General features: G+C 69.3%; 54 protein-coding genes and 1 tRNA gene (1 of these 55 running past the window's edge). 30 read left to right on the top strand and 25 right to left on the bottom strand.

What is annotated here, in order from left to right; all coding sequences use genetic code 11:
- Together ACWIHT_RS43765 and ACWIHT_RS43760 are read left to right on the top strand one after the other, a co-directional pair.
- Positions 1 to 714, top strand: the final stretch of a protein-coding gene (locus ACWIHT_RS43765; RefSeq protein ID WP_456174208.1) for an MFS transporter. It extends 933 nt beyond the left edge of the window; 714 of the gene's 1,647 nt are visible here — the last part of the coding sequence; the start codon falls outside the window, past its left edge; the stop codon is at positions 712 to 714.
- A gap of 235 nt (positions 715 to 949) precedes the next feature.
- Positions 950 to 1,201 carry a hypothetical protein gene (locus tag ACWIHT_RS43760; protein ID WP_399116660.1) on the top strand — a complete coding sequence of 84 codons (252 nt, stop codon included), beginning with the start codon at positions 950 to 952 and terminating at the stop codon, positions 1,199 to 1,201.
- A gap of 6 nt (positions 1,202 to 1,207) precedes the next feature.
- Here ACWIHT_RS43760 and ACWIHT_RS43755 read toward each other — a convergent pair whose 3' ends face one another.
- Positions 1,208 to 1,987 (bottom strand): potassium channel family protein, encoded by a 780-nt coding sequence (locus ACWIHT_RS43755; RefSeq protein WP_456174207.1) that lies wholly within the window; start codon positions 1,985 to 1,987, stop codon positions 1,208 to 1,210.
- 120 nt (positions 1,988 to 2,107) lie between these two features.
- Positions 2,108 to 4,840: a pyruvate dehydrogenase (acetyl-transferring), homodimeric type gene (aceE, locus tag ACWIHT_RS43750; protein WP_456174206.1), complete on the bottom strand. Its 2,733-nt coding sequence runs from the start codon at positions 4,838 to 4,840 to the stop codon at positions 2,108 to 2,110.
- Between the two features lie 362 nt (positions 4,841 to 5,202).
- On the opposite strand from aceE, the gene ACWIHT_RS43745 reads away from it, so the two are divergent.
- The 6 genes from ACWIHT_RS43745 to ACWIHT_RS43720 all read left to right on the top strand — a co-directional run bounded on the left by ACWIHT_RS43745 (position 5,203) and on the right by ACWIHT_RS43720 (position 9,722).
- On the top strand, positions 5,203 to 5,640 hold the full coding sequence (locus ACWIHT_RS43745; protein WP_019067106.1) for a DUF3052 domain-containing protein: 438 nt from the start codon (positions 5,203 to 5,205) through the stop codon (positions 5,638 to 5,640).
- 141 nt (positions 5,641 to 5,781) lie between these two features.
- The gene (locus ACWIHT_RS43740) at positions 5,782 to 6,240 is read left to right on the top strand and encodes a peroxiredoxin (RefSeq protein WP_456174205.1); all 459 of its coding nucleotides are present in this window, start codon (positions 5,782 to 5,784) and stop codon (positions 6,238 to 6,240) included.
- Between the two features lie 113 nt (positions 6,241 to 6,353).
- Complete coding sequence (locus ACWIHT_RS43735; protein ID WP_019060360.1) at positions 6,354 to 6,929, top strand: TerD family protein; 576 nt, start codon at positions 6,354 to 6,356, stop codon at positions 6,927 to 6,929.
- A gap of 97 nt (positions 6,930 to 7,026) precedes the next feature.
- Complete coding sequence (locus ACWIHT_RS43730; RefSeq protein ID WP_456174204.1) at positions 7,027 to 7,602, top strand: TerD family protein; 576 nt, start codon at positions 7,027 to 7,029, stop codon at positions 7,600 to 7,602.
- A gap of 130 nt (positions 7,603 to 7,732) precedes the next feature.
- Positions 7,733 to 8,878 carry a DUF475 domain-containing protein gene (locus tag ACWIHT_RS43725; protein WP_456174203.1) on the top strand — a complete coding sequence of 382 codons (1,146 nt, stop codon included), beginning with the start codon at positions 7,733 to 7,735 and terminating at the stop codon, positions 8,876 to 8,878.
- 109 nt (positions 8,879 to 8,987) lie between these two features.
- Complete coding sequence (locus tag ACWIHT_RS43720; protein WP_456174218.1) at positions 8,988 to 9,722, top strand: TerD family protein; 735 nt, start codon at positions 8,988 to 8,990, stop codon at positions 9,720 to 9,722.
- A 112-nt stretch (positions 9,723 to 9,834) separates the two neighbouring features.
- Here ACWIHT_RS43720 and ACWIHT_RS43715 read toward each other — a convergent pair whose 3' ends face one another.
- On the bottom strand, positions 9,835 to 10,641 hold the full coding sequence (locus ACWIHT_RS43715; protein ID WP_456174202.1) for a TerD family protein: 807 nt from the start codon (positions 10,639 to 10,641) through the stop codon (positions 9,835 to 9,837).
- A 176-nt stretch (positions 10,642 to 10,817) separates the two neighbouring features.
- Between ACWIHT_RS43715 and ACWIHT_RS43710 the strand changes: the two genes are divergently transcribed.
- The 3 genes from ACWIHT_RS43710 to ACWIHT_RS43700 are packed head-to-tail and all read left to right on the top strand — an operon-like array spanning position 10,818 to position 15,438.
- Positions 10,818 to 11,984, top strand: coding sequence for an HpcH/HpaI aldolase/citrate lyase family protein (locus ACWIHT_RS43710; RefSeq protein WP_456174201.1), 1,167 nt, complete (start codon positions 10,818 to 10,820; stop codon positions 11,982 to 11,984).
- Positions 11,985 to 11,998: 14 nt separating this feature from the next.
- On the top strand, positions 11,999 to 14,623 hold the full coding sequence (locus ACWIHT_RS43705) for a phosphoribosyltransferase (protein ID WP_456174200.1): 2,625 nt from the start codon (positions 11,999 to 12,001) through the stop codon (positions 14,621 to 14,623).
- Positions 14,623 to 15,438, top strand: a complete 816-nt coding sequence (locus ACWIHT_RS43700; protein WP_456174199.1) for an HAD family hydrolase — start codon at positions 14,623 to 14,625, stop codon at positions 15,436 to 15,438. Before ACWIHT_RS43705 ends, ACWIHT_RS43700 begins: the two co-directional genes overlap by 1 nt.
- A gap of 89 nt (positions 15,439 to 15,527) precedes the next feature.
- On the opposite strand, the gene ACWIHT_RS43695 is transcribed toward ACWIHT_RS43700, so the two are convergent.
- Positions 15,528 to 15,740: an FmdB family zinc ribbon protein gene (locus ACWIHT_RS43695; RefSeq protein ID WP_381252021.1), complete on the bottom strand. Its 213-nt coding sequence runs from the start codon at positions 15,738 to 15,740 to the stop codon at positions 15,528 to 15,530.
- 298 nt (positions 15,741 to 16,038) lie between these two features.
- Between ACWIHT_RS43695 and ACWIHT_RS43690 the strand changes: the two genes are divergently transcribed.
- The 3 genes from ACWIHT_RS43690 (at position 16,039) to ACWIHT_RS43680 (ending at position 20,843) form a co-directional block, all read left to right on the top strand.
- Positions 16,039 to 18,240, top strand: coding sequence for a transglycosylase domain-containing protein (locus ACWIHT_RS43690; protein WP_456174217.1), 2,202 nt, complete (start codon positions 16,039 to 16,041; stop codon positions 18,238 to 18,240).
- Between the two features lie 43 nt (positions 18,241 to 18,283).
- On the top strand, positions 18,284 to 19,564 hold the full coding sequence (locus tag ACWIHT_RS43685) for a hypothetical protein (RefSeq protein ID WP_456174198.1): 1,281 nt from the start codon (positions 18,284 to 18,286) through the stop codon (positions 19,562 to 19,564).
- Positions 19,565 to 19,673: 109 nt separating this feature from the next.
- Positions 19,674 to 20,843, top strand: a complete 1,170-nt coding sequence (locus ACWIHT_RS43680) for an amidase domain-containing protein (protein WP_456174197.1) — start codon at positions 19,674 to 19,676, stop codon at positions 20,841 to 20,843.
- A 29-nt stretch (positions 20,844 to 20,872) separates the two neighbouring features.
- Here ACWIHT_RS43680 and ACWIHT_RS43675 read toward each other — a convergent pair whose 3' ends face one another.
- Both ACWIHT_RS43675 and ACWIHT_RS43670 read right to left on the bottom strand, forming a co-directional pair.
- Positions 20,873 to 22,261: a hypothetical protein gene (locus tag ACWIHT_RS43675; RefSeq protein WP_456174196.1), complete on the bottom strand. Its 1,389-nt coding sequence runs from the start codon at positions 22,259 to 22,261 to the stop codon at positions 20,873 to 20,875.
- A gap of 71 nt (positions 22,262 to 22,332) precedes the next feature.
- Positions 22,333 to 23,115, bottom strand: a complete 783-nt coding sequence (locus ACWIHT_RS43670) for a DUF4097 family beta strand repeat-containing protein (protein ID WP_456174195.1) — start codon at positions 23,113 to 23,115, stop codon at positions 22,333 to 22,335.
- Positions 23,116 to 23,307: 192 nt separating this feature from the next.
- Here ACWIHT_RS43670 and ACWIHT_RS43665 point away from each other — a divergent pair.
- Positions 23,308 to 23,382, top strand: a tRNA-Val gene (locus ACWIHT_RS43665).
- A gap of 78 nt (positions 23,383 to 23,460) precedes the next feature.
- Here the strand turns inward: ACWIHT_RS43665 and ACWIHT_RS43660 are convergent.
- The gene (locus tag ACWIHT_RS43660; protein ID WP_456174194.1) at positions 23,461 to 24,204 is read right to left on the bottom strand and encodes a TetR/AcrR family transcriptional regulator; all 744 of its coding nucleotides are present in this window, start codon (positions 24,202 to 24,204) and stop codon (positions 23,461 to 23,463) included.
- A 104-nt stretch (positions 24,205 to 24,308) separates the two neighbouring features.
- Between ACWIHT_RS43660 and ACWIHT_RS43655 the strand changes: the two genes are divergently transcribed.
- Together ACWIHT_RS43655 and ACWIHT_RS43650 are read left to right on the top strand one after the other, a co-directional pair.
- Positions 24,309 to 25,208: an NmrA family NAD(P)-binding protein gene (locus ACWIHT_RS43655; RefSeq protein ID WP_456174193.1), complete on the top strand. Its 900-nt coding sequence runs from the start codon at positions 24,309 to 24,311 to the stop codon at positions 25,206 to 25,208.
- 132 nt (positions 25,209 to 25,340) lie between these two features.
- On the top strand, positions 25,341 to 25,754 hold the full coding sequence (locus ACWIHT_RS43650) for a hypothetical protein (protein ID WP_456174192.1): 414 nt from the start codon (positions 25,341 to 25,343) through the stop codon (positions 25,752 to 25,754).
- 19 nt (positions 25,755 to 25,773) lie between these two features.
- Here the strand turns inward: ACWIHT_RS43650 and ACWIHT_RS43645 are convergent, their stop codons facing one another.
- The 5 genes from ACWIHT_RS43645 to ACWIHT_RS43625 form a co-directional block, all read right to left on the bottom strand.
- Positions 25,774 to 26,169, bottom strand: coding sequence for a nuclear transport factor 2 family protein (locus ACWIHT_RS43645; RefSeq protein ID WP_456174191.1), 396 nt, complete (start codon positions 26,167 to 26,169; stop codon positions 25,774 to 25,776).
- 45 nt (positions 26,170 to 26,214) lie between these two features.
- Positions 26,215 to 26,571 carry a hypothetical protein gene (locus ACWIHT_RS43640; protein ID WP_456174190.1) on the bottom strand — a complete coding sequence of 119 codons (357 nt, stop codon included), beginning with the start codon at positions 26,569 to 26,571 and terminating at the stop codon, positions 26,215 to 26,217.
- A 551-nt stretch (positions 26,572 to 27,122) separates the two neighbouring features.
- A complete protein-coding gene (locus ACWIHT_RS43635) occupies positions 27,123 to 27,749 on the bottom strand; it encodes a hypothetical protein (RefSeq protein WP_456174189.1) in 627 nt (208 codons plus the stop codon).
- Between the two features lie 139 nt (positions 27,750 to 27,888).
- Positions 27,889 to 28,341, bottom strand: a complete 453-nt coding sequence (locus ACWIHT_RS43630; protein WP_456174188.1) for a hypothetical protein — start codon at positions 28,339 to 28,341, stop codon at positions 27,889 to 27,891.
- A 26-nt stretch (positions 28,342 to 28,367) separates the two neighbouring features.
- Positions 28,368 to 29,276 (bottom strand): ketopantoate reductase family protein, encoded by a 909-nt coding sequence (locus tag ACWIHT_RS43625; protein WP_456174187.1) that lies wholly within the window; start codon positions 29,274 to 29,276, stop codon positions 28,368 to 28,370.
- Positions 29,277 to 29,398: 122 nt separating this feature from the next.
- Between ACWIHT_RS43625 and ACWIHT_RS43620 the strand changes: the two genes are divergently transcribed.
- Positions 29,399 to 29,617 carry a DUF2277 domain-containing protein gene (locus ACWIHT_RS43620; protein ID WP_456174186.1) on the top strand — a complete coding sequence of 73 codons (219 nt, stop codon included), beginning with the start codon at positions 29,399 to 29,401 and terminating at the stop codon, positions 29,615 to 29,617.
- Between the two features lie 46 nt (positions 29,618 to 29,663).
- Here ACWIHT_RS43620 and ACWIHT_RS43615 read toward each other — a convergent pair whose 3' ends face one another.
- The gene (locus tag ACWIHT_RS43615) at positions 29,664 to 30,305 is read right to left on the bottom strand and encodes a DedA family protein (RefSeq protein WP_456174185.1); all 642 of its coding nucleotides are present in this window, start codon (positions 30,303 to 30,305) and stop codon (positions 29,664 to 29,666) included.
- Between the two features lie 219 nt (positions 30,306 to 30,524).
- On the opposite strand from ACWIHT_RS43615, the gene ACWIHT_RS43610 reads away from it, so the two are divergent.
- Complete coding sequence (locus tag ACWIHT_RS43610) at positions 30,525 to 31,061, top strand: superoxide dismutase family protein (RefSeq protein WP_456174184.1); 537 nt, start codon at positions 30,525 to 30,527, stop codon at positions 31,059 to 31,061.
- Here the strand turns inward: ACWIHT_RS43610 and ACWIHT_RS43605 are convergent.
- The 3 genes from ACWIHT_RS43605 to ACWIHT_RS43595 all read right to left on the bottom strand — a co-directional run bounded on the left by ACWIHT_RS43605 (position 31,033) and on the right by ACWIHT_RS43595 (position 35,568).
- The gene (locus tag ACWIHT_RS43605; protein ID WP_456174183.1) at positions 31,033 to 33,006 is read right to left on the bottom strand and encodes an FAD/NAD(P)-binding protein; all 1,974 of its coding nucleotides are present in this window, start codon (positions 33,004 to 33,006) and stop codon (positions 31,033 to 31,035) included. The genes ACWIHT_RS43610 and ACWIHT_RS43605 overlap by 29 nt on opposite strands.
- A gap of 107 nt (positions 33,007 to 33,113) precedes the next feature.
- Positions 33,114 to 34,766 (bottom strand): alkaline phosphatase D family protein, encoded by a 1,653-nt coding sequence (locus ACWIHT_RS43600; protein WP_456174182.1) that lies wholly within the window; start codon positions 34,764 to 34,766, stop codon positions 33,114 to 33,116.
- A gap of 157 nt (positions 34,767 to 34,923) precedes the next feature.
- Complete coding sequence (locus ACWIHT_RS43595) at positions 34,924 to 35,568, bottom strand: HNH endonuclease family protein (protein WP_456174181.1); 645 nt, start codon at positions 35,566 to 35,568, stop codon at positions 34,924 to 34,926.
- A gap of 375 nt (positions 35,569 to 35,943) precedes the next feature.
- On the opposite strand from ACWIHT_RS43595, the gene ACWIHT_RS43590 reads away from it, so the two are divergent.
- On the top strand, positions 35,944 to 36,525 hold the full coding sequence (locus ACWIHT_RS43590; RefSeq protein WP_427922748.1) for a TMEM165/GDT1 family protein: 582 nt from the start codon (positions 35,944 to 35,946) through the stop codon (positions 36,523 to 36,525).
- Between the two features lie 147 nt (positions 36,526 to 36,672).
- Positions 36,673 to 37,329 (top strand): HAD-IA family hydrolase, encoded by a 657-nt coding sequence (locus tag ACWIHT_RS43585; RefSeq protein WP_456174180.1) that lies wholly within the window; start codon positions 36,673 to 36,675, stop codon positions 37,327 to 37,329.
- 108 nt (positions 37,330 to 37,437) lie between these two features.
- Here ACWIHT_RS43585 and ACWIHT_RS43580 read toward each other — a convergent pair whose 3' ends face one another.
- Positions 37,438 to 38,481 (bottom strand): peptidoglycan-binding domain-containing protein, encoded by a 1,044-nt coding sequence (locus ACWIHT_RS43580; RefSeq protein ID WP_456174179.1) that lies wholly within the window; start codon positions 38,479 to 38,481, stop codon positions 37,438 to 37,440.
- Positions 38,482 to 38,638: 157 nt separating this feature from the next.
- On the opposite strand from ACWIHT_RS43580, the gene ACWIHT_RS43575 reads away from it, so the two are divergent.
- On the top strand, positions 38,639 to 40,723 hold the full coding sequence (locus ACWIHT_RS43575; protein WP_456174178.1) for a DHA2 family efflux MFS transporter permease subunit: 2,085 nt from the start codon (positions 38,639 to 38,641) through the stop codon (positions 40,721 to 40,723).
- Between the two features lie 320 nt (positions 40,724 to 41,043).
- On the opposite strand, the gene ACWIHT_RS43570 is transcribed toward ACWIHT_RS43575, so the two are convergent.
- Positions 41,044 to 41,544: a GNAT family N-acetyltransferase gene (locus ACWIHT_RS43570; RefSeq protein WP_456174177.1), complete on the bottom strand. Its 501-nt coding sequence runs from the start codon at positions 41,542 to 41,544 to the stop codon at positions 41,044 to 41,046.
- 164 nt (positions 41,545 to 41,708) lie between these two features.
- Here ACWIHT_RS43570 and ACWIHT_RS43565 point away from each other — a divergent pair, with 164 nt between their 5' ends.
- Both ACWIHT_RS43565 and ACWIHT_RS43560 read left to right on the top strand, forming a co-directional pair.
- Positions 41,709 to 42,359 carry a hypothetical protein gene (locus ACWIHT_RS43565; protein WP_456174176.1) on the top strand — a complete coding sequence of 217 codons (651 nt, stop codon included), beginning with the start codon at positions 41,709 to 41,711 and terminating at the stop codon, positions 42,357 to 42,359.
- Between the two features lie 5 nt (positions 42,360 to 42,364).
- A complete protein-coding gene (locus ACWIHT_RS43560; RefSeq protein WP_456174175.1) occupies positions 42,365 to 42,997 on the top strand; it encodes a hypothetical protein in 633 nt (210 codons plus the stop codon).
- Here ACWIHT_RS43560 and ACWIHT_RS43555 read toward each other — a convergent pair.
- Entirely contained in the window at positions 42,986 to 43,423 is a 438-nt protein-coding gene (locus tag ACWIHT_RS43555; protein ID WP_456174174.1) for a DnaJ family domain-containing protein, read from the bottom strand. The genes ACWIHT_RS43560 and ACWIHT_RS43555 overlap by 12 nt on opposite strands.
- An 82-nt stretch (positions 43,424 to 43,505) precedes the next feature.
- Between ACWIHT_RS43555 and ACWIHT_RS43550 the strand changes: the two genes are divergently transcribed.
- Positions 43,506 to 43,898, top strand: coding sequence for a hypothetical protein (locus ACWIHT_RS43550; protein WP_450515082.1), 393 nt, complete (start codon positions 43,506 to 43,508; stop codon positions 43,896 to 43,898).
- 20 nt (positions 43,899 to 43,918) lie between these two features.
- Here the strand turns inward: ACWIHT_RS43550 and ACWIHT_RS43545 are convergent, their stop codons facing one another.
- The gene (locus ACWIHT_RS43545; RefSeq protein WP_456174173.1) at positions 43,919 to 44,590 is read right to left on the bottom strand and encodes an O-methyltransferase; all 672 of its coding nucleotides are present in this window, start codon (positions 44,588 to 44,590) and stop codon (positions 43,919 to 43,921) included.
- Between the two features lie 277 nt (positions 44,591 to 44,867).
- Here ACWIHT_RS43545 and ACWIHT_RS43540 point away from each other — a divergent pair, with 277 nt between their 5' ends.
- Positions 44,868 to 46,916 (top strand): bifunctional glycosyltransferase 87/phosphatase PAP2 family protein, encoded by a 2,049-nt coding sequence (locus ACWIHT_RS43540; RefSeq protein WP_456174172.1) that lies wholly within the window; start codon positions 44,868 to 44,870, stop codon positions 46,914 to 46,916.
- On the opposite strand, the gene ACWIHT_RS43535 is transcribed toward ACWIHT_RS43540, so the two are convergent.
- A complete protein-coding gene (locus ACWIHT_RS43535) occupies positions 46,907 to 47,386 on the bottom strand; it encodes a hypothetical protein (RefSeq protein WP_456174171.1) in 480 nt (159 codons plus the stop codon). The genes ACWIHT_RS43540 and ACWIHT_RS43535 overlap by 10 nt on opposite strands.
- A gap of 122 nt (positions 47,387 to 47,508) precedes the next feature.
- Between ACWIHT_RS43535 and ACWIHT_RS43530 the strand changes: the two genes are divergently transcribed.
- Positions 47,509 to 48,333 carry a hypothetical protein gene (locus ACWIHT_RS43530; RefSeq protein WP_456174216.1) on the top strand — a complete coding sequence of 275 codons (825 nt, stop codon included), beginning with the start codon at positions 47,509 to 47,511 and terminating at the stop codon, positions 48,331 to 48,333.
- Positions 48,334 to 48,358: 25 nt separating this feature from the next.
- Here the strand turns inward: ACWIHT_RS43530 and ACWIHT_RS43525 are convergent, their stop codons facing one another.
- Complete coding sequence (locus ACWIHT_RS43525) at positions 48,359 to 49,246, bottom strand: SDR family oxidoreductase (RefSeq protein ID WP_456174170.1); 888 nt, start codon at positions 49,244 to 49,246, stop codon at positions 48,359 to 48,361.
- A 192-nt stretch (positions 49,247 to 49,438) separates the two neighbouring features.
- Between ACWIHT_RS43525 and ACWIHT_RS43520 the strand changes: the two genes are divergently transcribed.
- Positions 49,439 to 50,374: a toll/interleukin-1 receptor domain-containing protein gene (locus ACWIHT_RS43520; RefSeq protein ID WP_456174169.1), complete on the top strand. Its 936-nt coding sequence runs from the start codon at positions 49,439 to 49,441 to the stop codon at positions 50,372 to 50,374.
- 51 nt (positions 50,375 to 50,425) lie between these two features.
- A complete protein-coding gene (locus tag ACWIHT_RS43515; protein ID WP_456174168.1) occupies positions 50,426 to 51,325 on the top strand; it encodes a LysR family transcriptional regulator in 900 nt (299 codons plus the stop codon).
- Here ACWIHT_RS43515 and ACWIHT_RS43510 read toward each other — a convergent pair.
- Positions 51,309 to 52,478, bottom strand: coding sequence for a steroid 3-ketoacyl-CoA thiolase (locus ACWIHT_RS43510; protein WP_456174167.1), 1,170 nt, complete (start codon positions 52,476 to 52,478; stop codon positions 51,309 to 51,311). The two genes, ACWIHT_RS43515 and ACWIHT_RS43510, sit on opposite strands and share 17 nt — an antisense overlap.
- Before the next feature lie 229 nt (positions 52,479 to 52,707).
- Here ACWIHT_RS43510 and ACWIHT_RS43505 point away from each other — a divergent pair, with 229 nt between their 5' ends.
- Positions 52,708 to 53,943, top strand: a complete 1,236-nt coding sequence (locus ACWIHT_RS43505) for a cytochrome P450 (protein WP_456174166.1) — start codon at positions 52,708 to 52,710, stop codon at positions 53,941 to 53,943.
- A 91-nt stretch (positions 53,944 to 54,034) separates the two neighbouring features.
- Here ACWIHT_RS43505 and ACWIHT_RS43500 read toward each other — a convergent pair whose 3' ends face one another.
- Together ACWIHT_RS43500 and ACWIHT_RS43495 are read right to left on the bottom strand one after the other, a co-directional pair.
- A complete protein-coding gene (locus ACWIHT_RS43500) occupies positions 54,035 to 54,619 on the bottom strand; it encodes a TerD family protein (protein WP_456174165.1) in 585 nt (194 codons plus the stop codon).
- 67 nt (positions 54,620 to 54,686) lie between these two features.
- The gene (locus ACWIHT_RS43495; RefSeq protein WP_456174164.1) at positions 54,687 to 55,379 is read right to left on the bottom strand and encodes a YoaK family protein; all 693 of its coding nucleotides are present in this window, start codon (positions 55,377 to 55,379) and stop codon (positions 54,687 to 54,689) included.
- Between the last annotated feature and the right edge of the window lie 83 nt (positions 55,380 to 55,462).

Here is a 55,462-nt window from a genome sequence, read left to right as displayed (position 1 = left end):
GCCTTCATGGGCGGCCTGTTCTTCGTGACGTTCTACTTGCAGAACGTGCACGGTATGAGCCCCATCGACGCCGGTCTCCACCTCCTCCCACTCACCGGGATGATGATCGTCGGCTCCCCGCTCGCGGGCGCCGCGATCACCAAGCTCGGCCCGCGCATCCCGCTGGCCGGCGGCATGGCGGCCACCGCCATCGCCATGTACGGCATGTCCACCCTGGAGTCGGACACCAGCAGCGCGGTCATGTCGATCTGGTTCGCCCTGCTCGGCTTCGGCCTCGCCCCGGTGATGGTCGGCGCGACCGAGGTCATCGTGGGCAACGCGCCCATGGAGCTGTCCGGTGTCGCCGGCGGTCTCCAGCAGGCCGCGATGCAGATCGGCGGCAGCCTCGGTACGGCCGTCCTCGGCGCCGTCATGGCCTCCCGCGTCGACAGCGACCTGCCCGGCAACTGGGCGGACGCGGGCCTGCCCAAGCTCACCCAGCCCCAACTGGACGCGACCGCCGAAGCGGTCCAGGTCGGAGTCGCCCCGATCGCACCGGGCACCCCGGAGACGGTCGCCGCGAAGATCACGCAGGTCGCCCACGACACCTTCATCTCCGGCATGAGCCTGGCCTGCCTGGTCGCCGCCGGCGTAGCGGTGGTCGCGGTGTTCGTCGCCCTGCTGACCAAGCGCGGTGAGAACGCGGAGGCGGGCGCGGGAGCCGCCCACATCTGACCGCACATCTAACCCTGATTCAGGCCGAGTTCGCCTATCAGGGTGACTGCGCTAAAGATTCCTGGCGCTCGGTACGCGCCGCAGGTCACAGTAAGTCAAGTCCTCCGCAGGGCAGGGGGGACGGGTGGTCTGCGGCGCGCTGCCGGAGGGGGGCAGCGCGCAAGCAGGCTTTTTTCATGCGTACGGGGGTAAGCGTCGTAGGACGGAACTGGCGTGCACCCTCAGGGAGTTGACGATGACGGGCTCAGGAAACGGAACACGCACCCGACCGGACCGCGCGACGCTCGCCGTCGTCGGACTGGTCTGCGCGATCGCGGGCTTCTTCCTGGCGGGCAACCTGGGGATCGTCCTCGGCCCGATCGCGGTGATCTGCGGCTGGCTGGCCATGGGCCGCAGGTGGGCGGGCGCCCGCCGGGTGGTGGCCCTGGTGGCCCTGGTCCTGGGCGCGATCGACACGGTGGCGGCGGTTCTGTGGACGTTCTTCTGAACCGTTCTACGGACGTTCCTCCGAACCGGGACTGACCAGGCTCGGCACCCCCGCCCCTGCCTCCGACCCCGACAGCGCCGCCACCTCCGCCCGCAGCGCCCGTACTTCCTCCGTCAGCGCCTCGATGGCCTCGGTCTGCCGGCGCTCCTCCACGTCGTCCTTCTCGAACCGGGCGATGAACCAGGTGGCGATGTTCGCGGTGACGACACCGAGCAGCGCGATCCCGGACAGCATCAGACCGACGGCGATCATCCGGCCGAGCCCGGTGGTCGGCGCGTGGTCCCCGTACCCCACGGTCGTCATGGTCGTGAACGACCACCACACGGCGTCACCCAGCGTCCGGATGTTCCCGTTGGGCGAGTCCCGCTCCACGGACAGCACCGCGAGCGAACCGAACATCAACAGCCCGACCACCGCGCCCGCGACATACGTCGTCAACTGGATCTGCGAGGCCATCCGGGCCCGCCGCCCGACGAGTATGAGGGTCGACACCATGCGCAGCAGCCGCAGCGGCTGGAGTATCGGCAGCACGACCGCGCACAGATCCATCCAGTGCGTCCGCACGAACCGCCGCCGGTCCCGGGACATCGCGAGCCGCATCAGATAGTCGGCCGCGAACGCTCCCCACACCACCCACTCGACCGCCGTGCACCCCGTGGTCAACGAGTGCCCGGCGGTCGAGTCCACGATCGGCACGGCATAGGCCACGGCAAACGCAACGGCGAGAGCCAGCAACGGCCGCTGAGTCCGCTGCTCCCAACGGGCTTGCGCCGACAGTTCCTTCATGACGGCATGTTAGGGGGGTGGGCAGGCCCGAAGGGCCGCCCACCAGGGGCGCGGGGCTGTATCGATTTGCGGCTCCGCCGCGGGTGCGCGACCAGCCCCCACGCACCCGCAGCCGACGAACTACGCATCTCCTCCAGCAGCCCCGGGGTCAGCCGAAGCAACATCCAGCAACTGATACCGATCGATCGCCTGCTTCAACACAGACCGATCGACCTTCCCCTCCCGAGCCAACTCCGTCAGCACAGCCACCACGATCGACTCCGCGTCGATGTGGAAGAACCGCCGAGCAGCCCCGCGAGTATCAGCGAACCCGAACCCGTCAGCCCCCAACGACTGATAAGTACCGGGCACCCACCGAGCGATCTGATCAGGAACCGACCGCATCCAGTCGGAAACCGCCACGAACGGCCCCTCCGCCCCGCTCAACTTCCGCGTGACATAAGGAACCTGCTGCTCCTCCTCGGGATGCAGCAGGTTGTGCCGCTCGACCTCGACCGCCTCGCGCCGCAGCTCGTTCCAGGAGGTCGCCGACCAGACATCGGCCCGCACGTTCCAGTCCTCGGCGAGAATCCGCTGCGCCTCGATCGCCCACGGCACCGCGACCCCCGACGCCATGATCTGCGCCGGAACCGTGCCCGCGGCGCCCTGGCTGATGCGGTGAACACCCTTGAGGATGCCCTCCACGTCCACATCGGAAGGCTCCGCCGGGTGCTGGATCGGCTCGTTGTAGACGGTGAGGTAGTAGAAGACGTCCTCACTGTCAGGGCCGTACATCCGCCGCAGCCCGTCCTGCACGATGTACGCGATCTCGTACGAATACGCCGGGTCGTAGGCGACACAGCCCGGGTTGGTGGAGGCCAGCAACTGTGAGTGGCCGTCCGCGTGTTGCAGACCCTCGCCGGTCAGAGTCGTACGTCCGGCGGTCGCGCCCAGTACGAAACCGCGCGCCAACTGGTCGGCCATCTGCCAGAACTGGTCACCGGTGCGCTGGAAACCGAACATCGAGTAGAAGACGTAGACCGGGATGAGCGGCTCGCCGTGCGTCGCGTACGCCGAACCCGCCGCGATCAGCGAAGCCGTGCAGCCCGCCTCCGAGATGCCGTCGTGCAGCATCTGCCCGGTCGGCGACTCCTTGTACGCGAGCAGCAGATCGCGGTCCACCGACTCGTACTGCTGGCCCAGCGGGTTGTAGATCTTCGCGCTCGGGAAGAACGAGTCCATGCCGAACGTGCGGTACTCGTCCGGCGCGATCAGCACGAACCGCTTGCCGATCTCCTTGTCCCGCATGAGGTCCTTGAGCAGTCGTACGAACGCCATGGTGGTGGCGATCGACTGCTGGCCGGAGCCCTTCTTCACACTCGCGTACGTCTTGTCCTCGGGGAGGGCCAGCGGCTTCGAGCGGACGACACGGGTGGGGACGTAGCCGCCCAGCCCGTTGCGCCGGTCGTGCATGTACTGGATCTCCTCCGAGTTCCGGCCCGGGTGGTAGTACGGCGGCGCGCCGGACTCCAGCTCCTGGTCGGTGATCGGGAGGTGCAGGCGGTCGCGGAAGCCCTTGAGGTCGGCGACCGTCAGCTTCTTCATCTGGTGCGTGGCGTTGCGGCCCTCGAAGTTGGGGCCCAGTGTCCAGCCCTTGACCGTCTGCGCGAGCACGACGGTCGGCTGGCCCTTGTGCTCCTTGGCCGCCTCGAAGGCCGCGAACACCTTCCGGTGGTCGTGGCCGCCGCGCCCCAGGTGCAGGATCTGGTCGTCGGTCATGTTCTCGACCATCGCGCGCAGCCGGTGGTCGTGCCCGAAGAAGTGCTCGCGGATGTACGCGCCGGTCTCCGTGGCGTACGTCTGGAACTGGCCGTCCGGCGTGGTGTTGAGCTGGTTGACCAGTACGCCGTCGCGGTCCTGGGCGAGCAGCGGGTCCCAGGTGCGGTCCCAGACCAGCTTGATGACGTTCCAGCCGGCGCCCCGGAACTGCGACTCCAGCTCCTGGATGATCTTGCCGTTGCCGCGCACCGGGCCGTCGAGCCGCTGGAGGTTGCAGTTGACGACGAAGGTCAGGTTGTCCAGGCCCTCGCGCGCCGCGATCGACAGCTGGCCCAGCGACTCCGGCTCGTCCATCTCGCCGTCGCCGAGGAACGCCCACACGTGCGACCTGGAGGTGTCCGCGATCCCGCGCGCCTCCATGTAGCGGTTCATCCGCGCCTGGAAGATCGCGCCGAGCGGGCCGAGGCCCATGGACACGGTCGGGAACTCCCAGAAGTCCGGCATCGACCGCGGGTGCGGATACGAGGACAGCCCGTACGGCGCCTTCGACTTCTCCTGGCGGAACGCGTCGAGCTGCTGCTCGCTGAGCCGGTCCAGGAGGAACGCGCGGGCGTAGATGCCCGGCGAGGCGTGTCCCTGGAAGAAGATCTGATCGCCGCCGTCGCCCTGGTCCTTGCCGCGGAAGAAGTGGTTGAAGCCCACGTCGTAGAGCGAGGCGGAGGAGGCGAAGGTGGCGATGTGGCCGCCGACCCCGATACCGGGACGCTGGGCCCTGGACACCATCACCGCGGCGTTCCAGCGGGTGGCGTTCAGGATCTTGCGCTCGATCTCCTCGTTGCCGGGGAAGAACGGCTCGTCCTTGGTGGCGATGGTGTTGACGTAGTCCGTGCTGCGCATCTCGGGCACGGCCACGCGCTTCTCGCGGGCCCGCTCGATCAGCCGGAGCATCAGATAGCGGGCCCGCTCACGGCCGCGCTGGTCCACGGCGGCGTCGAGGGAGTCGAGCCACTCCTGGGTCTCTTCGGGATCGAAGTCAGGAACCTGACTCGGAAGGCCGCCAATGATGATCGGATTGCGATCGGATCCGGAAGCCACGCTGTTCCTTACCTGTCAGAGGGAGCTGGGTGAGGGGGCTGCACCGTTCCCCATGGTCTACCGCGGGGCGGCAATCGTCATCTCTACCGTGAGGTAACCGTGACTCGTTTAGCAAAGTCATTCGAGTCGCGTACCCTCGGAGGGTTCTCAAACGTGCAAACCGGGCAGAACGCTGTGGTGTACGTCACCGGTGGCCGCGATAGCGTGCCTGGAGTTGCGGCGACACGGCCAGGATCGTCACCGTTTCGGCGTTCCGAATCGCCGGGTACTTGCGCGATCCGGCCCGTCCGTGTGGACTACGGCCAACGCTTCGCGTACGCGCGTGGCTGGACATTCATCAAGACATGATCAGGAGGCAACCCGTGAGCGCGACCGCGGACCACGCGGAGGAGCGGACGAACCCTGCCGCAAGGCTGGGGTTCCAGCCCGAGCAGGTGGTCCAGGAGATCGGCTACGACGACGACGTAGACCAGGAACTCCGCGAGGCCATTGAAGAAGTCATCGGCAGCGACCTGGTGGACGAGGACTACGACGACGTCGCCGATGCCGTGGTGCTGTGGTTCCGCGACGAGGACGGCGACCTGACCGACGTGCTGGTGGACGCCATCTCGTACGTCGAGGAGGGCGGCTCCATCCTGCTGCTGACGCCGAAGACCGGCCGTGACGGCTACGTCGAGCCGAGCGACATCTCGGAAGCCGCCACGACCGCGGGACTCTCCGCGGCCAAGAGCGTCAGCGTGGGCAAGGACTGGAGTGGCAGCCGGCTGGTGACGCCCAAGGCGGCCAAGTCCAAGAGGTAAGCCACGGAGGTACCTCGATCGTTGAACCCCGGACGGGCTGGCCATGCCAGCCCGTCCGTCCGCATGCCGTGATCGCTGCGTAGGGTGGTGGGCCCAGGCTGGTCTCACCCGAACAGCCCCACCGAAGGGATGCAGGACGAGATGGCGATCCAGGTCGGCGACAAGGCCCCCGATTTCGAGCTCAAGGACAACCACGGCGCCACCGTGAAGCTCTCCGACTTCCGCGGCGAGAAGAACGTGGTGCTGCTCTTCTACCCCTTCGCCTTCACCGGCGTGTGCACCGGCGAACTGTGCTCCCTGCGCGACAACCTGCCGCAGTTCACCGACCGCGACACCCAACTCCTCGCGGTCTCCAACGACTCCATCCACACCCTGCGCGTCTTCGCCGAACAGGAGGGCCTGGAGTACCCGTTGCTCTCCGACTTCTGGCCGCACGGCAACACTTCGCGCGCGTACGGCGTCTTCGACGAGGACAAGGGCTGCGCCCTGCGCGGCACCTTCGTCATCGACAAGGAGGGCGTCGTGCGCTGGACCGTCGTCAACGGGCTCCCGGACGCGCGCGACCTCGGTGAGTACGTGAAGGCCCTCGACACCCTGTGATTGTTAGGTTCCAGGGCCTGCGAGGGCCGGGAACCCGTCACTAGGATCGAGACGTTGATCCGATACCGACGCACTACGGGGCATCCCCGCCCCTGGACACCAATGGAGGACTCGTGGGAGTCAGCCTCAGCAAGGGCGGCAACGTTTCACTGACCAAGGAGGCCCCGGGCCTGACCGCGGTCATCGTCGGTCTGGGGTGGGACGTCCGCACCACCACCGGTACCGACTTCGACCTCGACGCCAGCGCACTGCTGCTGAACAGCGCGGGCAAGGTCGCGAGCGACGCCAACTTCGTCTTCTTCAACAACCTCAAGAGCCCCGACGGCTCCGTCGAGCACACCGGTGACAACACCACCGGTGAGGGCGAGGGCGACGACGAGGCGATCAAGGTGAACCTGGCGGCGGTCCCGGCCGACGTCGACAAGATCACCTTCCCGGTCTCGATCTACGACGCCGAGAACCGCCAGCAGTCCTTCGGCCAGGTCCGCAACGCGTTCATCCGCGTGGTGAACCAGGCCGGCGGCGCCGAGATCGCCCGCTACGACCTCTCCGAGGACGCCTCCACGGAGACGGCCATGGTCTTCGGCGAGCTGTACCGCAACGGCGCGGAGTGGAAGTTCCGCGCCATCGGCCAGGGCTACGCCTCGGGCCTGCGCGGCATCGCCCAGGACTTCGGCGTCAACGTCTGAGGTCCCCAGGCTTCACCGCCCGGCGCCGCGCGGTCCGCGTGCGGCGCCGGGTGCGCAGGACAACTCACACAGCATCGCCTCGGGGAGGACCAGCACAATGGGCGTCACACTCGCCAAGGGGGGCAACGTCTCCCTGTCCAAGGCCGCACCGAACCTCACGAACGTACTGATCGGGCTCGGCTGGGACGCGCGTTCCACCACCGGAGCCGACTTCGACCTCGACGCCAGCGCACTGCTGTGCAACGGCGGCCGGGTGCTCGGGGACGAGTGGTTCATCTTCTACAACCAGCTCAAGAGCCCGGACGGCTCGGTCGAGCACACCGGCGACAACCTCACCGGTGAGGGCGAGGGCGACGACGAGTCGATCCTGGTCGACCTCACCAAGGTCCCGGCCAACGTCGACAAGGTCGTCTTCCCGGTCTCCATCCACGACGCCGACAACCGCGGCCAGACCTTCGGCCAGGTCAGCAACGCCTTCATCCGCGTCGTCAACCAGGCCGACGGCCAGGAACTCGCCCGCTACGACCTCTCCGAGGACGCCTCCACCGAGACGGCCATGATCTTCGGCGAGCTCTACCGCTACCAGGGCGAGTGGAAGTTCCGCGCGGTGGGCCAGGGATATGCCTCCGGTCTGCGCGGCATCGCACTGGACTTCGGGGTCAACGTCTCGTAAAAAGCGGCCGGTTCCGACCGGCTGTCCCGGTCCGGGGAGTCTCCCTCTAGACTCGGTGCTCGACGTCAAATTTTAAGTAAAGCCGAGTGCGGCGCGGGGGAGACCCGTACACACAGGGATTGGGTAGCCAGTGCTTCTGAAAACCTTCGGCTGGTCGTTCGCGGTCACCGCGCTCGGCCTGGTCGCGGCGGCGTTCTACGGGGGGTGGGAAGCCTTCGGAATCGTGGCGATCCTGGCCGTCCTGGAGATCTCGCTGTCCTTCGACAACGCGGTGGTCAACGCCGGGATCCTGAAGAAGATGTCCGCCTTCTGGCAGAAGATCTTCCTCACGGTCGGCGTCCTGATCGCCGTCTTCGGCATGCGGCTGGTGTTCCCCGTCGTCATCGTCGCCGTCACCGCCAAGATCGGCCCGATCGACGCGGTCGACCTCGCGCTCAACAACAAGGACCACTACCAGCAGCTGGTCACCGACGCCCACCCGGCGATCGCGGCCTTCGGCGGCATGTTCCTGCTGATGATCTTCCTCGACTTCATCTTCGAGGAACGGGACATCCAGTGGCTGCGCTGGATCGAGCGCCCGCTCGCCAAGCTCGGCAAGGTCGACATGCTGTCGGTCTGCATCGCGCTCATCGTCCTGCTCATCACCTCCTTCACCTTCGCGGCCCACGCCCACCAGCACGGCGGCGCGCACACCGACAAGGCGCAGACGGTCCTGATCGCGGGTATCTCCGGCCTGATCACGTACATGATCGTCGGCGGGCTCTCCGGCTACTTCGAGGACAAGCTCGAAGAAGAGGAGGAGCGGGAGCACGAGGAGGAGGAAGAGGCCGCGCGCACCGGCAAGCAGCGCTCGGCGGTGGTCCTCGCCGGCCAGGCCGCGTTCTTCATGTTCCTCTACCTGGAGGTCCTGGACGCGTCCTTCTCCTTCGACGGAGTGATCGGCGCCTTCGCCATCACCAACGACATCGTCCTGATGGCGCTGGGCCTCGGCATCGGCGCGATGTACGTCCGCTCCCTGACGGTCTACCTGGTCCGCCAGGGCACCCTGGACGACTACGTCTACCTGGAGCACGGCGCGCACTACGCGATCGGCGCCCTCGCCGTGATCCTCATGGTCACCATCCAGTACCAGATCAACGAGGTCATCACGGGCCTGGTCGGCGTCGTCCTGATCGGCTGGTCGTTCTGGTCCTCGGTCCGCCGCAACAACGCGCTCGCGGAAGCCGAGGGAAAAGCCGGCTCGGACGAGAAGACTGAGGTCTCGTCCGGGGTGTGACAAGCTCCCTGGTAAGGGAACGCTCTGTTCGGGGCGGCAGACAGAGGACATGCCCTCGGTCCGCCGCCCCGACAGCTTTGTCGTGAGTCATGTGGACGTGGGGGCGGGAATGGGCTTCTTCGACGGAATCTGGCGGCGCGAGGCCGACTTCGACTCGGGCAGCGCGGCCAGCAACGCGATCGAACTGACCAAACGGCACCACCAGGTCTCGCTCACCAAACAGGGCGCGGCCACCGGCAACCTGCGCGTCAACCTCACCTGGCGGATGCGCACGTCCGACATCGGCGGCCCCCAGCGCGACAGCCTGCTCCGCCACCCCTTCAAGGCCCTCAAGCCACCCGAGGTCATGGGCCACAGCCAGAGCATGGTCAACGTCGACCTCGACCTGGGCTGCCTCTACGAACTCATGGACGGCACCAAGGGCGTCGTCCAGCCCCTCGGCGGCCTCCTCGGCGACGTCAACTCACCCCCGTACGTGAAGCTCAGTGGCGACGACCGCTTCGGCTCCGCGTCCGGCGAGACGATGTACGTCAACCTCGACCACCGCGACGAGATCAAGCGCCTCCTGGTCTTCGTCTACATCTACGACCAGACCCCCGCCTTCGACCGCACCCACGCGATCGTCACCCTCTACCCCAGCAACGGCCCCCGCATCGAGATAGGCCTCGACGAACGCCACCCCCAGGCCCGCTCCTGCGCGGTGGTGATGATCGAGAACGTCAAGGGGGAGTTCGTGGTCCGCCGAGAGGTGAAGTTCGTCTACGGCTTCCAGGCGGAGCTGGACAGGTTGTACGGGTGGGGACTTCAGTGGGGCAGGGGTTACAAGACGAAGGTCGAGCGCTGAAGCGCCCCGAAGGGGCAGCTTCAGGGGCGCGGGGCTGTGTCGATTTGCGGCTCCGCCGCGCGGGCGCGCCCAGCCCCCACCGGCCCGCACCCGAAAAACTACCCACTCACCCTCAGATGAACTGCGGCCCCTGCGGCGGCAACCGGAAGTCAGGATCCACCGCACTCGCCGCAGGCATCGGCTGGGGATACCCATAAGTCCCGGCACCCACAGGTGCGGCCTGCGGATACCCGTAAGCCGGCTGAGTCACCGGCTCCTGCGCGGGCGCCGCCGCCAGCGGATACCCGTACCCGGACTGCACCGGAACCGCCGGAGGCAACTGCGTGGAAACCGCCGGAGGCAACGGCTGTGAGACCTCGGGAACGCCCGCCGCCTCCGACTCGTCGACCGTGATCCCGAAGTCCATGGCCAGCCCGCGCAGCCCGTTCGCGTACCCCTCACCCAGCGCCCGGAACTTCCACCCCTCACCCCGTCGGTACAGCTCCCCGCAGATCAGCGCGGTCTCCTCGCCGGTCTCCGGCTTGATGTCGAAATACAGCAGCGGCTCACCCTCGGCGACGGCGGCGTCGTACAGCGAGATGCGCAGGCCCAGTACGCGATCGAAGGTCTTGTCCTCCGCCGATGCGACCACCAGAATCCGGCTGACTTCGGGCTCGACACCGGCCAGATCTGTCTGGATCGTGTCGGTGGGGCCCTCGGCGACACGCTTCTTGCCGAGCCACCAGACCTTCCCGGACGGGTGCCGGGGCTGGTTGTAGAAGACGAAGTCCTCGTCGGAACGCACCTGACCGGCGGGGCCGAGGAGCAGAGCAGAGGCATCCACGTCCGGGACACCCTGTCCGGGCGTCCAGCGCAGCACGGCACGTACCGTGGTGGCCTCCAACGGGACGTTCGACCCCTTCAGCATCGCGTGCGTCATGCGGTCATCCTGCCCTCTCGGTCCTGGTCACGACAACGTGGGGGTTCGGACACCGACACGGCCGAGTTACCTGAAGTTCATGCCCGGCGGGAACCCCTGACATGGGTTTGTACGTACTATTACCGGCCACCTATCGAAAACACACACGGTTCACATCGTCACCACGGGGGAGCTTTATGCGTCATTTCGGGCACATTGCCCCTGAGGTACGGCAGCGTCTCTTCTTCCAGGAGCCCTGCGAGTTCGACGCGGACTCCCCGGCCCGGCTGCTCGCCGCGGCCCTCGGCGCCACGCTGTACAGCCCGGCCACCCGGCCCCACCTGGCCGACGACATCGTCAAGCTGGCCGGGCGTGGCGTCGTGTCGATGGTGCTGTGCCTGGAGGACTCGATCGGCGACGAGGACGTCCCGGCCGCCGAGGAGAACCTCGTCCAGCAGTTCACCGAGCTGGCCGCCCGCTCGGGCGCGGAGCTTCCGCTGCTGTTCATCCGGGTCCGCGTGCCCGAACAGATCCCCGACCTCGTCCGCCGCATGGGCCCGGCCGTACGACTCCTCTCCGGCTTCGTGATGCCGAAGTTCACCGAGGAGAGCGGCACCCCCTTCCTGGAGGCGCTGGCCGCCGCGGAGGGCGCGAGCGGACGCCGGCTGTTCGGCATGCCGGTCCTGGAGTCGCCCGAGCTGCTCTACCGCGAGTCGCGCGTCGAGACCCTGGAGGGCATCTCCCGCGCGGTCGACAAGTACCGCGACCGCGTCCTCGCCCTGCGCCTCGGCGTGACGGACTTCTGCTCCTCCTACGGCCTCCGCAGGGCCTCCGACATGACGGCCTACGACGTCCAGATCGTCGCCAACGTGATCGGCGACGTGGTGAACATGCTGGGCCGCGCGGACGGCACCGGCTTCACGGTGACCGGCCCGGTGTGGGAGTACTTCCGGGTCCAGGAGCGCATGTTCAAGCCGCAGCTGCGCCGCAGCCCCTTCCTGGAGGGCCAGGCGGAGGAGCTGCGCGAGGCGCTGATCGAGCACGCCATGGACGGGCTGCTGCGCGAGATCGCCCTCGACCAGGCCAACGGGCTGATGGGCAAGACCTGCATCCACCCCACGCACGTGCTGCCCGTGCACGCGCTGTCCGTGGTCAGCCACGAGGAGTTCTGCGACGCGCAGGACATCCTGCGGCCCGAGCGCGGCGGCGGGGGTGTGCTGCGCTCGGCGTACACGAACAAGATGAACGAGGTGAAGCCGCACCGCGCCTGGGCCGAGCGGACGATGCTGCGCGCCGAGATCTTCGGTGTCGCACGCGAGGACGTCGGCTTCGTGGAGCTGCTCGCCGCCGGAATCCCCGGCTGAATCGCAAGGGACGCATGAACAAGGCAGTGAACAACGCGGTCTGGTCCGGCAGTTGGGTCGCGGAGCGGCTCGGCGTCGAACTCCTCGGCGACCCCGAACTGACCGACCTCCTGGGCCTGGCCCTCCGCCGCAACCCCAAACGGGCCCACCTCCTCGTCTCGAACGTGCTCGGCAAACACGTCCCCCAGTCCCCGTCGATCGTCTACGGCTACGGCTTCACCCTGGGCCGCAGAGTCCGCGACCTCCTGGGCCTGGACGAATCCCGCCGCTCGGTGGTCCTCGGCTACGCGGAGACCGCGACGGGCCTGGGCCACGCGGTGGCCGACGGCATCGCCGTCGCCCCCTACCTCCACTCCACCCGCCGCCCGGTCCCCGGCGTGGCCACGGCAGGCGGCTTCGAGGAGTCCCACTCCCACGCGACGTCGCATCTGCTGTTGCCCGAGAACCCCGAACTCCTTTCCGGCAAGGGCCCGTTGGTCCTGGTGGACGACGAGTTCTCGACGGGCAACACGGTCCTCAACACGATCCGCGACCTCCACGAGCGCTATCCCCGAGACCGGTACGTGGTGGTGGCCCTGGTCGACATGCGCTCCCCGGCGGACGCGGGCCGCCTGGACGAGTTCGCGGCGGAGATAGGCGCGAGGGTGGACCTGGTGGCCGCGGCCTCGGGCACGGTTCGCCTGCCGGCGGGGGTGCTGGAGAAGGGGCAGGAGTTGGTGGCGCGGTACGAGACGGAGGGTGCGGGGGCGGGTAGTCGGTCGTCTGCGGCGCCGTCTGGGCTGAGCGCGCAGTTCCCCGCGCCCCTGAGCGAGACAGGGGGTGCCGGGACAGGTCGTGTGTCGTCTGGCGCGCCGTCCGGGCTGGGCGCGCAGTTCCCCGCGCCCCTAAAAACCCACCTGGACGCCGATTCCCCAGGGGCGCGGGGAACTGCGCGACCAGCCACAACGGACCCGCACCCGGCAGACAACCGCACCCGCCGAGTCGATCTCCGCTGGCCCCGAAACCTCCCCGACGGCGGACGTCACGGCTTCACCCCCGCTCACCGAATACGCCTCGAAGCCGCCCTCCCCGCAATGGCGGCCCGCCTCGCAGAGGCACTCCCAGAAGAAGCGCACCGTGTGCACATGCTGGGCTTCGAAGAGCTGATGTACGCCCCCCTCAGACTCGCCCGCGAGCTGGAGCAGATAGCCGACGCCGACGTCACCTACTCCACCACCACCCGTTCCCCCGTCCTCGCGGTGGACGACCCCGGCTACGCGATCCGCACCCGCCTCACCTTCCCCGCCCACGACACCCCCGCCGACGGCCCCGGCGACCGCTACGCCTACAACATCGCCGGCGCCGGCTTCGACGCGGTCGTCGCGGTCGTCGACTCCCGCGGGGACACCCCCGAACTGCACGGCCTGCTCGCCGAGTTGGCCGCGCACACCCCGCACGTCGTCCTCGCGGTGATCCCCTCGTACGTCCCCGAAAGGCCCCCCATGCTGCCCGAGCCCCTCCGCGGCCCCGCCTTCTCCTCGTACGCGCCGGAAGAGGTCGGCTGGCTGCTCCAGGACCTCTCGGACGTGACGCTGGAGGCACCGACCGAGGAGCGCGAGGAGGCCATCCAGAGCGGCGGCGCGCACTACGCCGAGTCGCTGCCGGTGGAGTACCAGCCGAGCGAGCAGTACCAGGAGCTGTTCCACACCGCGCTGGACGAGGCGGCGGGACGCCTCGCACTCGCCGTAGGCGCCGTCACCGAACTCGTCCTCGCCGAACGCTCACCGCACCCCGTGCTCGTCTCCCTCGCCCGCGCCGGCACCCCCGTAGGCGTCCTGATGCGCCGCTGGGCCCAGTACCGCCACGGTCTCGAACTCCCGCACTACGCCGTGTCGATCGTGCGCGGCCGGGGCATCGACGCGAACGCGCTGCGCTATCTCGCCGCCCACCACGACCCCGCCGACGTCGTGTTCGTCGACGGCTGGACCGGCAAGGGCGCCATCACCCGCGAACTCGCCGACGCGATCAGGGAGTTCGAGGAGTCCGACGGCATCACCGGCTTCGACCCGGAGATCGCGGTACTGGCCGACCCCGGCTCCTGCGTGAAGACGTACGGCACCCGCGAGGACTTCCTCATCCCCTCCGCCTGCCTCAACTCGACCGTCTCGGGCCTGATTTCGCGCACGGTGCTGCGCTCGGACCTGGTCGGCCCGCACGACTTCCACGGCGCGAAGTTCTACCGCGAACTCGCCGGCGTGGACGTCTCGGTGGACTTCCTGGACGCCGTGGCCGCCCGCTTCCCGGAGGTCACGGACGCCGTGGCGACCCTCGCCAAGGAACTGCTGGCCGCCGACCGCACCCCAACCTGGGAGGGCTGGGCGGCGGTTGAGCGGATCAGCGAGGAGTACGGCATCCACGACGTGAACCTCGTCAAGCCCGGCGTCGGCGAGACCACCCGGGTGCTGCTGCGCCGGGTGCCCTGGAAGATCCTTGCGCGGGCCGGTGCGGGAGCCGACCTCGACCACGTCAGACTGCTCGCCGAGCAGCGAGGCGTACCAGTCGAGGAGGTGGCCGAACTGCCGTACACCTGCGTGGGGTTGATCCACCCCAAGTACACGCGCGGTGCGACCGGTGCCGACGGCAAGGCGGTGGCGGTCTGATGCCGGTACTCGTCGCGAGCGACCTCGACCGTACGCTCATCTACTCCGCGGCCGCCCTCGCCCTGACCATGCCGGACGCGCGGGCGCCCCGGCTGCTCTGCGTGGAGGTGCACGAGAGCAAGCCGTTGTCCTTCATGACGGAAACGGCGGCCGGACTCCTCGCCGAACTCGGCGGACTTGGCGCCGACACGGCCGTGTTCGTCCCCACCACCACCCGCACCCGCAAGCAGTACCAGCGCATCAGCCTGCCCGGCTCGGAGCCGAAGTACGCGATCTGCGCCAACGGCGGCCACCTGCTCGTCGACGGCGCGACCGACGAGGACTGGCACGCCGGGGTGCAGGCGAAGCTGGCCGCCGAGTGCGCGCCGCTGGAGGAGGTCCGCCAGTACCTGGCCGACACCGCCGACCCGGCCTGGGTCCGCAAGCACCGCGTCGCCGAGGACCTCTTCGCCTACCTCGTCGTAGAGCGCGAACTCCTCCCCGAGGAGTGGGTGAAGGAACTCGCGGTCTGGGCCGAGAACCGCGGCTGGACGGTCTCCCTCCAGGGCCGCAAGATCTACGCCGTCCCGAAGCCCCTCACCAAGAGCGCCGCGATGAGAGAGCTGGCCCACAGAACCGGTGCCGACCTCACCCTCGCAGCAGGCGACTCCCTACTGGACGCCGACCTCCTCCTGGCAGCGGACAAGGGCTGGCGCCCGGGCCACGGAGAACTGGCGGACGAGGCGTGGACGGCTCCGAATGTCACGGCCCTGCCTGAGCGAGGCGTCCAGGCAGGCGAGCGGATCCTCGAAGAGTTCCTAAGGGCAGCTTCCTAGGGGCGCGGGGCTGTATCTGATCTGCGGCTACCGCCGCGTGGGCGCGCCCAGCCACAACGCACCCGCACCTGACGACGCACAGGGCCTGCCTAGCCGCAACACCCTCCACCACAGCAACCGCCCCCTCCGCCCGCCGCGGGCGAGGGGGCGGACGACGTCCCGCCCACCGCCACGGCCGACAGCAACTTCACCGTGTCGTCATGCCCCGCAGGGCAGTCCGCGGGCGCGGACGACTCCGCCATCGGACGGCTGACTTCGAACGTGGATCCACAGGTACGGCAGCGGTACTCATAGCGAGGCATGGCATCAGGCTAACGCCGCCCTGACATGAAGACGGCACCTTGTTTTTTCATGAAGGTTTCGGCTGTGTCCTGTTCTGTCGTTTTCTTATATGGAGAACTTGCGAAGACCACTGGTAATTTGAGTTCGCCGCGTGACCTGTGAGGCCGGGGGGAACCGGGATTTGCAGCCGCGTCCACGGCAACCTTGTAAGACCCTCGTACGTCTGTGCGTCTGCCTGTGCGAGCAATATGGAGTGCGGAGGGAGCCGTCGTGACCCACGAGGGGGAGGGGGAGCAGCCTCAGCGGCCGGACGAGACCATGCAGCTGAAGCTCCCTGCCGGGTTCCGGCCGGACGAGACCATGCAGTTGCGGTTGTCCGACCTGGCGATACCGAAGGCACCCGAGGCACCCGAGGCCCCCGAGATACCCGAGGGGGAGACGAAACCGGTACGGCACCGGGGCCGCAAAGCCCCCCGCCCGTCCCTCCGCACCCGTCTCTCCCGCCTCGCCCAGGCCCTCGGCCCCCGCTTCGCCCCCCTCATCGCCCGCCTCGCCCCGGTCGTGATCTTCCTCACGCCGTACGTCCGCAAGATGCGCCCGCAGTACCCGCGCCCGGGCCGTACCGACTGGCGCCGCTGGATACCCTCCTGGCGGCAGTGGCTCGGGGGAGCGCTCGCCTCCGTCGGGCTCAGCGGACTGTTCCTGGTCGTCGCCTACGCGGCCACCGACATCCCCTCGAACCTCAACACGTACGCGACCCAGCAGGACAACGTGTACTTCTGGTCCGACGGCACGCCCATGGCCCGTACCGGCTGGGTGCAGCGGCAGGCGATGCCGCTGAAGGACATCCCGACCGATGTCCGCTGGGCGGTGCTCGCCGCCGAGAACCAGAGCTTCTACACCGACCCCGGCATTTCCGTGAAGGGCATCGCCCGCGCCCTCTATCGCACGGTCGGTGAGGGGGACACCGAGGGCGGCTCGACGATCACCCAGCAGTACGTCAAAAACGTCTATCTGACCCAGAACCAGACGGTGAGCCGCAAATTCACCGAAGCGATGATCTCCCTCAAGCTCGACAACAAGATGAGCAAGGACAAGATCCTTGAGGGCTATCTCAACACCAGCTGGTTCGGCCGCGGTACCTATGGTCTACAGCGCGCCTCGCAGGCCTACTACGGCAAGGACGTCAGCCAGCTCAACGCCAGCGAGGGCGCCTTCCTCGCCTCCCTGCTGAAGGGCGCGGGCCTCTACGATCCGACGCTCAGCAAGGCCAACCACGCCCGGGCGGTGGCCCGTTGGTCCTGGATCCTGGACCGCATGGTGAAGATCGGCAAGCTGTCGCCGGCCGAGCGCGCCAAGTACAAGACCTTCCCCGAGCCGCTCAAGCAGTCGCGGACCTACGACACCGGAAAGCAGAGCGACTACCTGGTCGAGCTGGCGACGCAGTACGCGAAGAAGACCGGGCACATCTCGGACAAGGACTTCGACCTCGGCGGCTACCAGATCTACACGACCTTCGACCGCGACCGCGAGACCGAGCTGACGGACGCCGTCACCAAGGCCCGCAAGGCCGCGCAGGAGGACGACCCGGCCAATGCGAAGGCCGCGCACTACGGCGCCTCCTCGGTGGCCTCCGACGGCCGTATCCTCGCGGTCTACGGCGGCCCCGACCACCGTACGCAGGGCTTCAACGAGTCCAACGCGACCACCGTCCCGGCCGGTTCGGCCTTCGAACCCTTCGTCTACGCCGCCGCGTTGGAGCACGGGGTCACCAAGACCCGGGGCAGTCCGCCGACCCCGGTCACTCCGGAGACGCTGTACGACGGGAACGACGGCGTGCCGGTGACCACACCGGAGGGGCCGTACTGGGACCGCAGCGGCAAGAAGGTCTCCGCGCACAACGACGGCAAGAAGTCCTACGGGCAGATCAGTCTGCGCCAGGCCCTCGCCCAGTCCGTGAACACCCCGTTCATGCAACTCGGCATGGATACCGGCCTGTCGACCGTGCGGGGGACCGCCGAGGCGGCCGGACTGCTCTCCTCCAGTTTCGGGGCGCAGGTACCCGCGCTGTCCACGGGCAACGCCACGCCCAGCGCCCTGCGCATGGCGAGCGCGTACGGCACGTTCGACGCCGGGGGCGTCCACACCGAGCCGTACTCGGTCCGCCGTATCACCCGCAACGGCGCCGGGGTCGAGCTGACGCGGCCGAAGCCGAACCGGGCGATGAGCAAGGTCACCGCCCGTGAGGTGACCGAGGCGCTCACGGACTCCTTCGGTCTCGCGCATCCCACCGCCGCCAAGACCGCCGGAGCCGTCGTGGCGGGCAAGACCGGCACCACCGAGGACGACACCGCGGCCTGGTACGTCGGCACCGCCAAGTCCGTGTCGACCGCCGTCGTCGTCTACCGCATCGACCTGAGCAAGAGCCTCGAACCCCTGCCGCTGAAAGGAATCTCCGGCACCCCAGTCACCGACGTCCCCTACGGCATCTGGTCGAGAGCCATGACCCCGCTCGGCTGACCACCGCAGCGCAACCGCCACCTCCTCGCAGAATGAGCCGCCCATGAAGCCCCCGACGAAGGCGCCGTCCGGCCGCCGCCGCCGAGCACCTGAACCACGTCGTCGTACCCCGAAGCCGGGATTCCTCACCCTGGCCGTGTTCCTTGTCGTCGCCTCCCTGGTGACCGGATACCTGGCGTTGAACCGGGACAACACGACGCCGACCGCGTCGGCCGGCAAGAACGCCTCGCCGAAGTCGACCAAGGAACCCGTCTGGGACGGCAAGACGAAGGTGCTGGGGGACGGCTCGACGTCGTACACGGGGCCTCAGACGGGCCAGTTGAAGGCCGTACCGCTCAAGCCCGGTGAGAAACCACCCCAGTTCGTCGTCTTCTCCTGGGACGGGGCCCTACAGGGGGACGACGAACTCTTCTCGCACTACCGGGAGATGGCCAAGGAGTACAACGCCCACATGACCTTCTTCCTCACGGGCATCTATCTGCTGCCCAAGAGCAAGAGGGACCTGTACCACCCGCCGATGCACCCGGTGGGCTCGGCCGCGATCGACTTCCCCACCGACCAGCACATCCGCGACACCCTGGAGCAACTCCGCCTGGCCTACGAGCAGGGCAACGACATCGGCACCCACTTCAACGGCCACTTCTGCGAGGCCAAGGGCGGCGGTGACTGGAGCGTCGCGCAGTGGAAGAGCGAGATCGACCAGTTCTTCTCCTTCGTCGAGAACTGGAAGACCAACACCGGCTACACCGACATCCCGGCCCTGCCCTTCGACTTCAAGAAGGAGGTCGTCGGCGGCCGTGCCCCCTGCCTGGAGGGCCAGCCCAACCTCCTGAAGGCGCTGAAGGGTTACGGCTGGAAGTACGACGCCAGCTCCCCGGGCGACTTCCAGATATGGCCCACCAAGAAGGACGGCCTCTGGGACTTCCCGCTCGAACTGCTCCCCTACGGGAACAACATCCAGGCCCTGTCGATGGACTTCAACTTCCTCTACAACCAGTCCAACGGCGCCACCCAGGGCGACCCCTCGAAGTTCGCCGACTGGGAACAGAAGACCATCGACTCGTACATGGCCGGCTTCAACCGGGTCTACTACGGCAGCCGTGCGCCCCTGTTCATCGGCAACCACTTCGAGAACTGGAACGGCAGCATCTACATGAAGGCGATCGACACGATCATCCCGAAGATCTGCACCAAGAAGGGCGTGAAGTGCGTGTCCTTCAAGGAGCTTTCGGACTGGATGGATGTGCAGTCGCCGACGACTTTGCAGCAGTTGCGCAGTCTGGACCCGGCCCAGTCGCCGGACTGGTCCACGGTGGTCAAGTGACCTGTCGCGACTGGTGAACTCACCAACCGCAACCCCCTTCACAGTAGCCACACATGGCGTGCGAAGATGCCCTCGCCCGGTAGGCGTACCGGCGTAGAGGGGAACCCCATTGAAATCCAGAAAACTGAGCCGTAGCAGGAGCCGTACGGCCATAGTCTCGGCGGCGGCCGCCTCGGTCGTCGCCGGTGTCGCCCTCGTGCCCAACTGGAGCGCGGGCGCGGCCGTCGTGAACGACCCGACCGTGGACGCCTCGACCAAGGCGACCTTCCAGAAGCTGGCCGACGCGGTGTTCACCGACCGCACCCAGGCCCTTGTCCACGGGGCGACCACGAAGCAGAGCACCTCGCGCTTCTCCGGCGACGTCCGGCTCTCCAGCACCCAGTCGCGCGACGAGAAGTCCGCGCTGACCCAACTGCGCGGCCGCCAGAGCAGCATCGCGAAGCTCGGCGAGACGTACAGCACGGGCAGCACCAAGGTCACGCTCGACGCGACCCGGGTCACCGGCCGCACCGCCAAGGCCGACGTCACCGAGACGACCACGCTGACGTACGCGAAGGCCACCGACGGGGCGCCGAAGACCACCGGCTTCCAGGCCCACCACGAGCTGACCTTCAAGGCCGACCAGCAGGGCACCTGGCAGCTGTCGAAGGTCGAGGACACCGACACCGGCGGCCTCGCCGTCAACACGGTGGCCAAGCCCGCGGTCAAGGCGAACCCCGCCCCGGCCGACGACGGCAACACCACGCCGGACGCGCCGCGCGCGGCCACCACCCGCAACCCGGTGGCGGTGCCGAAGACGAGCACGACGTACGACTACAAGGCGATGGCGACCTACGCCGAGAAGTACTGGAACGTCTACAACACGGACTACCCGAACTTCAACGGCCACGCGGACGGCGGCGACTGCACCAACTTCGTCAGCCAGTCCCTGAAGGCCGGCGGCTGGAAGCACGTCCCGGGCTACGTCTACGACTACACGAAGTGGTTCGGCACCGCCGACATCCAGTCGGACTCCTTCGTCGGCGTCAACGAGTGGTCCTGGTTCGCCCAGAACTCCAAGCGGACCACCCCGCTCGCCAACGTCTACCAGGCCGAGGTCGGCGACGTCATCCAGGTCGACTTCGACCGGGACGGCTCCAAGGACCACACGATGATCGTGACGTACAAGGCCAACGGCATCCCGTACGTCACCTACCACTCGAACAACACCTACCGCAGGTCCCTGTCGAGCCTCATCGCGTCGTACCCGAACGCGTACTACTACGCGTACCGCACCTGATCCGTTCAGGTCTCCACCCGCCGTCGGGCTCAGTGCCCGGCGGCGGTCCCGCGCTCCTCGCGGATCTGGCCGACCACTCGCGCGACCGTCTGGCGTACGGCCTCCGTCTCGGTCAGGAAGTGCCAGTAGTCGGGGTGGCGGCCCTCCAGCGTGGCGACCGCGCGGTCCAGGCGGCCCACGGCGTCGTCGAGCGGGCGGGCGTGCCGCGGCTCGGGTGTGGTCCGGCCCGACATCGCCAGGCGCTGGGCGTCGCGGATCGCGAAGCGGGTGCGGTCGATCTCCTGCTGGGGGTCCTTCTGTACGGCGTTCAGCCGCCGCAGCCGGTCACCTGCCGCCGACACGGCCTCGTCGGTGGTGTTCAGCAGCGCCCGTACCGTCGACAGCAGTGACGTCGCGTCCGGCCAGCGCTGCGCGTCCCGCGCGGCCTGCGCCTCCTTCAGCTTCAGCTCGGCCTGCCGTACGTTCTCACCGGCCTGGTCGGGCACGTGCTGGAGGTCCTGCCAGCAGGCGGCCGAGAACCGCCGCCGCAGCTCGCTCAGCACCGGATCGACCTGCCCCGCACGGGTGGTCAGCGCCTGCGCGCGGGTCCGCAGCGACACCAGCCGGTGGTCGATCTCGGCGGCCCGCTCCGGCAGTTGACCGGCCTCGGCCGTGATGGCCTCCGCCTCCCGCGCGACCTGCGTGGCCCGTTCCAGCGTCTGCGGCACCCCGTGCTGCCCGGCACCCTGGTTCAGCTTCGTCAGCTCCGGCCCGAGCTTCGCGAGCCGCCCGGCGAGATCGTCGGCCCGCAGCCCCGACGCCCGTACGGCGTCCAGCGCGTTGCTCGCCGCGAGCAGCGCCTGCCGGGCCCGCTCCACGGCCGGCGCCAGCCGCGCGAGCTGTGTCTCCGCCTTGCCGAGCAGCGGCCCGAGCCCGCTCTCGAACCTGTCCAACTCCTGCTTGACCTGGCCGAGTTGGTCCTTCGCGGCGGTCAGCTCGGCGCGGGCCTGGTTCGCGGCGGCGGCCTCCAGGTCGTCGCGGTCGAGGTCGTGCGCGTCGACGGCGTTGATGTACCGGCCGCTCGCCTCGTCGATCCGTCGGCCCAGCGCCTCGAAGTCGGTGACCGCGCGGCGCGCGGCCGGCGAGTCGTCGACCGCGGTGATGGTGTCTATCGAGATCCGCAGATCCCGCTGGGCGGTGTCCAGCTCGTAGAACGCGGCGGCCGCCGCGTCCTTCGCCGCCTGCGCCTCGGCCCGCTGGCTCTCCGCCCGCCCGCCGAACCAGCGCCGGGTGCCACCGCCCGCGAACGCTGCGGCCAGCACCGGCGCGGCGAGCAACGGCAGGCCCATCAGCGTGAGGGTGTCGAAGGCGGCACGGGCGGTGGAACCGCGCCGGGACCGTGTGAGCGGCGAATACGGCTGCGCTGGTGTCGCCGTCACATCCCTCTCCCGTGTTGTGTGTCCTGACCGTTGTCATTCTCCCACCGGTAGAGGACGAACACACGGGCCGGTCAGTTCGCGTTCCGCACCGTGACTTTCCCGTCGCCCGTACGGGCGCTCACCACATGGGAACTCGACGAGTCCCGGGGCACCGACACATCCACTCCGCCGTCCCCGGTCTTCGTCGTCACCCGGTACTTGGCGGCCCCCTTGGGCAACGCGACCGTCACCGACCCGTCGCCACTGCGCGACTCCACCAGATCCGGTACGACCCCGAACTCCAGGTGCACCGATCCGTCACTGGTGGTGGTGCGCACCTCCCGCGACGACACCTCGGCGTGCACGGACCCGTCCCCGGTGTGCAGCGTCAGCGGCCCGGTGGAGTCGGTCACCCGCACGGAACCGTCGCCGGTCCGCACACTCAGCGCGTCCTTGAAGCCCCGCGCCCGCACACTCCCGTCCCCGTCCTCCACCTTCACGGTGACCCCGCGCGGCACCTCGATCCGGTGCTTGGCCGAACAGTCGGCGATCACCCCGGAACACTTCAGCCGCAGCACCAGCCGGTCACCCTTCATCGCCCAGGTCACCTTGGGATCCGAACCGATCGCCACGCTGCCCTGCCACCACCGGGTGACCTCGATCTTCCCCGCCGGATTGGCGTCCGCGGCGACGACTTCGAGCGCCGAGTCGTCCGAGTCGATGGTGAGCGTACGGCCGGGCAGCGCGAAGGTCCGCTGATCGGGATGCTTGTCGTCACCGGCGGAGGCACCGGCGCAGGCCGTGGCGCCGACGAGGAGCAGGGCGAGGCCGCCGGTCGCGGCGAGGACACGACGACTGCTGCGGGTGCGGGTCACGATGATTTCCCCCTGGGACGGTCGCGGAGTCCCGATGACTCCTACGGCTCCCCTCGACCGTAGGGAGCGACGCCCCGCCGCGGCATCCGGCGCGCTCCCGGACTCGGGGTGGGGAAAACCCCCGGCACATCTCCGTGGGGATACGGGTTTGCAGGACAGGCCCCCTGGCAATGTAGGCTGTCGACTCGTCCTGGGCGCGTAGCTCAGGGGTAGAGCGTCGCCCTTACAAGGCGAATGTCGGCGGTTCGAAACCGTCCGCGCCCACCAGGATAAGTAGCAGGTCAGAGGCTCAGGTCAGCCGGTGTGAAGCCGGGACCTGGGCCTTGATCTTTTCTACGGTCTCTTCTACGGCCGCTCGCTGAGCCGTCGGCGACGGGCTCGCTGTCGGCAGGTCGCTCCGCAGTAGAGGGCGGGGCGGCCGATGGACCGGGCGTCGAGCCGGGCCCCGCACTCCTCGCACCGCGGCGCCGCGTGAAGCGTGCCGGGTGCGTCACGAAACACCCGCCCTTCCGTGACGGACGCGGAACTCCGCAGGCTCTCCAGCGCCAGCCGCACCATGCGGATGCCACCGTTCCGGTCGCGGTGCGCCGCCCACATCGCGGCGCAGCCGACGGTGAGCGCGGCGACATCGTCCGCGCTGACGTCGGCACGGACCCCGCCCGCCCGCTGGGCCGCGTGCAGCAACTCGTCGAGTGCCTGGCGGAAGCGCCGCGCCGACGCGGCCAGACCGGGGCGCGGCCAGTTCGCCTCCGCGGTCAGGGCGTCGCACGCGTGTTTGCGCCCGTGGGAGGTCTCGACGACCTTCAGCAGGAATCCGAAGAACGCCGCGACAGGGTCGGTACGGGCCGCCCACCGTCGAGCGGCCTCCACATGGTCGTCGATCTGCTGGACGAGTACGGCCTCCAGCAGGAACTCCTTGCTGGGGAAGTGCCGGTACACGGTGCCCGCGCCGACCCCCGCCTGCCGTGCGATCGCGCCGAGCGAGATGTCGAGACCGTGCTCGTCGAACGCCCGCGAGGCGGCGGCGAGCACCTTCACCCGGTTGCGGCGGGCATCAACCCGGCCGACTTCCTTGGGAGTTGTCGTCATGTCACGTAATCCCTTGTCCGCCGGACTCAACCGGGTGCAGCATTCCACATCGACCCCGGGCCCAAGCCATCTTGCCCACCGACCATCCCGGGGCGGAGGACGACATGACCACTGACCGCTTGGTCGTCGTGACCGGTGCGACCGGCCGACAGGGCGGCGCCACCGCACGCCGGCTGCTGGCGGCCGGCAGACCGGTGCGCGCACTCGTGCGGGACACGGCCGCACTCGCCGCCAAGGCACTCGAAACCGCCGGGGCCGAACTCGTCCGCGGCGACTTCGACGACCCGTCGAGTCTGCTGGCGGCACTGGAGGGAGCGGCGGCACTGTTCGCCGTACCGCCCGCGGTGTTCGGACCGGCCGGTGCCGACGCGGAACGGGAGGCCGTCCGGGGCCGGGCACTGATCGATGCCGCAGCCGCCGTGGGGATCGAGCACGTCGTCTTCACGGGCATCGCGTCCACACCGGGGCGCCCAGGTGGCTCCGAGGCGAAGCAACGCATCGAGGACCACCTGCGTGAGCGGATCCGGACGGTGACCGTGCTGCGCCCGGTGCGGTTCATGTCGAACTATCTCGGATCGACACCCATCGGAGTCGACGGCATCGCGCACGGCCTGCACCGGCATGTCTTCCCACCGGACGAACCCGCCCAGATCATCGCCGTGGAGGACATCGCCGAATTCGCCGCGCTGGCCTTCGACCAGCCGGACCGGTTCGCGGGGCGAAGCCTGGAGCTGGCCGGGGACGCCCCCACTCCCAACGAGGCGGTCGCCGCGATCAGCGAGGCCACCGGTGTCACGGTGCGCTACGAGCAGGTCACCCACGCCGAAGCCGTCGCGCTCAACCCGGCGATGGCCGAGGCCCGGGAACGCTGGGTATCAGGATCACGCTGGCACGCCGACATCGAGGCGCTGCGCGTCATCCACCCCGGACTGCGCACCCTCGCGGACTGGCTCGCCGAATCAGGCGCGGCACTGCTGCGGGAGCGACTCGGCGACCCCTCCTAGCCGTCGCCGAGGATGCGCCGTACGGCGGTTCGCAGCCCGCGTTCCGTGCCGGGCTGACGAGGATGCCCGGGATTCTGCGGAAGGTGCCGGAAGACGCTCGCGGAATTCGGGGGCGGTGGGCAGGATGGGGTCATGACTCAACCTGGCGCCACGCCCTCGGGTTCCGTGTTGTCCCTGTGGTCGAAGGACTCGGTGTTGTCGATCGGTTCGGTGGGGTCGGTGTTGTCCATCGGGTCCGTGGGGTCGGCTCTGTCCGTCGGGTCGATCGGCAGTTCGCTGTCGGTCGGGTCGATCGGCTCGGCGCTGTCCCTGGTCTCGGCGGGCTCGTGGCTCAGCACGGGGTCCGTACTGTCCGCGCAGTCACGGTGGTCGGTGCTGTCGTGGCGTGCGACGCGCGGCTTCCGGGAGGTCGGCGTCGGGGCCGGGACCGGAGCGGGGACCGGCACCGGGGTCCGTTTCGGCGGGGTGCCGGTCGTGGGGGCGGTCGGAGTCGTCGGGGCCGTCGCTGTCCTGGCGCTGGCCCAACGGGCACTGCGCAAGCCGTAGTTGGGGACGGCGGGGCAGGTCAGGACCAGAACTCGTTCGACCTGTCGATGTCCTCGACACACTCGTCCAGGTCCGTGATCTTGTCGCCGAGGATGCGGAACACGATGCCGCCGGTCTCGTCGATGCGCTTGCCGTCGCGCTCGGCCGTGACGTGGTGGAACGTGACCGCGTGGCCCCGGCCGTCCACGAGGACGTCGCGCAGTTCGACGCGCAGGGTGCCGTTCGTCTGCGCGAAGAGCTGACCGTACATGTCGATGGCCGCGTCCAGGCCCTTGAAGTCGCCGGACAGCGGGTGGGTGCCGGGCACGTGGTGCGTGACGTCCGAGGACATCAGCCCGCGCAGGGTGTCCATGTCACCGCGGACGAACGCGTCGTAGCCCTCGCGGACGAGGAGTGCGTGCGGGTGGTCGGCCATGATCGATCGCCGCCTCTCGGTTGCTTCGGCGATATGAGGCTCAACTCACCCATTGTCCGCCTTTTCGTCCGCCAGTGGCGCCTCGTGGGCGTGCTTCAGCCTCATCCGTGACTCGACGCGCTCCGCCGCGGTGACCTCCGTCCAGAAGCGGTGACCGCTGACGAAGACCGCGAGTTCGTGCTCGCGCTGCCGGAGCTTCTCCACCTCGGCCTGTTCGTCGGGCGTCCAGCCCGGGGAGGCGGGGCGCTCCACCTTGCGCCAGCCGCCCGTGTCGCTGAACCCGTCCAGGGGCTCGACCGACCAGGGCAGCCGCTTCAGCAGGGTCGTCAGCTCTGCCCGGACCTGATGCAGCTCCTCCTGACCGGCGAGGAGGTCGCTAGGGAAGTCGTAGGTCGTTGCCACGCGCTAATGCTACGCCTGTTCGAATTTGGGTCGCGAGTTCCTTCCGGGACTTCATACGAACGGGTGTGGGTCCCGACTACTCCGGGGGAGAGAGGAACAGCCGCGCGCCGATCTCCTCGTTGGCGTGACCGGCCGCCGCGAGCTGGGCGATCTGGTGCGGCGGCTGCTGCTGCGGTGTCGGGGAGGCCAGGCCGGAGTCGGCAGTGGTGGAGACCGAGACCGAGACCGTGACCGTGATGCCGGTGGCCCGCAGTTCGCGGTCGGCGCGGGCAGTCCAGGGGGTGGCCTCCAGGCGACGGAAGATCTCGGCCGCCTCAGAGAGATGGCGGCGAGCGTCGGCGATCCGCCTGCGGCGGCGCAGCTGTGAGCCATAGCCGAGCCGTAGCCGAGCCGAACTCGCGCCAGATCGAAGGGGTGTTGGCTGGCTTCGGGCGCCGCGATCGCCGCTTCGAGGACCAAGTCGCCCGATGTACGGGGGACTTCCGTGCCCGGGGCGGCCGAGCTGCTCGGATCTTCTGTGGGCGGGTCGGCCGAAGCGGTGCTCGGGGTCGTCAACGCCTCGCGCCCGCCGGGGTGATCAGCCACAGCCGTGGGGACAGGCCGGTGGTGAAACCACACGCGCGGCCCGCGGTGAGATGTGCCGTCGCCTCCTTGTCGCGGCCGGTGTGGATCGCCGCCTCGATCAGGTCGTGGAACACGCACGGGGCGAAGGTGCCCGCGGGGCTTACGACCGGCCTCCCGGAACGCGGTGTCGAACTCGCCGCAGCCCAGGCGTCCATGTCACGGCCAGTGTCCGTCGCCGCGTCGAAGTCGCCGCGCGCCGCCGCCAGCAGGGCACCGGTGAGCTGGCCGGACCAGGCGAGCAGGTCGTAGCCGTGCGTACGGCACAACTCCACTCCCTCGTCGGCCAGTTGCCGCACCTTCTCCCAGCGGCCGGTGTGGAAGGCGTCCTGCGCGAGAAGGAGCAGCGCCTGGATGGCCGAGGTCAGCGCGCCGCCCTCCCGACCGTGCCGGACCACCCGCTGAAGGGGCTCACGGCACCCGGCGAGCCGGTCGGGATACGCGACCGCCGTGGCCGTACGGACGATCGCTGCCGAACCGACCTCGTGGCCGAGGGCGGTCGCGGCAGCGGCGACGCGCGCGAGGGTATGAGGGGTGTGGCGGACCGGGTCGCCCAATGCCCAACGCCCTTACAAGGACGCCAGGTCGCGGAGCGGATGGACTCCTCCCACCGTGCCGGGAAACCCGCCCGCTGGAATGTGTCAAATGACTGAGTCCGGCCGACCCAGGATCCTGAGCAGGGGTGATACGGCTACTTCAGGCGCCGGCGGGCGGGTCGTCCGTCGACGCCTCGTCGTCGCTCATGGCCACGTAGACGGTCATGATCGAGGCGATCACGTCGATCTCCGCCGGGCCGCCGAGCCGCAGCCAGACGAGTTCTTCCGGACCGCCCGACCGGCCGACGAGGGCAGCCGCCTCCTCGGGCCAGGGAAGCGGAGTCCTCGGCAGGTGGATCACGGAGATCGCGTCGACGAAGCAGCCGGAGAGCCCGGGGCTCTTCGACAGCCCGACATGGCGGACACCGGCGAGGGAGATGATGGCCTCGGGCTTCGACGGCCCGTCCCGGAGGGTGATCTCCAGCGACTCCTCGTCGTCCTGGGCCTCGAAGGAGACCCGGGCGATGAAGTGGTTGGCGAAGGGTGCCAGCAGCCTCGCGGTGTTCGCGCAGCGGTTCCTGAACGCGTCCTCTGCCCGGTTCCGTTCCGTCACGGGGGAAAACTACCGCGCGGGTCCGGTCAGTTGGTGCGCTGTGCCCCCAACTCCCTTACCAGGCGCGCCGCTACCGGCACCGCGATGCCCTTCCGTTCCGCCGCCCGCAGCAACGCCCCGCCGATCGCGTCCAGTTCGAGCGGGCGGTGGGCCTCCGCGTCGCGCTGTATCGACGACTTGGTGCCCGGAGGGAACGTGTCGTAGCGGGCCAGTGCCCCCGCCGGGTCGGACGGGCCGCCGTAGGAGCGGCTCACCGCCGCCGTCTCCTCCAGCAGGGCCGTCAACTCCTCGCGGTGGCGCGTGCGTACGTCGCCGAGGGGGAGGGCGTAGCGGGTGGTGAGGAGGGCGAGGGGGGCCAGGAACGTCATCTTGGCCCAGAGTGCCGCCGTCTCGTCGGGCAGGACCCGGGTGGTGGGGCCTGCCGTGCGCAGTGCGGCTGCGAGTGCCTCCAGGCGTTCGCGGGGGACCGGGTCGCCCGTGAGGTCGATCTCCGCGAACGGGCTGCCGTGCTCAATCACCCCCGGTGCGACGCGAGTTGACTCGACGCGGATGATCGCGGGGGCGACCTGGGCGGGCGGGTAGTGGGCGCGGAGCCGGGCCGGGTGTTCGACGCCGTTCAGGAACGGGACGAGGAGGCTGTCGCCGAGCGCCTGTGCCGGGACGCGGGTCAGTGCCGGGGTGAGTGCCGTCGCCTTGACGGTGATCAGGCAGGCGTCGACCGGTTCGCGCAGTTCCGTGTCGGCCTCCACCGGTGCCGTGAAGTCGCCGAAGGCGGCGCTGCGGACGCGGATTCCGTCGCTGCGGAGGGTGGCCGCCGTTTCTGCTCCGGCCAGGCAGATCACCCGGTGGCCGGCCCGGGACAGCAGCGCCGCGAGCAGGCCGCCCACGCCGCCGGGGCCCAGTACGGCCACGGTGAGTTCGTTGTTGTTCGCCATGTTCTTCGTCCTCTCGTCAGGTCGGCCCCGTGCGTGGTGACGGTGGCCGCCTCGGGAAGATCATCGCAGGCGTGTTCGGGAGAGCGGCGGCGGTATCCCTTTTGGGGCGCGAGACTGGACGTATGTGCCGCAGTATCAAGACGCTTCGACCGCCCGCCCTGCCCGACGAGGCCACGGAGGAGGAGATCCGCGCCGCCGCGTTGCAGTACGTGCGCAAGGTCTCCGGGTTCCGGGCGCCCGCCGCGCACAATCGCGAGGTCTTTGACCGCGCGGTCCATCTGATCGCCGAGGCTACGGCTGAGCTGTTGGCGGGGCTTGAGGTGAGGGGGGTTTCGCGGTGATCAGAGCACGGGCCGGTGGGGGCTGGGTGCGCAGTTCCCCGCGCCTCTACGGCGCGGCCGTCGCCTCCGCCGCCCCCGGCTGCCGACGCATGACATACGCCGCCCCCGCCCCCGCCCCGAACAGTGCCGCGAACGACACCCCCGTCGCGAGCCACGTCGTGCCGAGCCACTGGGCGCCGTAGTAGCCGAGCGCCACGCTGTACGCCGCCCAGGACAGGCCCGCCAGGGCCGACCAGGGGAGGAAGTCGCGGGCGCGGCGGTGGGCGGCGCCCGCGCCGAGGGAGACCACCGAACGGCCCGCGGGGGCGAAGCGGGCCAGGATGACCAGGGCACCGCCGCCGCGCGCCAGGGCGTGGCCGAGACGTTCCTGCGCGGTGGTGAGCCGGCGGGAGCGGGAAATGGCGCGGTCGAGGCGTTCGCCGCCCAGCCAGGCCAGGCGGTACGCCACCAGGTCGCCCAGGACGGACGCGGCGGCGGCCGACGCGATCAGGGCCAGGATGCTGGGGACCTCGTGCGGCACGGGAACGGCGTCGGCCGCCGCGCCGGTGCCCGCTGCCGCCGCCGTGGCCGCCGCGACGACCAGGACACCGCTCGGCAATACCGGCAGGAACACATCAAGGAGGACGGACACGGCGATCATGGCGTAGATCCATGGGCTGCCGGTCAGCGCCCCCACACTCTCGAACAACGCATCTCCCCGTGAACTCCCCCGTGGGCCGCGGCAGCGGCGGCCAGTGACAGCCATACAGCGTACGCCTGGGTGGGGACAGGAGATTCACGGGGGGCGCGTGTGATCGGCACAGCTTGTTCACTCGGCTGCCCCGTCCCGAGGGGCGGGGCGGGCCCGCATCCCGTAGCAACGTAAAGGGGTTCCAAGCACACCTGAACGTGAGGAACGGTACAGATCATGGTGGCAGGCATATGTGCGGGCGCCGTCGTCGCGGCCCTACTGGCGAGCGGCGGCACCGCTACTGGCAGCCCGGACGGCTACTCGATGCGGACGGACGCGCGGTTCGCGCCGGTCGCCGCCCTCGTGCCGTCGGCGGCGGTGACGTACGACACGAAGCTCGTCCCCGCCGCCGCGTGGATCGAGGTCGGCCAGCGGACGACGGTGGGCGGTGCCACGACCGTACGGCTGCGGGTCGACGGGATGGTGCCGGGGCACGCGTACGCCGTCCATGTGCACCAGAAGCCGTGCGGCGCCGACCCCGCCGCCGCGGGCGGGCACTTCCAGCACAAGCCGTCCACCGACCCGGCCGACGTCACCGCCGACAACGAGGTCTGGCTCGACTTCACGGCCGACGAACACGGCGCCGGTGAGGCGAGCGCCCGGCACGACTGGAACTTCCGGCAGGGCGAGGCGTCCTCCGTCGTGATCCACGACATGCCCGGCAGCCGCGTCCGCGCCGCCTGCTTCACCGTGCCGTTCGGCTGGGCTCCCTGAGCTGTTCTCTGAGCTGTCCCCCGAGCTGTTCCCTGAGCTGTTCCCTGAGTTGGGGATACGACGACCAGGGGCGGGCGTCGACCGACGGCGTCCGCCCCGTCGTCGCGACCCGGAGGACCGCCCGCGCCACCGCGTCGGCGTCCGACAGCGTGACCGAGTCGACTCCGGGGCGGGCGCCCGCCGCGGTCACCCAGTGGACGCCCTCCGTGGGCACCCCGAACGCGAACCGCCGTGCGTGCGCCCCTCCCTGACGGTCTATCAGGCGGTACGGGCGCGCCGTCACATCCAGCCCGCCCGTCTCGTAACCGTCCACCGTGTGCGGTCGGCACCCGCCCGTCCTCAGCAGCCGGCCGAGCAACGGGTCGGCGGTGCGGCACAGATCCGGTTCGGGGAGGCGTGCTTCCACGAGCGTGGTCACCCGCGCCGCCGAGCCCGGTATCGCGGGGGAGCATGCCACCCAGGCGCCGTCCGCCTCCCGCACCTCAAGCCGCGGTCCGAGCACCTCCACCACGCCCGCCGCCACCAGCGCGGCCAGCTCCTCGATACGGCGCCGGGGCGGGCCGATGGACAGGAACGCGTTGAGCGGGGTGTACCAGCGGTCCAGATGGTCGCGGCGCGAGTCGCCCGCGAGGCCGCGGTGGTCGACGACCAGCCGGAGTTCGTTGCGCAGATCGCGCAGCACGTCCAGGGCGGCCTTGAGCGGTCCGTCCACATTGCCGAGCGCGGCCTGCCCGGCGTCCTCGCGCAGATACCCCAGCAGCCAGTCCCGCCAGGCTGTCGGGTCGGCGAGAACGCGGTCGGGGTACGGGCGGGACAGCCGGTTCCAGCTCCAGCGGTCGGCGGCCGGGATCCCGAACTCGTCGAGTATCAGCGCCTCTTGGGGATCGTGGTGCGGGACGGCGAGGAAGCGCCCGGTGAACTCCGGACGCGGGGAGGGGCGTAGCAGAGTGGTGTAGTACACCGTCTCCACCTCCTTCGCCACCAACGGCCATATCTCCGTGCGGAATTCGGGAGGCTCGCCCGAGTCGGCGCGTTCACGGAAGGCGGCTATGGCCTCCGGGGTGAGGACGAGGGGTGTGTGACGGCCGTGCGGGCCCTTCGCGTTGTCGCCGCGGGCCTGGTACGGGATGCCTCGGCGTGAACCGGCGTACAGGCGGGGCTCGTTGCCCGAGGGCAGATAGCGGAGCGAGCCGTCCTCCGCGCGGATGAAACGGCCGCCCCTGCCCGTCGTCAACAGGGCCGTGTGGTCGAAGAAGTTGAGACCGAGGCCGCGCAACAGCACTGGTTCGCCCGGCTGTACGGCGGTCAGGTCGGCGTCGGCCGGGTTGGCGGGCGGGAGGTGGTTCAGGCCGTGGTGGCAGGCGTAGGCGGCGAGGCGCTGTTGGGCCGTGTCGCCGAGCGTCGGGAGGTGGCCCTGGGCCAGGACCACCGCCGAAAGGGCGGACAGGGTACGGCCGTTGTCCAGGGTGAGGGACTGGTGGCCGTCGGGTGCCTCGTCGAGTCGTACCGCGCTCGCCCGGTGTGTCGCGACCTCGACGGAGTCCGGCGCCTCGCGGACCGTGCGGGCGAACACCCACTCCAGATAGCGGCCGTAGTGGGCGCGGGTGGGGTAGTCGTCGGGGCCGAGTTCGGCGGGCGCCCACTCGTGCAGGCTCGGGCCGGGGCGGACCGGGCCCGAGCAGTCGACGCTGTCGTCGGTGAAGAGGGTGACCTGGGAGGCCACGGTGTTCATCAGCAGCTCGGGGGACTGCGCGGAGCGCCAGACGCGGCCGGGGCCCGGGGGTGCGGGGTCGACGACGTGCACGGTGAGCCGGGCGCCGGGCGGGAGCAGTTCGGGAGCCGAAGCGCAGAGTCGCTCCAGGACGCTGGTGCCGCGCGGACCGGCGCCGACCACGGCGACGGAGACGGATGCCAGTTTGTCGTCGGACGCGTTCGCTGCGGACAAAGACTCGTGCACTGCGGACAAAGGGGGAACTCCCGGGCGTGTGGGGCGCATTGGAGCGGACCGCCCACCGGAAGCGGACGGTCCGCCTCATCATGCCCTCAGCGACGTCACGGGGATGTCAGCGGGGAGGACAGAGGGGAGGTCAGCGGGGACTCGGCTACGGTCCTCAGGGTTCCGTCCGCCCGCGCCTGCTCCAGCCGCAGCCGGGCCGAACGGCCGTGCAGCGTAAGGGTCATGAGCTGGTTGCCGAACCAAGGCCCGCCCGTCTTCCGCCACTTGACCGAGGGTTCGGCGCAGCGGCCGTGCCGACTGAAGCGGCGGCCCAGGCCACGCGCGACGGCACTCCAGCCGAACCGGAAGCCGACCCGTATGTAGGCGGGGATCGAGTTGTGGACGGGGGAGCAGGTCAGCTGGAGGACGCGCGAAGTCGGGCCGCCGGTACGCCACTTGGGCTCGGCCACGTACGCGTGGTGTACGTCCCCCGACAGCACGAGCACCGACGCCGGTGCCGCCTCGCCCGAACCCACCTCGGCGATCAGCCCCGCCAGCTCCTCGAAGGAGTCCGGGAACGCCGCCCAGTGCTCCAGGTCCGCGGCCCGCCGCAGCTTCTCGCCGAACTCGGCCCAGCGGGCGCCCCGTTCACCCCGGCACAGGGCCGCGTCCCAGGACTCGGCGTCGTGGATGAGGTGTGGCAGCAGCCAGGGCAGTGAGGTCCCGATGAGGAGATGGTCGTAGGAACCGGGGGCGGAGAGTGCCTCGGTGCGCAGCCAGTCGGCCTCGCCGGGGTCGAGCATCGCGCGGTGCCGCTCGTCCAGGACGCGGGCCGCCCTGCTGTCCACCATCAGCAGGCGTACCCGGCCGAAGTCGCGCCGGTAGCTCCAGCGGACGGAGGCCGGGTCGGCGTCGGCCCGGCAGGCGAAGGCGCGGAGTTCGTCGGTGCCGTCGGGGGCGCTGCGGACCGCCAAGTAGAGGGGATCGGCGGCCAGTTCGGCGGGGGAGAGGTTCCCCAGGTGCTGGTGCACCCAGTACGACATCAGTCCGCTGAGCAGCCGCTCGCGCCACCACGGGGTGGCCCGCATGTCGGCGAGCCAGGAGGCGGAGGTGTTCCAGTCGTCGATCACGTCGTGGTCGTCGAAGATCATGCACGACGGCACGGTGGAGAGCAGCCAGCGGATCTCCGGGTCGAGCCAGGACTCGTAGTAGAGGCGCGTGTACTCCTCGTAGTCCGCGACCTCGCCGCCGGGCGGTTCGCTCAGGTCGCGGCGGGCGGAGAGCCAGCGGCGGGTCGCGTCGGAGACCTCGTCGGCGTACACCTGGTCGCCCAACAGGAGGAGTACGTCCGGCCGTTCGGCCTCCGGGTCGCGCGCGATGCGCGAGGCCAGCGTGTCCAGGGCGTCCGGGCCCACCGGATCGTGGTCGTCGGCGGGCGGCGCGGCCCACCGGCAGGAACCGAACGCGACCCGGACCGTGCCGTCGGCGTCCGGGGTGTGGATCGCGGAGGGCGGGAACGGCGAGTCCGGCGGCGGCCACACCCGCATACCGTCCAGGAGGACGTCGTACGGCGTCGAGGTGCCGGGCGTGAGGCCCTCCACCGGCACCAACGCGTAGTGGTGGCCCGCGACTTGGAAGGTGCGGGCCGTGCCGGCGGCCCCGTCCGCGCAGCGCACCTCGGCGGTACACGGACGGCTCGCCTCGACCCATACGGTCGCGGACGAGCCGTCGGCGTAGCGAAGCAGTGGTCCAAGGATCAGGTTCGCCACGGTGTGATCACTCGCCCCCGTTTGGTCGACCTCCGTCGCCCCGTACGGTACGGAACGACGGAGGTCAGTGACCAGGCTCCGCGGATCACCAGTTGGCGGCGATCAGTCGGAGATCAGCTGGCGATCAGCCGGAGAGCAGCTGGAGATCAGTCGGCGATCAGCAACTGGCGAGGTAGTTCGTCAGCGCGGTCTTCTCGGCGGTGTCGACCGAGAGGTCGTAGTAGTACTTCACCTGCACCCAGGCACGGACGTACGTGCAGCGGTACGAGGTGAGGGACGGCATCCAGGTGGCCGGGTCCTGGTCGCCCTTGGACTGGTTGACGTTGTCCGTCACGGCCAGGAGCTGCGGACGGGTCACGTCGTTGGCGAAGGCCTGGCGCTGTGCGGTGGTCCAGTTGCGGGCGCCGGAGTCCCAGGCCTCGGCCAGCGGGACGAGGTGGTCGATGTCGACGTCCGAGGCGGCGGTCCAGGTGGCACCGTCGTAGGGGGAGTACCAGCTGCCGCTGGTGGCGACGCAGGCGGCGGTGGTGACGACGTTCGTGCCGTCGCGCTTGAGGATGTACTCACGGGTGTTGCAGGTACCGCTGATCGTGATCCAGGTGGGGAACAGGTCACGCTCGTAGCCGGTCCGGACCTCGGTCGCGACGGTGAGCGAGGCGAGGTAGGTGCGGGCGGTGGCCGCGCTGACCGGTGTGGGGAGGGCGGCGGAGGCGGTCGGACCGTTGAAAAGCGCGACGGAGGCTATCAGTCCGGTGAAGGCCGCGAGTATGCTCAGCCGTCGACGCGCGTAGAACTTCGGCATACGAACTCCCTTGTGGTGGGGGGACGTTGGAGTGCGAGCGAAGGAATGATTGCGGTGCCGTGTTGCGGCCGGGTGTGCGTTCGGTAAGAAGTTAGTGACGCGCGCATGACAAGACAAGGTTTACGGTCGAACTTGTCGTCGCGTACAGTTGTCGGCGCAGAAGGGGAGTAGCTCTTCGCCGGACCGTCGACATACTGCTCAGCTCGTCTGAGCCGGCGCCCGGAGGCGGATCCGTCGCGTTGAAGCGCGCGGATCGGCCAGCGAGACCTTCGGTAAAGCAGTGCACCAGTTGTTTTTCCTGTGCGCTGCCGTGCCGAGGTGTCCGTGGACAGCAATCACACTCTCGGTGGGGCAGTCCCGACCGATTGAGGAACCTTGATCAGCATCAGCGTGACGGCGCTCGTCTTCGGCGTCGTCTTCCTGGCCGAACTCCCCGACAAGACCGCGCTCGCCGGACTCGTCCTCGGCACCCGTTACCGCGCCTCGTACGTCTTCGCCGGTGTCGCCGCCGCGTTCCTGCTGCATGTGGTGCTGGCGGTGGCGGCGGGGAGCGTGTTGACGCTGTTGCCGCAGCAGCTCGTGGCCGCCGTCACCGGTGTGCTCTTCCTGGGCGGGGCCGCGGTGCTCCTCTTCAAGAAGGGCGACGACGACGAGGAGGTGCGGGCCCCCAAGGACCAGTCCTTCTGGAAGGTCTCCGGCGCCGGATTCATGCTCATCCTGGTCGCCGAGTTCGGTGACCTGACCCAGATCATGACGGCCAACCTCGCGGCCCGCTACGACGACCCGTTCTCCGTCGGTCTCGGCGCGGTGCTCGCGCTGTGGGCGGTCGCCGGGCTCGGGATCGTGGGCGGGAAGGCGCTGATGAAACGGGTGCCGTTGGAGTTGATCACGCGGATCGCGGCGGTGCTGATGCTGGCGCTGGGGGCGTGGAGTCTGTGGGAGGCCGCGACCGCCTGAGCTGAACGGTGAGTGAACTGTTTCGGGAGGCGGTGGCGCGATGCCGGTTCGGTTTTGTACCGTAGAGAAACAAAGTGGCTCCCGTCCGTTTTCCCTGACCGGCGGACGGGGCCGCCTTGTCCCTCCCACGCGTCTTGGAGCTTGCCGATGACGGCCACCACCGTGCTTACCGCCCGCGCCCTCCTGCTGGACATGGACGGCACCCTCGTCGACTCGCACGCCGTCGTCGAGCGGATCTGGCGGCGCTGGGCCGAGCGGCACGGGCTGAACGCGGACGAGGTCATGAAGGTCGTGCACGGCCGGCAGGGCTACGCCTCCATGGCGCTGCTGCTGCCCAGCCGGCCCATGGAGCAGAACCACGCCGAGAACGCCCGCATGCTCGCCGAGGAGACCGCCGACGTCGAGGGCGTCGTCCCGATCCCCGGCGCACCGGAGTTCCTGGCCTCGCTGCGGGGGCTGCCGCACGCGCTGGTGACATCGGCGGACGTCGCGCTGTCCACGGCGCGGATGGGTGCGGCCGGGCTGGAACTGCCCGACGTCCGGATCACCGCGGAATCCGTCGGCGCCAGCAAGCCCGACCCCGAGGGCTTCCTCAAGGGCGCCGCCGAACTGGGCATCGCCCCCGCGGACTGTGTCGTCTTCGAGGACTCCGGTGCGGGGATCGCGGCGGGGCGCGCCGCGGGGATGCGGGTGGTGGGGGTCGGGCCGCAGGCCGCGTATCACCAGCCGGATGTGCTGGTGCGGGATCTGCGCGCGGTGCGGGTGGAGGGTGTGGGCGGGGAGATTCGGTTGTCCGTGGGGTAGGAGCGGGGGCCCACGGGCGTTTGCCTACGGCTGTTGGTCTACGGCTGTTGGTCTACGGCTGTGGGCCTACGGCTGTTGGTCTACGGGTGTTGGCCAACGAGCGTTGTGTTACGGCTCTGGCGTTTCCGACTCCAGCTTCGCCCGTGTCGCCGCCCCGTACACCCCGAGCGTGTCGGACTGGATGCCGCGGGCCATCTGGTAGGTGCGTACCGAGGCCTGCACCTGCTTGTCGAAGACGCCGTTGTCGGGGCCGGTGTAGAAGTTCACATCGGCTAGCCGGAGCTGGAGTTCGGTGACCTCGGGGCCCTCGTCGCCGCGTTGCAGGACCGGCGCGGCGCTGCTGCCGCCGCCCTGGCGGTCGGTGGCGGACGCGTCCGACGCCGTGGCGCTGGTCGTCGGGGTCGGGCTGGCGGCCGCGGACCGTGACACCGTGGCGGACGGGCTGCTCGACGCCGACGCCGACGGTGACGGGCTCGCGCTGAGCGTCGGGGACGGGGACGCCGACGTCGGCTCCACGGACGTAGAGGCGCTCGTGGACGGTGTCACCGGTGCCGCGCTCTTCGACGCCGTCGGGACGCTCCCCCGTACGTCCTGGGGTGCCGCGTCGTCCCGCGACGGCGGCTCGTACGAGAACACGCCGCTCGCGAAACCGGCCGCCGCGACCACCGCTACTACGGCTCCGGTGGCGGCGAGGAGGACGGTGCGGCGGCGACGACGGGGCGGGTGGCTGCCGTCGGCGTCGGCGTCGGCGTCGGCGTCGGCGTCGGCGTCGGTGTCGGCGTCCGTGTTGGCGTCCGCGGACGGTTCCTTGAGGTCCTCGCCGCCCGCGAACAGGCTCAGGTCGTTCATGTCCGGGGCTGGAGCCGGGGGCGTCGGAGATACCGCGCGCAGTGTCATCGTCTGCTCGACCGCCGGCAGCTGTTGCGTCTCGCCCTCGGGTGGTGGGGTCTGGGTCTGTTCCCGGGGGTTTCCGTCCAGTTCCACATACGGCCTGATCCGCAGCGGGTCGAAGTCCTCCGCCGCTGCCGCCTCCGCCGTGCGCGCGTCACGCAGCGCGTCGGACGCCCGTTGGGTGCAGGTGCAGGACGGGGAGCCGTCGGTCGCCCGGGGCGCCCCGCACTGCGGGCATATATGGCCCTTCGCCTCGTTCACGTGTTCGTCCCTCCCCGTCGGACTCCCGAGGTTATGCGGATCTCCTCCGCACCGTCTCCTCCGACCCCCGGAATGACCGCTTCCATTCGGACTCGACAGGCCGTAACAGGTCAAACCGATCACCATGGATGTGTAACGAGAGCCTCGGGAGGTCTTCATGGCCGGCGATGCGCACGGTATGACAGGGAATGTGCATGACGCGCAGCCACCGGAGAAACCCCCGCGGCGGGGCAGCGCCGCCCAGGAACACGTGCCGGGCAACGTCCTCGTCTCCATCGGGGCGCTGCTCCTCGGACTGCTGCTCGCCGCCCTCGACCAGACCATCGTGTCGACCGCGCTGCCGACGATCGTCAGCGATCTCGGCGGGCTGGAGCATCTGTCGTGGGTCGTCACGGCCTACCTGCTCGCCTCGACCGCCGCGACCCCGCTCTGGGGCAAGCTGGGTGATCAGTACGGGCGGAAGCGGCTGTTCCAGATCGCGATCGTGATCTTCCTCATCGGGTCCGCGCTGTGCGGTGCGGCGCAGAACATGCCTCAACTGATCGGCTTCCGGGCGCTCCAGGGCTTGGGCGGCGGCGGGCTGATCGTGCTGTCGATGGCGATCGTGGGTGATGTCGTCTCGCCGCGTGAACGCGGGCGCTACCAGGGGCTGTTCGGGGCCGTCTTCGGCGCGACGAGTGTTCTCGGGCCGCTGCTCGGAGGGCTGTTCACCGAGCATCTGAGCTGGCGCTGGGTCTTCTACATCAACCTTCCGGTCGGTGTTGTGGCGCTGGCGGTGATCGCTACCGCGCTGCATATTCCGCGCAAGTCCACCCGGCATGTCATCGACTACCTCGGTACGTTTCTCATCGCCGCCGTCGCGACCTGCCTGGTGCTCGTCGCCTCGCTGGGGGGTACGACCTGGGGCTGGGGGTCGCCTCAGATCGTCGGGCTGGCGGTACTCGGGGTCGTGCTGGCGGTGGGGTTCGTGGTGGTGGAGCGGCGGGCCGCCGAGCCTGTGCTTCCGCTCAAGTTGTTCCGTGTGCGCACCTTCTCGCTGGCCGCCGTCATCAGTTTTATCGTCGGCTTCGCCATGTTCGGCGCGATGACCTATCTGCCGACCTTCCTCCAGGTCGTGCAGGGCATCTCACCGACCATGTCCGGCGTGCACATGCTGCCGATGGTGTTCGGCATGCTGATCTCGTCCACCGCGTCTGGGCAGATCGTCAGCCGTACCGGGCGGTGGAAGGTCTTTCCGATCGCGGGCACCGGTGTTACGGCGCTTGGGCTGCTTCTTCTCCATCAGCTCGACGAGAACAGTTCCACCGGTGAGATGAGCGCCTACTTCTTCGTCTTCGGGCTCGGACTCGGCCTGGTCATGCAGGTGTTGGTGCTGATCGTGCAGAACGCCGTGTCGTACGAGGACCTGGGCGTCGCCACCTCCGGCGCGACCTTCTTCCGGTCCATCGGCGCCTCGTTCGGTGTCGCCATCTTCGGCACGATCTTTGCGAGTCGGCTGGGGGACAAGCTTGTGGATGCGCTTCGGGGCGCCTCGCTGCCGGCTGGTGTCACGGCGGACGGCCTTGAGTCCGATCCGCGTGGCATCTCCCAACTGCCGTCGGCGGTACGGCCCGAGGCCCTGCACGCTTATGCGTCCTCGATCACGGACGTTTTCTTGTACGCCGCCCCTGTCGCCCTTGTCGGCTTCGTCCTGGCGTGGTTCCTCAAGGAGGACAAGCTGCGCGGCTCGGTCACGGCACCCGACCTGACTGAGACCCTTGCCAGCAATCCGGTTCAGCGGTCTTCCTACGACGAGGTGTGCCGCGCGCTGTCCGTGCTGGGTACGCGGGAGGGGCGCCGTGAGATCTACAAGACGATCACTGCGAAAGCGGGCTACGACCTTCAACCGGCGGCGAGTTGGCTGCTGCTGCGCATCAGGCGGGACGGGTGGGCGGAACCGGGGGTGCTGGCCGAGCGAAGTTCCGTGCCGCTGCCCGTCATCCTCGCCGCGGTACGGCAGGTCGAGGGGCGGCAGCTGGCGGTGCGGGAGGGGCTGGACCTCCAACTGACCGACCAGGGGCGGGAGATGGCTGATCGGCTGGCACAGGCCCGTGAGGAGTCTCTGGCGGAGACGCTGGGGGATTGGTGGGGGCCTGATCGGCCGACGGATCTGATCCAGCTGGTGAAGGAACTCAACGGGGAGTTGTGCGGGTCTGATCGGGAGCAGCCGCACAACGGGGCGGTGATTGGCGGTTCTTCTTGAAGTGTTCGGTGTTGGGTTTGGGTAGGTGCTCGCGCGGCTGGGGCGGTGTTGGGTAGGTGCTCGCGTGGCTGGGGCGGTGTTGGGTAGGTGCCCGCGTGGCTGGGCCGGTGTTGGGTAGGTGCCCGCGCAGCCGGGCCGGTGTTGAAAAGGCGCCGCGCACCTCTTTTGGTTCGGTCGCCTTCGGGGCGCTTTAAGCCGGTGTCGAGAGGCCCATCGTGCTCGGCGCTGCGCGCCTCCGCGCGCTGGGCCTCTCGACACCGGCGCGCCCCTACGGCGCCCTCTCGGCCGGTGGCGTGGGGACAGAACAAGTGGGTGGGCCCTCACCGTTGGTTGAGCAGGGCTTTGCGGAACCAGTGTTCTGCGTACGGGTCGTTGTTGTGGGGGTCGGTCTCCTTGTAGCCGAGGCGGGTGTAGAGGGTGCGGGCCTCGATGAGGTCGTTGCGGGTGTCGAGGATCAGCGCGGTTGCTCCGAGTTCGCGGGCTGCCTCCTCTGCCGCTGTTACGAGCTTTGCCGCGCCGCCCCGGCCGCGTAGCGGCTCGTGGAGGAAGACCCTGGTGAGTTCGGCGGTCGTGGGGGAGAGGAGTCGTATGCCCGCGCTGCCTGCCGGTTCGCCTTCGTGCCGGGCGACCAGTAACTGGCCGTCGGGTGGGGTGAGTTCGGAGCCTGTGTGGGCGGCGATCTCGCGTTCCAGTTCCGCCGGGTCCGTTCGCCGGTTCTCGTGGAGCAGGTACCAGCGGTCGCTCACCTCCGTGTAGTACGCCCGCCAGAGCGCGGCGGCGACGGGGGAGTCGTAGGGCTCGGGGGCGATGGTCCAGGTCATGGGGGAATGTCAGTCGACCGGGGTTGTCCTCCGCAAGCGGATATTGGGTGTCGCTCTGGTGACGGACATGTCGTGGCCGTCGTTTGAAGGGGGCCTTTGCGGCAACCCGGTACGGGAACCGACCGACTACGAGAGCCGGTTGGCCGAGAATCCGGAAGGCACTCATGTCCACAGGCGTGATCATCGTTTTGATCGTGATCTTGGTCGGCGTGGTCGCTGCCGCGGCGGCCCTGGCACCGCGTGCCCGAGGCGGGTTCGGTGGCTCGGGTCTGAAGCGGCGCTTCGGGCCCGAGTACGACCGGACCGTGGCCCGGCACGACGGCGACACGAAGGCCGCCGAGCGGGAGCTCGGCGAACGCGTCCAGCAGCACGGTTCGCTGCGGGAGCAGCCGTTGGAGCCTGCGGCCCGTGAGCAGTACCAGGCCCGTTGGGCCGCCGCCCAGGAGCTCTTCGTCGACTCGCCCCGCCAGGCCGTGACCGACGTCGACCAGTTGCTCGGTGAGGTGGCCGGGGCCCGGGGCTTCCCCGACGTCGAGGAGTACGAGAAGCAGTTCGACGCGCTGTCCGTGCACCACGCGAACCACGTCCACGGCTACCGGCGGGTGCACCGCGTCGTCCAGTCGCGCACGAACGGCACGCCGGAGAGCCAGGCCGGCACCGAGGAGATGCGCGAGGCCATGCTCGAAGCCCGCGCCCTCTTCGACGACCTGATGAGCGACGACAGCGGCAACGGCAACGGCACCGGTAGCAGTCGTGGGCGTACCGGACGCCACACGTTCGGCTCATTCAACAGGCAAGCAGTGAAGGGAAGTTGAGCCGCATGACCGATGTGACACGACCCAACGGCGACGAGAGTGACAAGAGCGACGAGAGCGTCGAGAGTGACGAGAGTGACGAGCGCAAGGGTGTGCGTACGGACACCGGCGGCACGGACATTGGTACGGGTACCGGTACCGATCGGCGGGATCTGACCAAGGTCGGCGACCGGCGCGAGGCCACGGCCGTGACCCCGATCCCGCGTCAGACCGATCGCCAGGCGGACCGGCAAACCGACCGCCAGACCGACCAGTACACCGACCACCAGGCCGACAAGGCCGCACCCGTGCACGCGCCCGAGCCCCCGCCCGCGCCCGTCGTCGCCGACAAGCGGCACGGCGGGGGCGGGGTGGGCGCCGGGAACGGGAGTCTGCTGCCGCATGACGAGAGTGACAAGTTCAACCTGCGGTTGCAGCACGCGGTGACCGGGTTCGTCGATGAGCCCCGCGCCGCCGTGGAGGAGGCCGCCCACGTGCTGGAGGACGTCGCCGGACGGCTCGCGGAGGCCGTCACCAAGCGTCGGGACAGCCTGCACAGCTCGTGGGAGTCCGCGGGCTCGGGCGACAACGACACCGAGCAACTCCGGCTCGCCCTGCGGGACTACCGCGAGCTGACGGAGCGGCTGCTACACATCTGACCCGCCGGGTCCATCGGGTCCGTCGACCGTTCGGCGCTTCCGCCACTCCCGTGCGATCTCTTCCACGTCGTACGGCTTCATCCCCAGCGGAGGGCCGGGCGGCGGCCTGAACATCATGTCGCGGATCTTCACGTTGACTTCGGTGATGATCTGCCGTGCGATCCGCTCCGAAGAGGCCGAGTACGCCGCAGCCAGGGCGTCCTCGGCCTCCTTGCGCAGTGCCAGCGTCGGCGGGAGCACGGAGATGCCCTCGCGGGCCATCTTCTGCTTGATCCACCACAGTTCGTCGTACGTCGTGTCGGAACCGGAGGGCAACGGCTTGCCCGCGCCCGGGAGTTGGGCGAACTCGCCGGCTTGTTCGGCGTCCCGGACCTGCTTGTCGACCCAGGACTCGAAGGACACACCCGGTGGCTTTCGCTCGGTCATGACTCCATTGTGCCGGACGTGGCGCGGCCGGGGGATTTATCATGCGGCGGCTGTGTAAGGACACCTCAAGGGGGAAGCGCACGTGCTCGAACTCACCATGGCCTCGGTCTCCGGGACGGACGAGGGCGCCACGGCCGGCATGCTGATGGCCGAGGCGCCCAGCGACCCGGGCGCGGTGCTGCGGGTGGGCCGCGACGAGTCGGTGTGCCGGCTGGTGACACCGGACGACTGGCTGTTCATCTCACGGGTCCATCTGGAGTTCCTGTGCGGACCCGAGGGCATCTGGCAGGTGAGCTGGCTCCGCGGTTCCCAGCCGGACCCGTCGTCCGAAGTACGGCTGATCGTCGGGGAGTACGCCCAGACCGTCGGCTACGGCGGGAGCGTCCCGTTGCCCCGTGGTGGCAGCGGCGAGATCGTCATCAAGGACCGCACCGGGCCGCGCAGCGTCAACGTCGGCTTCTATCACGAGAGTTGAGGCACGCGGGCGGGCAACTCTCAGTCGACGACCCTGGCCAGCGCGAAGCCGTCGTAGCCCTTCTCGCCCACCGTCTGGATCGCCGTGCCCGACAGGCGCGGGTGTGAGCCGATCAGTTCGATCGCCGCGCGGGTGCCCAGGACGTCGGGGTCCGTGTTGGCCGGGTCGGCGACCCGGCCGCCGCGGACCACGTTGTCGACGATGATCAGGCTGCCGGGGCGGGTGAGCTTGAGGGCCCATTCCACGTAGTTCGGGTTGTTGGCCTTGTCGGCGTCGATGAAGACGAGGTCGAAGGGGGCCGTGTTCTCGTCGGCGAGTGCGGCCAGTGAGTCGAGGGCCGGGCCCACTCGGATCTCGACCTGCTTGTCGAGGCCCGCGCGGGCGATGTTGCGGCCCGCGACCTCGGCGTGCTTCGGGCTGTACTCCAGGGTGATCAGGCGGCCGTCGGCAGGTAGTGCGCGGGCCAGCTGGATCGTGCTGTAGCCGCCCAGGGTGCCGATCTCCAGGACGCGGGTGGCGCCCTGGATGCGGGCGAGGAGGTGCAGCAGCTTGCCCGCGGCGGCGGACACCGCGATCTGCGGGAGGCCGGCGGAGTCGCTGTCGCGCAGGGTCGCCTCCAGAACCTCGTCGTGTGGGGAGAGGTGGCCGATCAGATAGTCGTCGACGTCGTTCCACAGCTGCGACTCGCTCATGTGCCGGTGCCTTTCGTGAATCCGGTGATCGTGAATCCGGTGAGAATTGTTGCGACCCGTTCGTGTGCAATCACTCACTCTACGGATGCGTGGATATTTGCTGTGCCCAGGCAACCTGGGGCCGACTATCGTCATCCGGACAAAAGGAGGGCGGCCGTCAGGTGAAGAGGGGGTTGCCTGCGTCCCTCCCGCAGGGGGTGCGAACCTCATAGGGTTCGCAGAGGGAACAGCCACGCGTGTGACGCGTGGGACGAGCGGGGCGGGAGGCCTACGAGGCGTGGCGAACGTGGAGCACAGCGGGCGACCGGCGGGAGCCGTGGGAGCTTTCGGGTCGACGGCCAGTGGTACGGCCAGGGCACGGCTGCGCGCTGCGCGACTGGTCCTGTGGCTGGTGGCCGCCGTCCTGGCCGTACGGCAGGTGGCCGTGGTCCTCAGCACCCCGCAGGGGGAGCGGCTGACGGACCTGGAGACCTGGGTCGGGACGAACGGCGTGCTGCATGTGAAGGGCTCGCTGTACGACTCGACGCAGTTCACCGGCACCCCCTTCGCCGGGCTCGTTCTGAAGCCGCTCACCCGGGCGGCCGAGCAGGCCCTCGGCTGGGGGTGGACCTTCGGGACGCTGCTGCTCGTCGTCGCGCTCGGGCTGGTCGTGTCCCGCGCTCTGCCGCAGCCCGTCACCCGCCGCGCCTCGCTGCTCGCCGCGCCCGTCGCGATCAGTCTGCTGATGCTGTCGCTGCCGGTGCGCAACACGCTCTGGCTCGGTCAGACCAGCATCATCCCGGTTCTCCTTGTGCTGCTCGCCTGTTTCACGGTGCGCGGCGAGCGGGCCAGTGGCGTGCTGATCGGGCTGGCCGCCGCGCTCCAGCCGACCGTGCTGCTGTTCGCTCCGCTGCTGTGGTTCACCGACCGGCGCCGGGCCGCCGTGACCTCCGCGCTGACGTTCGCCGCGAGCGTGGTGATCGCCTGGGCGGCGATGCCGCACGACTCGTACACCTACTGGGTGCATCACATGGCCGGGGTCGGCCTCGGGGGCAAGGCGGACGATCTCGGCAACCAGTCGCTGCACGGGGCGCTGCTGCGGCTCGACCTGACCGGGCCGCTGGAGATCGGTGTCTTCCTGGCGCTCGGCGCGGTCGTCGCGTACCTGGGCCTGCGCCGGGCCGTGCGCTACGCGCGCGACGGGCAGCTGCTGCTCGCGGTCGCGGTCACCGGCTGCGCGGCGATCGCCGTGTCGCCGACGACCTGGCAGCACCAGCTGCTGTGGGTGCTGCTCGCGGTGGTGGGCCGGGTCGGCAAGCGGGCCTCGGACCGGTATGTGTGGCCGGTGGCGGTGGTCCTCGTCGTCACGCTGCCCGCGAAGATGATGCTGCCGAACATGGCGGCCGTCTATCCGTTGCGTGACAACGTCGTCCTGCTCATGGCGCTCGCCGCGGCCACCGTCGTGCCGTTCCTGCCGCGTACGTCGGAGCACTACCGGCGGCCGATCCCCACGGAGTACGCCGAGCCGGTCCCGACGCGCTGGAAGCACGTCCCGCTGATCCCCCAGCTGCGCCGCGTCCTGACCCGCCCGAACCTCCTCCTCGAACTCCTCCTCATCCGCGTCACCTACGCCGCCTACCAGCAGGTCCGCCTCGCGGCGACGGGCGGCACCAACGCGGGCGGCCGGGCCACGGCGGAACACCACGGCCACCAGATCCTGTCGATCGAGCAGTTCCTGCACATCGACATCGAGCACGCGGTCAACCACTGGGTCGTGAAGGTCGACTTCCTGCGGGAGTTCTTCAACTTCTACTACGAGTCCTTCCACTTCGTGGTCCCGCTGAGCGTGATGGCCGTCCTGTACTGGCGCCGCCCGGTCGACTACCGCTGGGCCCGCTCCTCCCTCGGCTTCGCCACCCTCCTCGCCCTGGTCGGCTTCTGGCTCTACCCCCTGGCTCCGCCGCGCCTGCTGCCGGGCCTCGGCATCATCGACACGGTCCACGGCGTCCAGGACTTCTCCAAGCCGGACTACGGCACCCTCACCGCCCTCACCAACCAGTACGCGGCGATGCCCTCGCTGCACTTCGGCTGGTCCCTGTGGTGCGGTGTCGTGATCGCGATCATCGCGCCGAAGTGGTGGATGAAGGCCTTGGGCCTGCTCCATCCCTTCTTCACCGTCTCGGCGATCGTGGCGACCGGCAACCACTGGGTCCTGGACGCGGCCGGTGGCGCGGCGGTCGTCGCGGCGGGATTCGGGCTGTCGTATCTCTTCCAGGGGCCGCGGGCGCGGTTGTCGAAGAAACCGGTGGAGATCGGGGCGGAGTTGGAGCCCGCGGTCTACCGGTAGAGGAAGGTCTCGCCCTCGCCGGTCCGTCTGATCCCCATGGCTTCGATGGACTTGTCGCGGTCCTGGCGTCCGTCGAAATCGCGCAGTGCCGCCAGGCCGGACGGCGGGAGGAAGCGGGACACCTCGGTGATGAGACCGGAGAACGGGGTGCCGATCAGGCAGGCGCTGTCATGGAGCGCGGCGAGCCCGTACAGGTTGTTGCGCGGGTCCTCAAGATGCGCCTCGGCCAGGGCTGTGGCGACGAGTCCGCGCCGCAGTGCTTCGGGGGACCGGGTCCTGACCGCCACGGACGCCATGCGCTGGCCGTAGGCGCTCAGTACGCCTGCGGCCCGCCGACCCAGGTCGAGCGGCTCCGGACGGCTCATGTACGCGATGACGAAAGCGTCCACCTCGGCGTCCAGTTCGTGCGGAAGCCTGACCGCCAGGTATCCGTTGAACCGCCTGTCCTGTAAGCGCGTCCAGCTGGTCACCCGCCCCATTCTGCCGTCCCTGAATAGGATCGTGTTCTTGAATGGTGTGAACACGTCTGATTCCAGGGGGAGTTGTGGGGGGTTCGGTGCCTGTGGCCGGGTCGCGGGGAGTGGCTGGCTTGGTGTTCGCCGTCTTGCTGATCGGTGGGGGAGTGGTCGGCTGTGGGGACCGTTCCGTGAAGGAGGACTCGGCCGCCGGGCTGTCGCCCTCGGCGGCTGTGGCCAAGGCGGTGGACAAGGCCGAGGACATCACCTCGCTCCACTACCGGGTGAGCGGGACCGTGCCCGAGAAGGGGCGGCTGAGGGCCGAGGCGTCGATGGCGAAGAAGACTGCGGTCATGACCATGGTGATGACCGTGGCCGGCGCCAGTAGGCCCGGGGAGTTGGACATCCGGTTCGTCGACAAGGCGATCTACGTCGGCGGGAGTGGCGTCGACACGTCGAAGTTGGGCGGCAAGCACTGGTTCAAGGCCGAGCCTGCCGTGTGGGGGCGTGGCGGGGCGGACAACCAGACCTACGGCATGCTGCCCGGTCCGATGGAGGTGAGCCCGGTCGTGCAGTCCACGGTCATGGTGGGTTCCCAGGACGTGCGGAGGATCGGCGCCGAGACGGTCGACGGCACGAAGGCCACGCACTATCGGGGAACGGTCACCGAGCGCGGCCTGCGTGACGCCCAGAGCGCGGCCAAGGGCAAGGCGGCCCGGCAGCGCCGGACCGACAGCCTCGACCAGTTCGTGGTCCTTCAGGTCGACGGCACCATGACCATGGACCTGTGGGTCGACGGCGACGACCACCCCAAGCAGTTCCGGGTGCGGGGCAGGACCTATCCCACGCGGAACGACGCCGACGGCGGCACGCTCGACCTGACCGTCACCTTCCTCGACATCAACCAGAAGGTGACCGTCAAGGCCCCTCCCGCCGACGACACCGCCGAACTCGGGGGCTGACGGCCCCGGTTCGGGGGGCGGCCGTCTACGACGGTTGGTCGAAGTAGTAGTCGTGGTCCAGGTCGGCCAGGAGTCCCATCCGGGTCGGTGTCCAGCCGAACCGCTTCCGCGTGAGCGTGCTGGTGCCCGTGAGGTCGGACGCGACGAAGTGGCCCAGCCAGCCGAAGTGGGTTCCGGCCTCCTCGGCCGGCACGCTCGTCACCGGTATGTCCAGCCGCTTGCCGATGACTTCGGCGATCTCCCGTACGGGTATGCCCTCGTCGTCGACCGCGTGCAGGACCGAGCCCGCGGGAGCGTTCTCCAACGCCAGCCGGTACAGCCGCGCGGCGTCCTCGCGGTGGACGGCGGCCCAGAGGTTGGTGCCGGCGCCGACGTAGGCCGAGACGCCCTTGGCGCGGGCGATGTCGATGAGGGCGGGGACGAAGGCGTGGTCGCCCTCGCCGTGCACCTGCGGCAGCCGTACCGCCGACGCGCGCACGCCCCGGTCCGCCGCGGTCAGGGTCGTCAACTCAGCTGCCAGGCGGGGCAGTTCGGGGTGGGTGGCGAGGTCGGGTATCTCGTCCTCGGTGCGGCCGTGACTCATCACGGAGCTGATGACCAGGGGGCGGTCCGTGCCCGCGAGCGTTTCGACCAGGGTCTCGATCGCGCTCAAGTCCGTTGCGACGCAGGGGCCGTAGTTCGAGAAGTCGTGGACGAAACCGGTGTGGATCACACCGTCGGCGGCGGACGCGCCCGCGCGGAGCGCGTCCAGGTCCTCCAGGGAACCCCGGTGGACCGCGGCCCCGGTCGCGGCGAGTCGTTCCGCCGAGGTGTCGGAGCGGGCCAGGCCGAGGACCTGGTGTCCCGAGTCGAGCAGTTCGCGGACGACCGCGCCGCCCACGAATCCGGTCGCGCCGGTGACGAAAACACGCATGACGAAATCACCCCAGGTGGGTCGGGAAGTGGTGTGCTTCCAGCTTGCGCCCGCCGTGCCCGGCCCGTCCAAGACCGGTTCCGGAAGACGTGATTCATCTCCGGTATCAGCAGATGGCCCTGGGTAGACTCTCGGCCGGGAACCCGCGGAACGGACAGGGCGCGCCCGCATGGGTAGAGGAGCTGTCGAGCAGTGCACGATCTTTTCATTTCCTATTCCAGGCGCAATGCGACATTCGTCAATCGGCTGGCGGCAGACCTTGAAGATCATGGCCTGGATGTCTGGCTCGACACCATCGAGATCACGGTCGGTGATTCGGTTCACAAGACCGTCGAGCAAGGGATCAGGGACAGTCGGTTCTTCTGTTTCGCGCTGTCACCGGCCGCCCTGGATTCGTTTTATGTGCGCGAGGTCGAGTTCGAGCAGGCTTTCTCCCGCATGGTGGCGGGCAGACGGGAGGGCTACATCCTTCCCGTGGTCGTTCAGTCATTGGTGGGTGATGTTCCAGATCGCATCGCTCATCTGCACAGGCTCGACTTCACCAAGCGGAAGCTCTACGCGCAGAACGTGAAGAGCATGGTGGACAAGATCCGTGGTGTGGACGGTGATTACAGCGGTTCCCGTTGGTACAAGGGGCTCAACATCTCCAACCTGGGGCAGCCCGCCGGTGTCGGGCCCACCTCGCAGAAGGCCTCACTCGGCATGAGCTACAACATCAAATGGAATTCCGGCGTTGTTTCGCGCGTCGATGTCTACAACAATGGCGCGCTGGCTCACTACAAGGAGTTCGAGTACGACAACCGGGGCCGGGTCGTCGCGAACAAGATGTATTCCCCGGACGGGTCGGGCGGGTGGGCCGTCCGCGATGACGTGTGGTATTACGCCTACGACCTCAAGACCGGTGTGCGCGCGACCAAAACCATGCGCTATCTCGGCGAGGCGACAGCTCGCGTCGTGCAGTACGACTCGCTCGGCCGCCCGACGGTCGAGGAGATCGTCACCGACGCCGGACGAACACCCGATCGCAGCTTTCCGTATGGTCGCAAGGTTTTCGACTACGACGTCGATGGAAATCCGGTGGGCGAGCTCTGGTTCGACCAGAACGGAAAGGGCATCCCTGCCGTGTAGATCAATAGACCATCGCGTTCAGCACGGCTCGTGCGGTCGTACAGTCGGCGTATGACCGACCTGGACCTGCGCCTGGTGCGCTGTTTCACCGTCGTCGCCGAGGAGCTGCACTTCGGCCGGGCGGCGGCCGTGCTGCATCTCGCGCAGCCGTCCCTGAGTCGTCATGTCCGGCGCCTGGAGGGCGAGTTGGGGGTGCGGCTCTTCGACCGGACCACGCAGGGCACTCAACTCACCGTGGCGGGAGCGGCGTTCCTGCCCCGGGCCCTGGCGCTGCTGCGGTCGGCGGCGGAGGCGACCGCCGTGGCACGGGCGGCCGGGACGCCGAGCCGGGTCGTCATCGGGTACATGACCGGACTCATCGTCACCCCGGCCGTGCGCGCCCTGCGCGGGCGCTGCCCGGACGCCGAGGTGCGGCACTGCTTTCTCGGGTGGGGCGAGGTGTCGTCCGCCCTGCTGGAGCACCGGGTTGACGTGGTGGTGGGCCGACTCCCCTTCTCCGCCGAGGGGTTGAGCGTGACGGTCCTCTACACCGAGCCCCGGGTGCTGCTGATGCCGGTCGGCCATCGGCTCGCCGGGAAGGAGTACGTCACCCTTGACGACATCGCGGACGAGCCCGTTCCCCGACTCCCGGACCCGGAACTCAACGCGGTCTGGCGCATCGACCCCCGCCCGGACGGACGGCCCGCGCCGGACGGTCCGCTGGTCGGGAGTCTGGAGGACAAGCTCGAAGTCATCGCCGCGGGTGAGGCGGTCGCGCTCGTTCCGGCGGGCGCCATCCAGAAGGGCCTGCGGCACGATCTGACCACGGTCCCGCTGGAGGGCGCGGACCTCGTCCCGGTGGTCCTGGCCGTGCGCGCGGGCGAGGAGGACCGCCGACTGCTCGCGGCCTTCCGCGCCTGCGCGGTGGAGCAACTGACGCCCGCCGACGGGCCGGTTACAGCCGCTGAATGATCGTGCCGGTCGCCAGCGCTCCGCCCGCGCACATCGTGATCAGCGCGAACTCCTTGTCGGCGCGCTCCAGTTCGTGCAGCGCGCTGGTGATGAGGCGGGCGCCGGTCGCCCCGACCGGATGGCCCAGCGCGATCGCGCCGCCGTTCACGTTGACCTTCTCCAGGTCCTGACCGAAGACCTGGGCCCAGCTCAACACCACTGACGCGAAAGCCTCGTTGATCTCGACGATGTCGATGTCCTTGAGGGTCATGCCCGCTTTGCCGAGCACGGCTCGCGTCGCGTCGATCGGGCCGTCGAGGTGGTAGTGCGGGTCGGCGCCCACCAGGGCCTGGGCGACGATCCGGGCGCGGGGGCGGAGTTTGAGCGCCCTGGCCATCCGTTTCGACGCCCACATGATCGCCGAGGCGCCGTCGCTGATCTGCGAGGAGTTGCCCGCCGTGTGGACCGCGGTGGGCATGACCGGCTTCAGTCGCGCCAGTGCCTCCATGGAGGTGTCGCGCAGGCCCTCGTCCCGGTCGACGAGCCGCCACATGCCGAGGCCCGCGCGCTGTTCGTCCTCCGTCGTCGGTACCTGGACGGCGAACGTCTCCTTCTTGAAGCGTTCCTCGGACCAGGCGATCGCCGCCCGCTCCTGCGAGATCAGGCCGAGCGAGTCGACGTTCTCGCGGGTCAACTTCCGGTTGCGGGCGATGCGTTCGGCGGCCTCGAACTGGTTGGGCAGGTCGACGTTCCACTCGTCGGGGAACGGCTTTCCCGGCCCGTGCTTCGATCCCGAGCCCAGCGGCACCCGCGACATCGCCTCGACACCGCAGCTGATCCCGATGTCGATGACGCCCGCCGCGATCAGGTTGGCGGTCATGTGCGAGGCCTGCTGCGAGGACCCGCACTGACAGTCGACGGTCGTAGCCGCCGTCTCGTAGGGCAGGCCCATGGTCAGCCAGGCCGTGCGCGCGGGGTTCATGGACTGCTCGCCGGCGTGGGTCACCGTGCCGCCGACGATCTGTTCGACGCAGTCGGCGTGAATGCCGGTGCGGCCGAGGAGTTCACGGTAGGTCTCGCCCAGCAGGTAGGCGGGATGCAGGTTGGCGAGCGCGCCGCCGCGCTTGCCGATGGGGGTGCGTACGGCTTCCACGATGACGGGTTCCGCGGCCATGGGACACGTCCTCTCCTCGTCCACCGCGCGGCGCGGGCGTCCCGGCCACCCGCCACGCAGAACTAGTACGCGTTCTAGTTCTGTGTGCAGTCTGCTGACAGGCCGTCCACAACCGCAAGGGTCGTGCAGGGAATTCGGCTTGCCGTGCCTCTTGCTACTTGTAGAACCCGTTATTACCTTCACGGCAGCCGGGTTCCTGATGGACCGTCAGATGACGGGAGTTGCGCCGATGCCCTGTCCAGCGTTGCCCGAAGGGTTCGACTTCACCGACCCCGATCTGCTCCACCACCGCGTGCCCCTGCCGGAGTTCGCCGAACTGCGCGCGGCCGAACCGGTCCGCTGGATCCCGCAGCGCGCCAACATCGCGGGGTTCCAGGACGAGGGCTACTGGGCCGTCACCCGGCACGCCGACGTCCGTTACGTCTCCACCCACCCGGAGATCTACTCCTCGACCCTCAACACGGCGATCATCCGCTTCAACGAGCACATGGAGCGCGGTTCGATCGACGCCCAGCGGCTGATCCTGCTCAACATGGACCCGCCCGAACACACCCGCGTCCGCCAGATCGTCCAACGCGGCTTCACCCCACGGGCGATCCGCGCCCTGGAGGAACGCCTGCGCGACCGGGCCCAGTCCATCGTGGCGGGCGCCCGCGCCCACTCCGGCCCCTTCGACTTCGTCACCGAGGTCGCCTGCGAACTGCCCCTCCAGGCCATCGCCGAACTCATCGGCATCCCGCAGGACGACCGCGTCAAGATCTTCGAGTGGTCCAACAAGATGATCGCCTACGACGATCCCGAGTACGCGATCACGGAGCAGGTCGGCGCCGAGTCCGCCGCCGAACTCATCGCGTACGCCATGGGAATGGCCGCCGAGCGCAAGCAGTGCCCGGCCCACGACATCGTCAGCACCCTGGTCGCCGCCGAGGACGAGGGCAACCTGAACTCCGACGAGTTCGGCTTCTTCGTGCTCATGCTGTCGGTCGCCGGGAACGAGACGACCCGCAACGCCATCACCCACGGCATGCACGCGTTCCTCACCCACCCCGAGCAGTGGGAGCTGTACAAGCGCGAACGTCCGTCGACCGCCGCCGAGGAGATCGTCCGCTGGGCCACCCCGGTCAACGCGTTCCAGCGGACGGCGACCCAGGACACCGAACTCGGCGGCAAACTCATCAAGAAGGGCGACCGCGTCGGCATCTTCTACGCCTCCGCCAACCACGATCCCGAAGTCTTCGAGAACCCGGACGAGTTCGACGTCATGCGCGACCCGAACCCGCACCTCGGCTTCGGCGGCGGAGGTCCGCACTACTGCCTCGGCAAGTCCCTCGCGGTCCTCGAAATCGACCTGATCTTCAACGCGATCGCGGACGCGATGCCCGACCTGACCCTGACCGGCGACCCGCGCCGGCTGCGCTCCGCCTGGATCAACGGCGTCAAGGAGCTTCGGGTGACCGCCGGTTGAGGATACGCACACAGCTCGGGCCGGCGGCATCCCGGCGCCGCCGGCCCGTCCTCGATCACCGCTGTGCTTACTTCTGTGCTTACCTCTGTGCTTACTTCCGTATGGCGAACTTCATGAGTTCCCGCTCGTCCCCCTGCTTGATCTTCCCGGTCTCGTTGATGACCTGGAGCTTCCAACTGCCGCCTTCCCGGACCGCCTTGGCGACCGCGCAGCCGTTGTCGGCGCTGAGCAGGTTGGGCCAGATCTCGGCGACCTGCTGGGTGCTGCCGCCGCTCGCGTCGTACACCTTGAAGGCGATGTTCCGTGCCTTCTGGAAGGAACTGCCCTTCTTGTAGGCCGCGGCGACGAAGACGATCGACGTGATGGCGGCCGGGATCTTGGTGAGGTCGACGGTCACCGTCTCGTCGTCGCCGTCGCCCTTGCCGGTCTGGTTGTCACCGCTGTGCAGCAGCGAGCCGTTGCCCAGCGGGTCCAGGGAGTCGAGCCCGGCGAGCCGCACCGGCTCGGCGCCCTGCATCGCGATGGCGATGAGATCGAGGTCCGTGCCCTGCTTCTGCCGCAGCTTCCCGATGATGCCGCCGCTGCTGCCGACAGTGGGGTCCCAGGACGCCCCGATCTCCAGATGGGTCACTCCGTCCAGATCCGCCGGACCGTCTTCCTTCGTGAGCGTGATCATGTGTGATCGATCCTCTTGATCGTGGGACTCAGACGCACGAATTCTGCCTTCTTGGCCGGGGTTTGGGCTACTCCCGTCCAGAAGCGATCGTGGCGAACACTCCGGCGACCAGGGCCGCGAGGAGGAGCGGGTAGCGCAGATCGTGGTGCAGGACCAGCCACGCGCCGACGAACGCGCCGGCGGCCATCGAGACGGCCGCCGCGAGCCGGCGGAAGGCGCCGGGGCCCCAGCCCTCGCCCGCGACCGTGTCGGCGACCAGGCCGGTCAGGGTCATCGTCAGGACCGTGGTGGTCGAGAAGCTGGTGACCTTGAGCTTGCGGACGGCCGCGTTGCGCAGCCCCATCGCGAAGGCGGTGAGGGCGATCAGGGGGTGCGTGGTGGCGCTGTCGCCCGGTGCCACGCAGGCGATCACCGCGGCCACGCCCACGAGCAGCGCCTCCGCGCCCAGACTCACCCGGGCCCAGGTCCGGCGCGAGCCGGTGTCCATCCGTACCGCGATCCGGCCGCCGACCGCCGCGCCCACCAGGAAGGCGCCCAGGGAGGTGAGGGTGCGCGACACCGAGAAGCCCGGTGCCCCGGCGGCGGCGAAGCCGAGGACCACCACGTTGCCGGTCATGTTCGCGGTGAAGACATGGCCGAGGCCCAGATAGCTCGCCGCGTCGATCAGTCCGCTGACCAGGGTCAGACCGAGCAGCACGGGCACCAGCCGGAGTCCGCGCGCCTCACGGTCGTAGGACTTGGGCTGTGTGTTCTGGTCCATGAACGCAATGTAGCGGCGGCCCCCCGGGCTCAACCTCATGGTTCTCGCCCTCTCTTCGCCTCGGTGTGCGGCAACGACGGTGC

The sequence above is a fragment of the Streptomyces sp. NPDC002276 genome (assembly GCF_053891435.1).
Note: the sequence above shows the minus strand (reverse complement) of the source record. Positions and strands in the feature narration are given on the sequence as shown.

Excerpts from the sequence above, each read along its gene's own strand:
- ACWIHT_RS43760 (WP_399116660.1), top strand. The coding sequence starts at position 950 with ATGACGGGCTCAGGAAACGGAACACGCACCCGACCGGACCGCGCGACG.
- ACWIHT_RS43755 (WP_456174207.1), bottom strand. The coding sequence starts at position 1,987 with ATGAAGGAACTGTCGGCGCAAGCCCGTTGGGAGCAGCGGACTCAGCGG.
- ACWIHT_RS43740 (WP_456174205.1), top strand. The coding sequence starts at position 5,782 with ATGGCGATCCAGGTCGGCGACAAGGCCCCCGATTTCGAGCTCAAGGAC.
- ACWIHT_RS43730 (WP_456174204.1), top strand. The coding sequence starts at position 7,027 with ATGGGCGTCACACTCGCCAAGGGGGGCAACGTCTCCCTGTCCAAGGCC.
- ACWIHT_RS43720 (WP_456174218.1), top strand. The coding sequence starts at position 8,988 with ATGGGCTTCTTCGACGGAATCTGGCGGCGCGAGGCCGACTTCGACTCG.
- ACWIHT_RS43715 (WP_456174202.1), bottom strand. The coding sequence starts at position 10,641 with ATGACGCACGCGATGCTGAAGGGGTCGAACGTCCCGTTGGAGGCCACC.
- ACWIHT_RS43710 (WP_456174201.1), top strand. The coding sequence starts at position 10,818 with ATGCGTCATTTCGGGCACATTGCCCCTGAGGTACGGCAGCGTCTCTTC.
- ACWIHT_RS43705 (WP_456174200.1), top strand. The coding sequence starts at position 11,999 with ATGAACAAGGCAGTGAACAACGCGGTCTGGTCCGGCAGTTGGGTCGCG.
- ACWIHT_RS43700 (WP_456174199.1), top strand. The coding sequence starts at position 14,623 with ATGCCGGTACTCGTCGCGAGCGACCTCGACCGTACGCTCATCTACTCC.
- ACWIHT_RS43695 (WP_381252021.1), bottom strand. The coding sequence starts at position 15,740 with ATGCCTCGCTATGAGTACCGCTGCCGTACCTGTGGATCCACGTTCGAA.
- ACWIHT_RS43690 (WP_456174217.1), top strand. The coding sequence starts at position 16,039 with ATGCAGCTGAAGCTCCCTGCCGGGTTCCGGCCGGACGAGACCATGCAG.
- ACWIHT_RS43685 (WP_456174198.1), top strand. The coding sequence starts at position 18,284 with ATGAAGCCCCCGACGAAGGCGCCGTCCGGCCGCCGCCGCCGAGCACCT.
- ACWIHT_RS43660 (WP_456174194.1), bottom strand. The coding sequence starts at position 24,204 with ATGACGACAACTCCCAAGGAAGTCGGCCGGGTTGATGCCCGCCGCAAC.
- ACWIHT_RS43655 (WP_456174193.1), top strand. The coding sequence starts at position 24,309 with ATGACCACTGACCGCTTGGTCGTCGTGACCGGTGCGACCGGCCGACAG.
- ACWIHT_RS43650 (WP_456174192.1), top strand. The coding sequence starts at position 25,341 with ATGACTCAACCTGGCGCCACGCCCTCGGGTTCCGTGTTGTCCCTGTGG.
- ACWIHT_RS43645 (WP_456174191.1), bottom strand. The coding sequence starts at position 26,169 with ATGGCCGACCACCCGCACGCACTCCTCGTCCGCGAGGGCTACGACGCG.
- ACWIHT_RS43625 (WP_456174187.1), bottom strand. The coding sequence starts at position 29,276 with ATGGCGAACAACAACGAACTCACCGTGGCCGTACTGGGCCCCGGCGGC.
- ACWIHT_RS43620 (WP_456174186.1), top strand. The coding sequence starts at position 29,399 with ATGTGCCGCAGTATCAAGACGCTTCGACCGCCCGCCCTGCCCGACGAG.
- ACWIHT_RS43610 (WP_456174184.1), top strand. The coding sequence starts at position 30,525 with ATGGTGGCAGGCATATGTGCGGGCGCCGTCGTCGCGGCCCTACTGGCG.
- ACWIHT_RS43595 (WP_456174181.1), bottom strand. The coding sequence starts at position 35,568 with ATGCCGAAGTTCTACGCGCGTCGACGGCTGAGCATACTCGCGGCCTTC.
- ACWIHT_RS43585 (WP_456174180.1), top strand. The coding sequence starts at position 36,673 with ATGACGGCCACCACCGTGCTTACCGCCCGCGCCCTCCTGCTGGACATG.
- ACWIHT_RS43575 (WP_456174178.1), top strand. The coding sequence starts at position 38,639 with ATGGCCGGCGATGCGCACGGTATGACAGGGAATGTGCATGACGCGCAG.
- ACWIHT_RS43570 (WP_456174177.1), bottom strand. The coding sequence starts at position 41,544 with ATGACCTGGACCATCGCCCCCGAGCCCTACGACTCCCCCGTCGCCGCC.
- ACWIHT_RS43565 (WP_456174176.1), top strand. The coding sequence starts at position 41,709 with ATGTCCACAGGCGTGATCATCGTTTTGATCGTGATCTTGGTCGGCGTG.
- ACWIHT_RS43560 (WP_456174175.1), top strand. The coding sequence starts at position 42,365 with ATGACCGATGTGACACGACCCAACGGCGACGAGAGTGACAAGAGCGAC.
- ACWIHT_RS43555 (WP_456174174.1), bottom strand. The coding sequence starts at position 43,423 with ATGACCGAGCGAAAGCCACCGGGTGTGTCCTTCGAGTCCTGGGTCGAC.
- ACWIHT_RS43545 (WP_456174173.1), bottom strand. The coding sequence starts at position 44,590 with ATGAGCGAGTCGCAGCTGTGGAACGACGTCGACGACTATCTGATCGGC.
- ACWIHT_RS43525 (WP_456174170.1), bottom strand. The coding sequence starts at position 49,246 with ATGCGTGTTTTCGTCACCGGCGCGACCGGATTCGTGGGCGGCGCGGTC.
- ACWIHT_RS43515 (WP_456174168.1), top strand. The coding sequence starts at position 50,426 with ATGACCGACCTGGACCTGCGCCTGGTGCGCTGTTTCACCGTCGTCGCC.
- ACWIHT_RS43510 (WP_456174167.1), bottom strand. The coding sequence starts at position 52,478 with ATGGCCGCGGAACCCGTCATCGTGGAAGCCGTACGCACCCCCATCGGC.
- ACWIHT_RS43505 (WP_456174166.1), top strand. The coding sequence starts at position 52,708 with ATGCCCTGTCCAGCGTTGCCCGAAGGGTTCGACTTCACCGACCCCGAT.
- ACWIHT_RS43500 (WP_456174165.1), bottom strand. The coding sequence starts at position 54,619 with ATGATCACGCTCACGAAGGAAGACGGTCCGGCGGATCTGGACGGAGTG.
- ACWIHT_RS43495 (WP_456174164.1), bottom strand. The coding sequence starts at position 55,379 with ATGGACCAGAACACACAGCCCAAGTCCTACGACCGTGAGGCGCGCGGA.